This is a genomic window from Streptomyces sp. M-16 (genome assembly GCF_052114405.1).
Classification (GTDB): Bacteria; Actinomycetota; Actinomycetes; order Streptomycetales; family Streptomycetaceae; genus Streptomyces.
This window is the reverse complement of record NZ_JBFRER010000046.1, coordinates 1-52,529: the sequence shown is the minus strand read 5'-3', so window position 1 is coordinate 52,529 and position 52,529 is coordinate 1. Positions and strand designations below refer to the sequence as shown.

Below are 52,529 nucleotides of genomic sequence, written 5' to 3'. Positions count from 1 at the left end.
GGCTGGAGCCCGGGCCCGTGGGCTTCGTGTCGGCCCGGGCCGGGGCCGCAGGCCCCGTGCCCCCGGCCGACGCGGCGGGGTCCGGGGCGGAGCCCCGGGGAACGGTGGAAGGGCGGGTAGGGGACAGCCCCGCAGGGCCCGCCCGCCCCGGGCCCCGACCGACCCCCCGCCGGAGCGGCGTCTTCCCGGACCGCCTCCCGGCAGGGCATCGCCGAGGGCCGGAGTGGCCCGGCAGCGGCCTGCCGCCCACTCCGGCCCGACGCGGACCACCCCGGAGGGCCCCCGGCGGGGCGTCGCCATGACCCCGCCCCACCACCGGCAAGCCACGCCCCCCCCGCGCAGAACCGGAGCCGCCCGCCCGACCACGTACCCGCCCCACGCCCGCCAGGGACCACGGCCCGCCCCGCCGGCGGCACAGCCGACCGAACCCGTCCCGCCGGCGGCACGTCTGACCGAACCCGTCCCGCCGGCGGCACGTCCGACCGAACCCGCCCCGCCAGGGGCACGTCCGACCGAACCCGCCCCGCCAGGGGCACGGCACGGCGCCCGCACCGACCCAATCCACACCACACCGCCCCCGCCCCGCCCCGCCCCGCAGGGCAACGGCACCCGCCCGCCCAGGGCACCCGCAGGACCACCCAGGAGGGGAACCGTCATGCTCGACCACCTCATCCGCGGAGCGACCGTCGTCGACGGGACCGGCACACCCCCGCGCCCCGCGGACGTCGGCATCCGCGACGGCCGCATCGTCACCGTCGCCGCCCCCGGCACCGTCACCGAGGCGGCCCGTACGAGCGAGGACGCGACCGGGCTGGTCCTGACCCCCGGCTTCATCGACCCCCACACCCACTACGACGCCCAGCTCTTCTGGGACCCGTACGCCACCCCCTCCATGAACCACGGCGTCACCACCGTCGCCGGCGGCAACTGCGGCTTCACCCTGGCCCCCCTCAACCCCGCCCGCCCCGAGGACGCCGACTACACGCGCCGCATGATGAGCAAGGTCGAGGGCATGGCCCTCGCCGCCCTGGAGGAGGGCGTCGACTGGAGCTGGTCCACCTTCGGCGAGTACCTCGACGCCCTCGACGGCCGCATCGCCGTCAACGCCGGGTTCATGGTCGGCCACTGCGCCCTGCGCCGGCACGTCATGGGCGAGGCCGCGGTCGGGGGCCGGCCCACCCCCGAGCAGCTCCGGCAGATGGTCGACCTGCTCCACGAGGCCATGGACGCCGGGGCCTGGGGCCTGTCCACCACCCAGTCCTCCACGCACACCGACGGCGCCGGCGCCCCGGTCGCCTCCCGCCACGCGGAGCCCGCCGAGCTGCTCGCCCTCTCCGCGGCCGTCGCCGACCACGAGGGCACCCAGCTGGAGGCCATCGTCGCCGGCTGCCTCGACCGGTTCTCCGACGCCGAGATCGACCTCTTCGTCCGGATGAGCGTCACCGCCGGCCGGCCCCTGAACTGGAACGTCCTCACCATCGACGCCGCCGTCCCCGAACGCGTCCCGCGCCAGCTGGTCGCCAGCGAGCGCGCCCGCGCGGCCGGCGGCCGGATCGTCGCGCTCACGATGCCGATCCTCACCCCGATGAACATGTCCCTCGGCACCTTCTGTGCCCTCAACCTCATCCCCGGCTGGGGCGAGGTCCTCGCCCTCCCCGTCCCCGAGCGGATCGAGAAGCTCCGCGACCCGGACGTCCGCGCCGTGATGCTGCGCCGCGCCGACAGCAAGGAGGCCGGGGTCTTCCGGCGCCTGGCCGACTTCGGCCGCTACGTCATCGGGGACACGTACAGCAAGGAGAACGAAGGCCTGTCCGGCCGGGTCGTGAACGACATCGCGGCCGAGCGCGGCCAGGACCCCTTCCAGTGCCTGGTCGAGATCTGCGCCAACGACGACCTGCGTACGGTGCTGTGGCCCATGCCCACCGACAACGACCCGGCGAGCTGGGCCCTGCGCGCCGAGACCTGGCAGCACGAGGACGTGATGCTGGGCGGCTCCGACGCGGGTGCGCACCTGGACCGGATGTGCGGGGCCCCCTACACGACCCGGTTCCTCGGCGACTGTCTGCGCGGCCGCAAGCTGGTCCCCCTGGAGCAGGCCGTGAAGATGCTGACCGACGACCCGGCGCAGCTGTTCGGGCTGCGCGAGCGCGGCCGGATCGCCGAGGGCTTCCACGCGGACCTGGTGCTCTTCGACCCGGAGCGGATCGAGGCGGGCCCGGCGACGCTCGTGCACGACCTGCCGGGGGACAGCCCGCGCCTGGACGCCCGAGCCGTCGGGATCGTCTCGGTGCGGGTCAACGGCGTGGAGACCATCCGCGACGACGAGGTGACGGGCGCGATCCCGGGGATCGTGCTCCGTTCGGGCCGGGACACGAGGACGGTGAGCACCCGATGAGCGGTGAAGCGGCGCAGCGGCTCTACATCGGCGGCGCGTGGGTGGAGCCGGACGGCGGCCACTACGAGGTGGTGAACCCGGCGGACGAGTCCGTCGTCGGTCTCGCCCCCGAGGCCTCCCGCGCCCAGGTCGAGGAAGCGGCCCGCGCCGCCGCCGGGGCCTTCGAGGGCTGGTCCCGTACGGCGCCGGAGGAGCGGGCGGCGATCCTGGACCGGGCCGCGGACGTCATGCAGCGGGAGTTCGAACCGTGGTCGGCGCTCGCGCGGGCCGAGACGGGCGCTCCGACGGGGATCGCGCGCGGGATGCAGGTGGGGGTCGGGGTGTCCCGCTTCCGGCGGTACGCGCGCGGCGCGCTGGAGCCGGTGGAGCGCGGGCTGCCGCCGCAGGTGACCGAGGCCGGCCCGATGGGGAGGGCGAGCGTGCTGGGCGCGCTGGAGGTGCGCCAGCCGGTCGGGGTGGTCACGTGCATCACCTCGTACAACAACCCGTGGGCGAACCCGGCGGGCAAGGTGGCCCCGGCCCTGGCCATGGGGAACACGGTGGTGGTCAAGCCGGCCCCGCAGGATCCGCTGTCGGTGTTCAAGATGGCCGAGGCGCTGCACGAGGCGGGGGTGCCGGCCGGGGTGGTGAACGTGGTCTCGGGTGCCTCGGTGGAGGTGGGCGAGGCGGCGGTGGACTCCGCGTACGTGGACATGGTGTCCTTCACGGGCTCCACGGGCGTCGGGCAGCGCATCGCCGAGGCGTGCGGTCGGAGCATGAAGCGGCAGTTGATGGAGCTGGGCGGGAAGGGCGCGGCGGTCGTCCTGGAGGACGCCGACCTCGACGCGGCGGTGCTGGGCATCGGTACGACGTTCTCCTTCTACTCCGGCCAGATCTGCACGGCGCCGACGCGGGTGATCGTCCACCGGTCGGTGTACGCGGAGCTGGTGGAGAAGCTGACGGGCTACCTGGCCTTCATGAAGGTGGGTGATCCGGGGGAGCGGGGCACGGTGGTCGGCCCGGTGATCTCGGGGGCGCACCGGGACCGCGTGGAGTCGTACGTGGAACTGGGGCGGAAGGAGGGGGCGCGGATCGCGTACGGCGGGGGGCGTCCGGTGGTCGGGGACGGCCGCGGTTTCTACGTGGCGCCGACCCTCCTCGTCGACTGCACCAATGACATGCGCGTGGTCCGGGAGGAGATCTTCGGGCCGGTGGTGGTGGTCGTTCCGTTCGACGGGGACGAGGAGGAGGCGGTCCGGCTGGCCAACGACAGCGACTTCGGGCTGCTGAGCTACGTCTGGTCGGGGGACGCGGCCCGCGCTTTCCGCGTGGCGCGGCGGCTGAGGGCGGGCGGGGTCGGGGTGAACACGATCGGCCGGAACATGGAGGCGCCGTTCGGCGGGTTCAAGCGGAGCGGTGTGGGGCGGGACGTGGGATCGTACGCGCTGCACGCGTACAGCGAAATCCAGTCGATCGTATGGGCTTGACCAAAAATTGATCTGGAAAGTTTGAAAAGCCGCGAAACGGACACTGCTGCGGTTTCCGCATGGTGAAAGGTGAGCTCCGGGTCCGCCGAAACGATGACCGGCGGACCCGTGAACCTTTCATTGCGTGATCGTTAACTCTCTCGACCTCAAGATTCCAAGGCATTTTCGGGTCTCCGGATCCGGACTTAAATCTTCCGAATGTGGAAACCGCACCGTCTAACGTCCTGACCCATGACACAGCTGGACGTTCGGCAGAAGGTCGGAGAGACGGTAAGCGGCGTCGCCCGGGGCGTGGGCGAGGGCCAGGGCGAGGGCCAGGGCGAGGGCCAGGGCGAGGGTCAGAGCGAGGTCCGCGGCAAGGGCCTCGGCAAGGGGTCCGTCGGTCTGGTGGGCAGCGCCGTCCTCGGCATCTCCACCGTCGCCCCCGTCTACTGCCTGACCTCCACCCTCGGCTCCACCGCCGGCGAGGTCGGCGTCCAGATGCCGGCCGTCTTCCTGGCCGGGTTCCTCCCGATGCTGCTGGTCGCCTTCGCCTACCGCGAGCTCAACAAGGCCATGCCGGACTGCGGCACCTCCTTCACCTGGACCGTCAAGGCCTTCGGCCCACGGATCGGCTGGATGTGCGGCTGGGGCCTGGTGATCGCCACGATCATCGTGCTCTCCAACCTCGCGGGTGTCGCCACCTCCTACTTCTGGCTGCTGGCCGGCGAGATCACGAACAATCCGTCGATCGCCGGGCTGGACGACAACAAGCTCGTCCACATCACCACCTGCCTGACGCTGATCGCCGTCGCCACCGCCATCAGCTACCGCGGCATGACCGCCACCAAGGGCATCCAGTACACCCTGGTCGGCCTCCAGCTCGCCGTTCTCGCGATCTTCGTCGCGATGGCCTTCCAGAAGGCCTCCGCCGGCACCTTCGACACGGGACTCAGCTTCTCGTGGGAGTGGATGAACCCCTTCGCGGTCGGCTCCATGGCCGCCTTCACCGCCGGGCTCTCCCTCTCGATCTTCATGTACTGGGGCTGGGACACCTGCCTCACCGCGAACGAGGAGACGATCGGGTCCTCCAAGACCCCCGGCCGCGCCTCGCTCATCGCGATGGTCGTCCTCGTCGGCTCCTACCTGGCCACCGGCGTCGCCGCCCAGATGGCCGTCGGCTCCGGCACCTCCGGCCTCGGCCTCGGCAACCCGGAGACCTCCGCCAACGTCTTCGCCGCCCTCGCCGGCCCCGTCATGGGCCCGGTGCTCGGCATCCTGCTCTTCGTCGCCGTCCTCGCCTCGGCCGCCGCCTCCCTCCAGACCACCTTCATCCCGGTGGCCCGCACGGTCCTGGCCATGTCCACGTACGAGGCCCTGCCCGCCTCCTACGCCAAGGTCCACCCGAAGTTCAAGACCCCGGGCCGCGCCACCGTCACGGCGGGCGTCGCCACCGGTGCCTTCTACACGGTCATGACCCTGGTCAKCGAGAACGTCCTCACCGACACGATCTTCGCGCTCGGCCTGATGATCTGCTTCTACTACTCGCTGACGGCCTTCGCCTGCGCCTGGTACTTCCGCGGCGAGCTGCGCGACTCCGTGCGCGACCTGCTCTTCAAGGGGATCCTCCCGGTGATCGGCGGCCTCCTCCTCGCCGCGGTCTTCTTCAAGACCCTCGCCGACGCCTGGAACCCCTCCTACGGCTCCGGCTCGACCATCCCCGGCCTCGGCGTCGGCAGCGTCTTCGTCATCGGCGTCGGCCTCCTCGCCCTCGGCCTGGTCATCATGTTCGTCACCGAGCGCCGTAGCCCCGCCTTCTTCCGCGGCGAGGTCCTCACCAAGTCCACCCCCGCCCTGGTGGTCGAGGACTGACCCCGTCCCGGCGGTGGTGCGCCGGGAGTGCGCGGGGGCGCGGGCCGGCCGGGACGCGCCGGGCCACCGGCGCCGGGGCGACCCGATGCGCGGAACGCCCGGAACGAGCGGTGACCTGGGGTGCGGTGAGGTCGTTGGGCAGTGCATGAAGGCCATGAAGCGCACCCTCACCGCCCTGCTCCTGTCCGGCGGCGCCGCAATCGCACTCGCCCCCGCCGCCGCCCACGCCGCGGACGGCAACGCCACCGCGGTGAAGCCCCTCGCCAAGCGGGTCGGTCAGATCGTCGACCACCCCGGGCAGGCCGTGCAGGACACCAAGACCGCGGTCGGCGTGACCGCCCAGGCGGCCGGAACGGCCTCCAAGGCCACCGACGCCTCCCTCACGGGCGCCGGCAGTGCCCTCTCCACCGGACTGCCCAAGGCCCCCAAGGTCGGCGGCTGACCCCAGCCGGCGCGCCGGCCGCTCGGCCGTCGCCGGCTCAGCGGGTACGCGTGACCAGGACCAGCGGTATCTCGCGGTCCGTGGCCTCGCGGTAGGCCGCGTACGAGGGCATCGCGGCCACCACCACCGGCCACAGCCGCGCCACCTCCCCGGGGTCCGCGCGGCGGGCGAGCGCCGGGAAGGTGTCCGCGCCGACCCGGAGGGTGACCGCCGGGTCGGCGGCGAGGTTCAGGTACCAGGCCGGATGCCGGTCGGCGCCCCCGTTCGACGCCGTCAGGACGTACGCGTCCGAGTCCGGATCCCGTACGTAGGCCAGCGCCGTCCGGCGCAGCACGCCCGAGCGGCGGCCCCGCGTGGTCAGCAGCAGGTCCGAGACCCCGGGCCGCGGGCGCCCGCCGCTCTCCTCGAAACGCCGGATGTGCTCGGCGACCCAGGGCACGGGGCTGTCGGTGGCGGAGGCGGTGGCGGAGGCGGAGATGGCGCCGGCGTTCGCTCGGGTGGCCGGGGTGACCGGGGTGGCCCGAGATGTGGTCGTCATGCGCCCGTCACCCCCGCGTGCACCCCGTGCAGCGTCGGGGCCGACGCCTCGTCGAGCAGGGCGAGGGCGAAGTCCGCGTGCGTGATCCGGCTCGCCGCCTCCGCCGGGCCGAAGGCGTAGGCCCCCGTCTCCGGGCCGTCGCCGAAGTCGCCCGCCGGGCTCAGCACCGCCCAGTCCAGCCCCTCCGGGGCGGCCGCCCGCAGCGCCTCGGTCCCGGCGCCGTGGCCGACGTAGAACTCCCGCCACTCCTGCGGGTACCCGTCGGTGTCCATCAGCAGCGGCCCCGCCGCCGTGGGCAGTACGGAGGCCAGCCCGACCGCCACCAGCCGCCGCACCCCCGCCCGCGGCAGCCCCGCCGCCAGGGCCCGCGCGAGGGCCGGGAAGAACTCCCCGGGCGCCGCCCGGTCGTCGTACACCGCGACCACCGCCGCGTCGTGCCCCGCCGCCAGCCGGGCCACCTCCGCCGCCGAGGTCACCTCCCCCTCGGTCCGCCCCACCGCCGTCACTTCGACCCCGCGCGCCCGCGCCGCGGCGACGACCGCCCGGCCGACCCGGCCGGTGCCGCCGAACACGATGACCCTGGACTGCTTCTCGCTCTTCGTCATGGGGGCGAGCGTAGGGAAGGGGCTGGTTACCGATCGGATACCGGCCTACCGTGGTGATCATGACGCAGCCGCCCCTCGGCCCCGAGATGTTCGACCCCGTCTGCCCCTCGCCGCTGGTCCCGTTCCGGATCGGCGACAAGTGGGCCACCCTGGTCCTGCGCTGCCTGGAGGGAGGCCCGCGCCGCTTCTCGGAGCTCAAGGTCCCGCTGCGCGGCATCACCTCCAAGTCCCTGACCCAGTCCCTGCGCGGGCTGGAGCGCGACGGCTTCGTCGCCCGCGAGGAGCCCGGCCGCTACGCCCTCACCCCCCTCGGCCGGGGCCTGCTCGGGCCGCTCGATGCCGCCTGCGAGTGGACGCGGGACCACTGGGACGAACTGCTCGACGCCCAGGAGGCCGGACTGGCGGGGGCTCAGCCCCAGGTGCGGGAGCAGAGCACGAGCCGGTAGCCGTCCGGGTCGGCGATCGTGACCCCGTACTCGTCCCAGTACGGGTTGTGCGAAGGGACCCGGGTCCCGCCGTGGTCGACGAGCCGGCTGACGAGGTCCTCGTCGGGGGCCTCACCGAGGTAGACGACGAACAGGTCGTCGACGGTGGGGGTGGGCGCGAGCGGGTTCTCGGGGTCCCGGGTCAGCTCGAAGTGCCATCCACCGCCGGCGGGCCCGACCATGATGAGGTCGTGCTCCCCGGGAACGTGACCGGCCGTCCGCCACAGGACGTCCAGCCCGAGACCCTGGACGTAGAACCGCTCGGCGGCCTCCAGATCGAGGGAGGGCCGGGCGACGCGGACGTGGGTGAGTGAATCGATCATGCGTGGAGGGTACGGCGCCGGACGCGACGGCGGGCCCGCCCGCCCCGTGATGTGTCAGATGCCGGACCGTACGGCGGTGTGGGGCAGGTCACAGTGTCCGGAGCGATGATTCCCGGGAAACCCGGCAGTCTCTCCTTCTGTAGGCCCGGCCGAGGCAGTTGAGGCAATTGGGTTACCCGAGGTGCCTGAGGTGCCGAGGTAGCTGAGGTAGCCGAGGTGCCCGAGAAAAGGAACGAGTCCCATGCGCATCGTCATCAGCGAGTTCATCAGCCTCGACGGCGTCGTCCAGGCCCCGGGCGGGCCGGAGGAGGACACCGACGGGGGCTTCGCCCACGGCGGCTGGTCGCAGCCCTTCTTCGACCCGGAGGTCGTCGGCGGCGCCTTCGCCGACGCCACCGCCAAGGCCGAAGCCCTCCTCTTCGGGCGCCGCACCTGGCAGACGATGGCGGCCGCCTGGCCCGGCCGGACGGGGGACCCCTTCGCGGACCAGATGAACTCCATCCCCAAGCACGTCGTCTCCGCGACCCTCACGGACGCCGACCTGACCTGGAACAACACCACCCTCATCCCCGGCGCCGAGGCCCTCGCCCGCCTCCGAGAACTGCACGCGGCCGACGGCGGCGACCTGCTGGTGATGGGCAGCCCGACTCTGGCGCGCACCCTCATCGCCGAGGGCCTGGTCGACGAACTCCGCCTGATCGTCATGCCGGTCCTCCTCGGCGGCGGCAAGTCGATCTTCCCGGCGGACGGCGGCCGCCGAACCCTGGAACTCGTCTCGACGGCAACGAGCCCGGCGGGCGTGAACGTGTGCACGTACAGGCCGGCGGGGGGCTGAGGGGGCGGGGTGGCGGGGCCGGGCGGGGTCGGGGACTGGCGGGACGCCCCCAGCCCACCCCTGATCCGGATCAAGGGTGCACCGCCCACCCGCGACCCCGCCCAGCCCTCAGGTCCCGCTCCACCTGAAAAGCAGGTGCGGGCAGGTGGGGTGCGGCCTAGCGTGGCGTCGATGAGCAGCGACTATCCATTCGCCGACGGCTACAACCTCGTCTGGGATCTGATCGGCTTCCGTGATGCGGACGAGGAGATAGTCGAGTCCGTTTCCCTCTCGCGGGACCAGTTCCTGGCGATCAGGCACCTCTTCGTGCTGGGCGACGATCCCTGGATGGTGGCGGGCGAGTACCGCGTGGCGCCCGGGATATGGGGGCACGTGCGCAGCGCCGCTCCGGGCGTTCAATTCCAGCGTGACGCTGACTACTTCCTCGGCGCCCGTCAGGCCCTGCCTGACGGGCGCTTCTGGCGTCCGGCCCCGGGCGCGGCGGCGCCGGGGCCCGTGCCACCCCCGTGAACTACCGTCACGACGATGACGGACATCGTGGGCGTGATCGAACGGCTGTGGCGGTACCCGATCAAGTCGACCGGCGGCGAGCGGCTGCGCGGCGCGGAGGTCGACGGGCGCGGGCTGGTCGGTGACCGGCTCTACGCGGTGCGCGACGGTGAGGGCAGGTTCGGGTCGGGCAAGAACACGCGGCGCTTCCGACGCATGGACGGTCTGCTGCACCTGAGCTCCCGCTACCCGGAGGGGAGCGGGCGGCCGGAGCTGATCGACCCTCAGGGCCGGCCCGTGGCCGACCCCACGGCGTACCTGCGCACCTACCTCGGCCGTGACGACGTCGAGCTGGCCCGCGAGGGCGGGATCTCGCACTTCGACCAGCTGCCGCTGAGCGTCCTCACCACCGCCACCCTCGACTGGATCCGCGCGGAGATACCCGGCGTCCCGGTGGACGAACGCCGCTTCCGGCCGAACGTGCTGCTGCGCACCCCGCCCGGCACCCCGCCCTTCGTGGAGGACGAGTGGGCCGGACGCACGGCGCATGCGGGGGACGGCCTGTGCGTGGAGTTCGTGCGCTCCAGCGAGCGGTGCGTGATGACGAACCAGGCCCAGCGGGACCTCCCGCACTCCCCACTGGTCCTGAAGACCATCGCCCGGGCCCACGACAACCGGCTCGACATGCTCGCGGGCATCCTGACCCCGGGCACCGTACGGGTCGGCGATCCGCTGGTCCTGGAGTGACCCCGCCCGTCACGCCGGCGAATGCCGTACAGGTACGGGCCTAGGTTCCGTCCGCCCGGACCCAGACGCTCACCACGTGGGTCGTCGGGTGCGTCACGCGGCCGCACAGCATGTCCAGCCGGACGTCCTCCGGGCGCAGGTCGCCGCCGCGCAGCAGCTCGCGGACGTACGCCGTGAACTCCGCCTGGTCCTGGGTCGCGAAGCGGCGTTCCCAGCGGCCGTCCTGCCGGGCCACCGCCCACGCCTCGGACTCCCTGCGCCGCTGCGCCTTCCGCTTGCGCCGGCCCGGCACCCCGGCCGCCCTTTCGGCTACTTCTTGGTCGGGAGGGCCGGGAGGGAGGGGAGCTTGCCCGGCTCGCTGCGCTGGAAGGTGTCCGTGCCGGCCGGGCCCTCCCAGGTGACCTTCAGGGTGGTGGCGTCGACCGAGTCGACCTTGCCCTTCGAGCGGGTGGCGCCCGTCGGGCACTTCAGGTCGAGGGCCGAGCCGTTGCTGGTGCCCTCGCAGGTCAGGCCGGTGGCGGCCTCGACGACGAACGCCGTCTGGCCCTTGACGGTGAGCACCACGCCCTTGGCCGGGTTCTGCATGGAGATCCAGCCTCCCTCCAGGGTGCCGGCCTTCGCCGCGCCGCCCGCGCCGCCCGCGCCGCCCGCCGAGGGGGTGGTGGCGGCGGCCGGGGCGGATGCGGCGGCGGAGGGCTGCTTGTCCGCGGCCTTGCCGCTGCCGCTGTCGCTGCCGCAGGCGGTCAGGGTCAGGGCGGCGGTGGCACCGACGGCGGCGATGGCGGTGAAGCGCAGGTAGCTGTGCACGGGAAGTCCCCCAGGAAAAGCGAGTTGATCGACGGAACGCGCCAAAGTACCAGTCGGGCCGACGGGTAGAGGCACCCTCGGACACGCGGTGGAACCCGCCCGCGGTTCCGCGTCACCGCCTCAGAGGTACTGCGCGAACTCGTCCAGCGTGCGCAGCACCTCCGGCTCCGGGGCCGAGGGGAGCTGCAGGACGACCTCCTCCAGGCCGAGTTCGGCGTAGTGGCCGAGCTTGCCCGGGGTGGGCCGGACGGCGTACGGGACGACCTGGAGGGTCTTCGGATCGCGTCCGGCGGCCTCCCAGGCCCGCCGCAGGACCGGCACGGATTCGGTGAGGCCGCGGCCGCCGATGGGGAGCCAGCCGTCGGCGTGGTCGGCGATGGCGGCGAAGAGCTTGGGGCCGGCCGAGCCGCCGATCAGGGTGCGGGGTCCGTGCAGGGGGCGGCCGGCGCCGAGTTCGCGYGGGGGCGTCGCCGGCTTGGGGTGGGCGGAGCTGGCCTGGACGGAGCCGTACGGGCCCTCGTACGCGGTGGGCAGCGGGGACCACAGGGCGCGCATCAGGGCCATGTGGTGGCGTACCCGGTCGCGCCGGGTGTGCCACTCGACGCCGTGGTCGGCGGCCTCCTCGACGTTCCAGCCGTAGCCGATGCCGAGGGTGACGCGGCCGCCGCTGAGGTGGTCGAGGGTCGCGGCCTGCTTCGCGAGGCCGATCGGGTCGTGCTGGGCCACGAGGGTGATGCCGGTGCCGAGGTGGAGGCGTTCGGTGACGGCGGCGGCCTGCCCGAGGGCGACGAAGGGGTCGAGGGTGCGGCCGTACTCCTCGGGGAGCTCGCCGCCCATGGGGGCGCCGGTGGCGCGGCTGACGGGGATGTGGGTGTGCTCGGGAAGGTAGAGGCCGGAGAACCCGCGCTCCTCCAGGGCGCGGGCGAGCCGGACGGGGGTGATGGTGCGGTCGGTGAGGAAGACGGTCGTGGCGATCCGCATGGGCGAGGGCACCTCCGGGTCGTGGGGAGGGCCAAGGTACGGCGTTCCGCGTCAGGAGGGCAGGGTGCGCCGCGCCCCCGCGGGGAGCGGCGGACCGGGCTCGCGGCCGTGCGGCGCCCGACCCGGACCACGCCGTTGACCGGGGCCGGGACCGGTCCGGGTTCAGGCCGTCGGGACCGGGTAGCGGGCGAGCCACGCCGGGGCGGAGACCGAGGGGCCGTGCAGGGCGGGGCCCTGGGTCATCTCCAGGGCGAAGTCGTCGGCGAGTTCCAGCAGTGTGGCCCGGCCCTCCAGTGCGGCCAGCCAGGCCGCCGGGAGGGCCGTCTCGCCGTGCAGGGCGCCGAGGAGGGCCCCGCACAGGGCGCCGACGGCGGCGGAGTCGCCGCCGTGGTTCACGGCGAGGCGCAGCCCGTGCGGGACGTCCTCCGCGACCAGCGCGCAGTAGACGGCGACGGCGAGGGCGTCCTCGGCGCCGGGGCCCCCGTGTCCGCCGTCGGGGATGAGGGCCTCGACGGCGGCGGGGCCGGGCGTGCCCCGGGTGACGGCGGCGACCGACCGCCGGAGGGCGTCGGTGACGGGCTGGTGGCCGGGGAGGGCGGCGAGCAGGGCGAGGGCGCGCCGGAGGGCGGTGTCCAGGGACTCGCCCCGGGTCAGGCCGTGGACGATCACGGCGAAGGCCCCTGCCGAGAGGTACGCGGTGGGGTGGCCGTGGCTCTGGACGGCGCATTCGACGGCCAGTTGCAGCACCAGGGCGGATTCCCAGCCGACCAGCAGCCCGAAGGGGGCCGAGCGGACGGTGGCGGCGGCGTCCCGTGCGGTGGGGTTCTTCGGCGTGTCCAGGGTGGCGAGGGTGTCGTCGGCGAAGCCGGTCAGGCAGGCCCGCTCGGGGGCGCGCCGGGCGTAGAGCCATTCCTCGTTGGCGAGCCAGCCGTTGTCCTCGCGGCGCTCGTCGGGGCCCCAGTCGTGCTGGGTCGCGGCCCAGCGGCGGTAGGCGCGGTGGACGTCGGTCGGCGGGTGCCAGGCGCCGGTGTCCCGGCGGACGTGGGCGCGGATCAGGCCGTCCACGGTGAACAGGGTCAGCTGGGTGGCGGCGGTGACGGCGCTGCGGCGGCCGTGGGTGGGGGCCGGGGCGGTGAGGCCCGCCGGGCCGTGGGCCTCGTGGACGGCGTGGAGGGAGAGTCCGGCGAGCGGTGCGCCGAGGGCGTCGCCGAGGGCGGAGCCGAGGAGGGTGCCGCGTACCCGGCTGCGGAAGTTCTGTTGCTCGGCACGGCCCCACAGCGCCGTGCCGAGACCGCCGGCCGTGGCCCCGGCGGCGGGGCCGGAGGGGTTCCTGGCCGCGGGTCCGGCCGCGGAGGCCGGTGGGGTCAGGGAGGCTGCTGGGGTCACGGGAGCGGGAGCCGGTGCAGCCACGGCAGCCGCGGGAGCCGGTGCTGCCACGGCAGCCGCGGGAGCCGGTGCTGCCACGGCAGCCGCGGGAGCCGGTGCAGCCACGGCAGCCACGGCAGCCGGTGCTGCCACGGCAGCCAGTGCAGCCGCGGAAGCCGCGGAAGCCGGTGGAGCCGCGGGAGCCGGTGGAGTCCGGTCGTCGGGTGCGTGCGTGGGCTCGGGCGTGGCCGTCGTGCCCGCTGTGATCGTCGTGTCCATGTCGTTTCCCCCCAGGCTCCCGGGCACTGTAGTGGACGGGTCCGGCCGAATCCGGAAGGCCTTCGGCACCTCGCCGCCAAGTGGGCGGAGAACGGCCGAATCGCGAACGGTTCCAGCCGCCACTCTGGCGAATGGCACGTTTTGCCACTTGCCTTCCAGTCGGCCGGTTCCGGCCATGCCTCGTTCACGCTGCGTTCTCCGCCCGCCCAGAGCCTCGTAGCCATGAAGAAGGCACTCCCGAAGGCACTCCTCGCCGCGACCGTCGTCGCCTCCGCACTCACCGCCTCACTGGTCGCGGCCCCCGCCGCCACCGCCGCCGGCTGGGAGCTCCCCTGGAACAACGGCCACCAGGGCCGCTCCGGCATCCCCTTCACCGAAGCCACGGTCACCGCCGGAGCCGACGGCTCGTACACCCTCGCGTGGAGCGCCAAGGGCACCCGGCGCGTCGAGATCGAGGCCAACGGCAAGGTCGTCGCCAAGGGCGGTGCCCAGGGCCGCGCCGTGGTCAAGGGCCTGCCCGCCGCCGACCGCCAGTGGTTCGAGTTCCAGCCGGAGCGCGGCGAGGGCCTGCGCCTGGCCGACCGGCTGATCAAGCTGGAGGGCACGGTCAACTTCCGCGACGCGGGCGGCTACCGCACCGCGAGCGGCCAGTGGGTCAAGATGGGCGAGATCTACCGCTCCGACGCCCTGAACAAGCTCACCGCGAACGACCTGGCCAAGCTCCAGCGGCTGCGCGTCAAGACGGTCTTCGACCTGCGCATGCAGGACGAGCGCACCAAGGACGCCGACAAGGTCCCGGCGGGCGCCACCTACGTCGTCGCCGACGTCTTCGCCGGCTCCGGCTCCTTCCAGACCCTGCCGAAGACCCCCGACGAGGCCGTCAAGGCCATGGTCGCCGCCGAGAAGGCCATGGTCAGCGGCGACGGCGGCAAGAAGGCCCACGCGCAGGTCTTCGAAGGGATCGAGAAGGACCGCAGCCGCTCCGTCCTCTTCCACTGCACCGCCGGCAAGGACCGCACGGGCTGGGCGAACGCCACCCTGCTGACCGCCCTCGGCGTCCCGCAGGAGACGGTCATGGCCGACTACCTGGCCAGCAACGACTACCGCAAGGCCGCCAACGACGCCGTCCTCTCGCACCTGCCCGCCCCGCAGGCCGCCGTCTACAAGCCGATGCTCGACGTGCGCCCCGAGTACCTCAACTCCGGCTACGACGAGGTCAAGGCCGCGTACGGCTCCTTCGACCGCTACCTCAAGGACGGCCTCGGCATCGACGCCCGCGAGCTGAAGCAGCTCAAGAAGGACCTCCTCGTCGGCTGATCCCCGCCGCCACGGAACACGGGCCCGGCCGGACGCCACACCGGCCGGGCTCCCGCGTTCCCGCTCAGTCCAGTACCGGCAGCAGCTCCGGCAGGTGGCCGTCCGAAGCGCGCGCCGCCTCCTGCCGGTCCCGCGGGACCTCCCCGTACAGCGTGGTACGGGCCTTCGCGGGCCGGCCCGCCGCCTCCGCGACCGCGATCAGGTCCCGGACGGACTTGTACGAGCCGTAACCCGACCCCGCCATCCGGGAGATCGTCTCCTCCATCAGCGTCCCGCCCAGGTCGTTCGCCCCGGAGCGGAGCATCTCGGCCGCGCCCTCCGCCCCCAGCTTCACCCAGCTGGTCTGGATGTTGGTGATGTGCGGGTGCAGCAGCAGCCGGGCCATCGCCGTGACCGCCCGGTTGTCCCGGGCCGTCGGGCCGGGCCGGGCGATGCCCGCCAGGTACACCGGGGCGTTGGTGTGGATGAAGGGGAGCGTCACGAACTCCGTGAAGCCGCCGGTCCGCTCCTGGATCCGGGCCAGGGTGCGCAGGTGCCCCAGCCAGTGCCGGGGCTGGTCCACGTGCCCGTACATCATGGTCGACGAGGAACGGATGCCGAGCTCGTGCGCGGTGGTGACGACCTCGATCCAGTCAGCCGTCGGCAGCTTTCCCTTGGTCAGGACCCAGCGGACCTCGTCGTCCAGGATCTCGGCCGCCGTGCCCGGGATCGAGTCCAGCCCGGCCTCTTTGGCGGCCGTGAGCCAGTCCCGTACGGACATCCCCGTCCGGGTGGCGCCGTTGACGACCTCCATCGGGGAGAAGGCGTGCACGTGCATGCCGGGGACCCGCTCCTTCACCGCGCGCGCGATGTCGAAGTAGGCGGTCCCGGGCAGGTCGGGGTGGATGCCGCCCTGCATGCACACCTCGACGGCGCCCACGTCCCAGGCCTGGGCGGCCCGGTCGGCGACCTGGTCCAGGGAGAGGGTGTAGGCGTCGGCGTCCGTACGGCGCTGCGCGAAGGCGCAGAAGCGGCAGCCGGTGTAGCAGACGTTGGTGAAGTTGATGTTCCGCGTGACGATGTAGGTGACCTCGTCGCCCACCACCGCGGCGCGCAGCTCGTCCGCGATCCGGCACAGCGCGTCCAGCGCCGGGCCGTCCGCGTGCAGCAGGGCGAGGGCCTGCGCGTCGGTGAGCCGCGTCGGGTCGTCGGCGGCCTGCGCCAGGGCCGCCCGTACGTCGGTGTCGATGCGCTCGGGGACCATGCCGGGGGCCGCGGCCTCGCGCAGGGCCTCCCAGTCGCCGTAGACGTGGTCGAAGTCCTCGCGGCGGTCCCCGGTACGGCCCTCGGTGTCGATGGCGGTGTGCAGGTCGGTGCGCCCGTACGCGGCGAACCCCTCGTCGGGCTCCTGCCACGGCCGGCCCTCCACCGTCGCCGCCGCGTCGGCCAGACCCGTCTGCGGGTCGGCCAGCGCGCGCACGTGCGGCAGCAGCCGGGGGTCCAGCCACGGCTCGCCGCGTCCGAGGAACTCCGGGTAGATCGTGAGCCGTTCGCGGAGCTCGAAGCCGGCGGCGGCGGTGCGCTCCGCGAGCTCCTCGATGTGCGGCCAGGGCCGCTCCGGGTTGACGTGGTCCGGGGTCAGCGGGGAGACCCCGCCCCAGTCGTCGATCCCGGCGCCGATCAGCAGGGCGTACTCGGCGTCCACCAGGTTCGGCGGGGCCTGGATGCGGGCGCTCGGGCCCAGGATGTGCCGGGCCACGGCGATGGCGGCGGCCAGCTCCTCCAGCTCGGCGTCCGGCATGCCGCGCATGGCCGTGTCCGGCTTGGCGCGGAAGTTCTGGACGATGACTTCCTGGATGCCGTGGTAGCTGCGCTGGATCCGGCGCAGCTCGAAGAAGGCCTCGGCGCGCTCCTCGTAGGACTCGCCGATGCCGATGAGCACCCCGGTGGTGAAGGGCACGTTGGAGCGGCCCGCGTCCTCCAGGACCCGCAGCCGCACGGCGGGCTCCTTGTCGGGGGAGCCGTGGTGCGGGCCGCCGGGCTCGGACCACAGGCGGGTGGCGGTCGTCTCCAGCATCATGCCCATGGACGGGGCGACGGGCTTGAGGCGCTGGAGATCCGCCCACGACAGCACGCCCGGGTTGAGGTGGGGCAGCAGGCCCGTCTCCTCCAGTACCCGGATCGCCATGGCCCGTACGTAGGCGAGGGTGTCGTCGTAGCCGTGCGCGTCCAGCCACTCGCGGGCCTCGGGCCAGCGCTCCTCGGGGCGGTCGCCGAGGGTGAACAGGGCTTCCTTGCAGCCCATCGCCGCGCCCTGGCGGGCGATGTCGAGGACCTCGTCGGGGGAGAGGTACATGCCGTGCCCGGCCTTGCGGAGCTTGCCGGGCACCGTCACGAAGGTGCAGTAGTGGCACTTGTCGCGGCACAGGCGGGTGAGGGGGATGAAGACCTTGCGCGAGTACGTGATGACGCCGGGGCGCCCGGCGGCGGCGAGCCCGGAGTCCCGGACGCGGGCGGCGGAGGCGGCGAGGTCCTTGAGGGCCTCGCCGCGCGCCCGTAGGAGTACGGCGGCCTCGGTCGCGTCCAGCGCGACGCCGTCGCGGGCCCGCCGGAGCGCGCGGCGCATGGCGTTGTCGGTGGGAGCGTCGCTCGGAGTGGTCATACGGGGAGCATACGAGTCGGCCGGTGCCCGGTGGAGGGCGTCATCGCATCAGCTCACCGGCGTTGACCAGCAGGGACTGGCCGGTTATCGCCCGGGCCCGGTCGCTGGCGAGGAAGACGGCGGCGTCGGCGACGTCTCCGTCGGTGGCGAGTTCGGGCAGCGCCATCCGCTCGGTGAGGCGGGCGTGGACCTCGGCTTCCGGGACGTTCTCGGTGTGGGCGGTGAAGGTGACGAAGGCCTGGACGGGCGGGCCCCACATCCAGCCGGGCAGCACGGTGTTGACGCGGATCCGGTCCGGTCCGAGCTCGCGGGCCAGGGAGTACATGGCGGAGGTCAGCGCCCCCTTGGAGGCGGCGTAGGCGGCCTGGCGCACCTCGTTGGGGGCGGCCACCGCGGACTGGGTGCCGATGATGACGACGGAGCCGCCGCCCGCGGCCTTGAGGGCGGGCAGGCAGGCGCGGGTCATCCGCAGGGTGCCGAGCAGGTTGACGTCGAGGATCTGCTGCCAGGTCCCGAAATCGGCGTCCTGGAGGCCCCCGAAGTACGCGTCCCAGGCGGCGACGTGCACGACGGCGTCGACCCCGCCGAACCGCTCGACGGCCAGCTCCGCCAGGGCCCGGCACTGGGCCTCGTCGGTGATGTCGGTCGGCCGGTGGGCGGTATGGGTGCCGTCGGGGTCGATCTCGGCGGCGGACTTGGCCAGATTGGCCTCGGTCCGCGCCCCGAGCACGGCGTTGCCGCCGTCGCGGACCACGGCCGCGGCCACCTGGTGCCCGAGTCCGGCTCCGACCCCGGAGACGATGACGGTCTTCCCTCGCAGCAGYATGGCGCGCCCCCTGGCGGCTGGATCCGGCAATGGATCTGACGGGGCGTCAGGGTAGGGGTGCGGGGCGGGGTTGTGAAGGGGCGCCGGGCCCGGGGCGTGCTGTGCCCGGCCCGGCGGCGCCGCCCCGGAGTTCAGCCGCTGACGTCCGCGATGATGTGCGTGATCACCCAGACCGCCCAGAGCAGCGGCACGATCGCCACGTACGCCAGCGGGCGGGCGTGCACCGGCGGACCCTCGTCGAGCTGCTGACGGCCGGGGGCCGGCTCCGAGGGTTCGAGCTTGGCGAACTTGGTCGAGGCGATCAGGTTCCAGAAGAGGGTGAAGGGCGTGAACAGCACCAGGGACAGGGGGCTCCACCAGCCCTGGAACAGCGTCTTGGTGGTCATGATCCGCACCAGCGCCCGCCCGCACCGGCGGCAGAAGGGGCCGTCGAGGCGGTGGAACCGCATGACGACGAGCACGCCGACGTGGGCCCGGACGGCGAAGTTCACGGCCTCGGGAGCCCCGCAGTTGCGGCAGCCGGTGGGGCCGGGCACCAGGTACGGGGGGTGCTGGGGGTGGGCGTACTGGGGGTGCGGCTGCTGGGGCTGCTGGGGGTACGGCTGCGCGTACGGGGGCTGCTGCGCCGGGACCGGTCCGCCGGGCTGGGGCTGGCCGTACGGGTTGGGCGCGCCGGGCTGGGGCCGGTCGTACGGGTTGGGCGCGCCGGCGCCCTGGGCGTACGGGTTGGGCGGAACGGGCGCGCCCGAGTACGGGTTGGGCGGGGGAGTGCTCATGGGAGGGCCTTCGGGTTCTGCGGACGGCAGGGGAGCGGCGAACAGCCGGGATGACGGCCCGCGTCCCCCGCCGGAGGGTGCCTTCACCACAGGGGGGCGGAACCGAACGCCAGTGCTCTCGCGTGGCTCGAACGTACCAGCCGGGGCGGACAGCCCCGGTTCCCCCGCGCTCCGGGAAGCCGTGGACACCCCGGACATGGGGGTGAGTTCCATGCCGGAGTGGGCTAATGGGGCGTATCGGTCCGGGCCTTGGGTGGTTCCGGTGTTCCACCGGAGGTGCGGACGAGGCACGCTGGACGTCCTGGGCCACAGGCGGGTGAAGCCGAGACGAATGGTGCGTCATATGTACGGGGGTGACGGCGAGTCGTATCCGAATACCTGATAGACAGAAGAATCACGGCTCGACCAGCCGACGCCTTCGCCGGCCGCCTTGGGGGGATCGCCGCACTGTGAAGCCGCTTCACCGTCATGTAGTCAACACCTCGCGCAAGGTCCTGTGCACGGCCGCTCTCGCGGCCAGCCTGACCACCGCCGCCGTCGTGACCAACACCCCGGTCGCCGGCGCCGGCGAGGCCGAACCGACCCCGGACAGTCCGCAGGCCGCCGACCGCGGTGACGCCCGCCTCGACCTGCCGGCCCCGCTCGCCGACCCCGTGGTGCCGCCCGCCGCCGGTGCCGGCGGCGCGGCCGAAGGGGCCTCCGGCATCCCCGCCACCGCCCTCGACGCCTACAAGCGCGCCGAGGTGGCCGTGAAGGCGGCCCTGCCCAAGTGCAACCTGTCCTGGGCGCTGATCGCCGGCATAGGCCGGATCGAGTCCGTCCACGCCTCCGGGTACGGGCTCAAGGCCGACGGCACCACCGAGCGGCCGATCCGCGGCCCCCGCCTCGACGGCAACGGCTTCGCGAAGATCACCGACACCGACAAGGGCGAGTGGGACGGCGACACCGAGTACGACCGCGCCTTCGGCCCGCTCCAGTTCATCCCCTCCACGTGGAAGGACTGGAAGGCCGACGGCAACGGCGACGGCCAGCGCGACGCGAACAACATCTACGACGCGGCCCTCGGCGCCGGCCTGTACCTCTGCTCCGGCGGCAAGGACCTGTCGGTCCCGGCCGACCTGGACAGGGCGGTCCTGAGCTACAACAGTTCGCGCGAGTACGTGAACAGCGTCCTGGGCTACATGCGCCAGTACCAGGACGGCACCACCGGCGTCCCGAACCCGCCGGTCGGAACCTTCCCGACGCCGCCCGCGCCGACCCTGCCCACCCCGCCGCACGTCCCGACGCCGAACCCGCCGGCCTCGAAGCCGAACCCCGCGCCGAAGCCGACTCCGACGCCCACCCCGACTCCGAAGCCGACGCCCACGCCGACGCCGAGCGAGCCGACCAAGCCGACCCCGGCGCCCGCGACCCTGGCCAAGCTGGAGCGGGTGGGCGACGCGAAGCTGGAGGCCGAGGCCGGGAGCCTGTTCGCCGAGGGCGTCCGCTTCAAGGCGCTGCTCAGCGACGGCAAGCCGGCCGCGGACCAGGCCGTCGTCGTCGCCGTGGAGAAGGACACCACCGGCGGCACGGGCTTCGTCTTCGGCGACGAGCCGAGCGTGGTCGTCCGTACGGACTCCGAGGGCATCGCCACCGCGCCCAAGCTGAAGGCGGGCGCCAAGGCGGGCACGTTCACCCTGCGGGCCACGGCCTACGACGCGAAGAGCCGGCTCACGCTGACGCTGGACGGAAAGGTCACGGAGAAGGCCACGCCGCTCGTCCTCACGCGCACCGACGGCACCGCCCCGGTCGAGGCCGCGGCCGGCACCGCGGTGAAGGGCCTGGAGTTCCTGGCCGCCGCGGGCGAGAAGCCGGTGGCCGGTGCGCAGGTCACCGCCGCACTGGTCGAGGGCAAGCCGGGCGCCTGGACCCCGGTGGACGCGAAGAAGGCCAAGGGGCCGTACTTCGCGGGCAAGGACGGCGCGAAGCTGTTCTCCCTGGAGCCGGCCAAGACCGGCGCCGACGGCAAGCTCAAGCTGCCGGAGCTGCTCACCACGGACGTGCCCGCGGGCACCTACCACCTCCGTCTGAGCACCGCGGACGGTGCGGAACTGATCCTGGACATCAAGATCACCGCCCCGTCGGCCACCACCCCGCCGGCCGCCAAGCAGTAGCCCCACCGGCCGGACCGCCCCCGGGTGGTCCGGCCGGGCACCAACGGACCGTGGCCCGGTCACCGTCCTCCTGGACGGTGACCGGGCCACGGCCGTTCCCCCTCCGCGCGAGTGCCGGAGAGCAAAGGCAGGAGCCCTGTCTCCCCCGCCTGGGCGGGGGAGACAGGGCTCCTTGGGTACTGCTTAATCCAGCCGCGATCCGGCCGGCCAGGCGACTAGGCCGGGGTGACGTTCTCCGCCTGCGGGCCCTTCGGACCCTGCGTGACGTCGAAGTTCACCTGCTGGTTCTCCTCCAGGGAGCGGAAGCCAGAGGCGTTGATCGCGGAGTAGTGGACGAAGACATCCGGGCCGCCGCCGTCCTGGGCGATGAAGCCGAAGCCCTTTTCAGCGTTGAACCACTTCACGGTTCCGGTAGCCATGAGCCCTCCTATGGGCCAAAGGGTCGCCCTGCTCCAGAACCTGCTAAGAAGTCTGAAAACTACAAAAGCCTGCGGGTTACATGCTCCGCAGGCTTCGTACTGCAAGGGAAACCAAACTGCAACTTGCGTCGAGCCTAGCACGCACCCTCGGGGCGAGACCAGAGGGAAAGATCACGTCACCCGGACGTTTGAGACCCGCCTGATCGCTGACGGAGAGCCGGGGGCTAGTCTCGCGATGTGGACGTCTATCGCAGCCGGCCCCGTGTCGGCCACATCCAGTTCCTGAACTGCCTCCCCCTCTACTGGGGGCTGGCCAGAACCGGCACGCTGCTGGACATGGACCTGACCAAGGACACTCCCGAGAAGCTCAGTGAGCGCCTCGTGCGGGGTGAGCTGGACATCGCCCCGATCACCCTCGTGGAGTTCCTCCGCAACGCCGACCAGCTCGTCGCCTTCCCCGACCTCGCGGTCGGGTGCGACGGTCCCGTCATGTCCTGCGTGATCGTCTCGCAGGTCCCGCTGGAGCAGCTGGACGGCGCCCGGGTCGCCCTCGGTTCGACCTCGCGCACCTCCGTACGCCTCGCCCAGCTGCTGCTCGCCGAGCAGTACGGGGTCCGCCCCGACTACTACTCCTGCCCCCCTGACCTGGGTCTGATGATGCAGGAGGCCGAGGCGGCGGTGCTGATCGGCGACGCCGCGCTGCGCGCCTCGCTGCACGACGCCCCCCGGCTCGGCCTGACCGTGCACGACCTCGGGCAGATGTGGAAGGACTGGACGGGACTGCCGTTCGTCTTCGCCGTCTGGGCGGCCCGCAAGGACTACCTCGCCCGTGAGCCGGAGGTGGTCCGTGAGGTCCACGAGGCCTTCCTCGCCTCCCGCGACCTCTCCCTCGAAGAGGTGACCAAGGTGGCCGACCAGGCGGCCCGCTGGGAGGCCTTCGACGCCGAGCTGCTGGAGCGCTACTTCACCACCCTCGACTTCCGCTTCGGTCCCGAGCAGCTGGCCGGCGTACGGGAATTCGCGCGCCGAACGGGAGCCGACACCGGGTACCCGACGGATGTCGCCGTAGAGCTGCTGAAGGCGGCCGTCCCGGAGCGGTGACGGTCTTATCCCGGTGATCTCCGGCACCGCCAAACCGGTGATTGTTCCGTTTGCCGGGAATTCGTTCCCCTTTCGTATTCTCGTCCCACTGAAGCGGAATACGAGCGAGGGACGGGGGACCCCATGGCATTCGGCGGGAAGCGGCCGGCCGAACCGATTGAACCGGTGTACTGGGAAGAGATCACCCGGTTCACCGTCGGCCGGACGCTGCGCAACGCCGTGCGCGCCTCCCGGCGCGGCGAGGGACCGTACGCGATCCGTGTTCCGCGGCCGCGGGGGGAGGACATGGTTCCGGCCGTGTTCATCGCACCCGCCGTGCCCGGCGCCCCGCCGCGCCGGGGATTCCGGTTGTCCGCGGACGAGGGCGGTCTGCGCCCGCTGTGCTCGGTGGCCCCGGCCGGTCCGGAGCCCGGGCAGGGCCCCTACCGGGTCACCGGCCCCGACGGGCTGGAGCTGGGCGCCGTCCACCGGACCCCGGCCGCGCAGCGACTGGTCCGCCACGGCTGGTGGCTGGAGCGCCCCGGGCGGCCGGAGGCGGTGGCCGTGCGCGGCTGGGCCCGCGGCGGCCCCCGGCGAACGCTGGAGCGGGGCGCCGGCAAGCTGCTGGGCGGCGTCGTCGACGGCCTGTTGAGCCTGGGGGCCGAGGGCGAGGCGGCCGGCGGCCTGGCGCCGGTGGTCTGGCGGGCCGGGGACCGGGCCGTGCTCACCTTCCATCCCTCCCAGGGCCCCCGCTGGTACACGGTCGACCGGGACGGCCCGCTCGACGCCCGGCTGGCGTTCGCACTGGCGGTGCTGCGCGAGAGCGAGGTGTGGGGAGGCGACCGCCGCTGACGGACCCGGCCGGCCGGGTCGGCCGGGTCGGCCGGGTGGGTCGGGTCGGCCGGGTGGGTCGGGTCGGCCGGGTCGGCCGGCGGTCGTTCGGAGCCTGGCGAAGACCCCGGTGGGGAGATCGAGTTGGGGAGTAGCCTGCTCGGGTGCGGCGCTCGGCGCCGGCGGCTGGACCGGACGCGGCCTTGAACGCGGCCCTGCACCCGATGCGGTTCCCCGGGGATGCAAGGACACCACACACACCGGGGGACGCGGGACGGGGACACGATGCAGCCGCTCGAAGCCGGAGAGCCCCGGGTCATAGGCGCGTACCGGTTGCTGGGCCGGCTCGGTGCCGGCGGGATGGGCCGGGTCTACCTGGGACGCAGCGCCGGAGGCCGGACGGTCGCCGTCAAGATCGTGCACCCGCACTTCGCGGCCGACGAGGAGTTCCGCGCCCGGTTCCGCCGCGAGGTGGAGGCCGCGCGGCGGGTGGGCGGTGAGTGGACCGCGCCGGTGCTGGACGCCGATCCGGAGGCGGCCGTGCCGTGGGTGGCGACCGGGTACGTGGCGGGGCCCTCGCTGGACCGGGCGGTGGCCGGGCACGGTCCGCTGCCGGAGGCGTCGGTACGGGCCGTGGGCGCGGGGCTGGCCCGGGCCCTGGTGGCGGTGCACGGGCTGGGCCTCGTCCACCGGGACGTGAAGCCGTCGAACGTGATGCTGACCCTCGACGGACCACGGCTGATCGACTTCGGGATCGCGCGCGCCACGGACGGCACCGCCTCGCTGACCTCCACCGGCGTGTCCATCGGCTCGCCGGGCTACATGGCCCCGGAGCAGATCCTGGGCAAGGGCGTCACCGGCGCCTCGGACGTGTTCTCGCTGGGCGCGGTGCTGGCCTTCGCGGCGACCGGGCGGCCGCCGTTCACCGGGGACAACTCCGCGACCCTCCTCTACAAGGTGGTCCACGAGCCGCCGGAGCTGGACGGGGTCCCCGCCGGGGGGCTGCGCGACCTGATCGCGTCCTGCCTGGCGAAGCCGGCGGCGCAGCGGCCGGCGCCCGAGGCGCTCGTGGCGGCCCTGGGCGTGGCCCCGGGCGGCCCGGGGTGGCTGCCGGCACCGCTGGTGGAGGAGGCGAGCCGGGCGGCGGTGGCCCTGCTGGACCTGGACGCCGACGCCCAAGCCGCCGGGGGCGGCCCCTTCCCCGAGGCCCCGTCCGGGCCGGTGCCGTTCACCGGGGCCTCCGTCGGGGGGCCCGTGGGCGTGGGCTTCGGCACGCCCGATCCGTCCTACGGGGGACCGGGTCCGCAGGGCTCGCCGTACTCCGCTCCGGCGGGTCCGTACGGCTCCTTCGGCGCGCACGGCGGCATGTACGGGGTCCCCACCGCTACGGCGGCCGGCGCGGGCGGCGCCGCCCRGCACCCCGGCGCGACGGTCCCGGGGCAGCGGACGGCCGGTTCCGGCGGGGGCCGGGCGAGCCTCAGCGTGGCGGGCCGCCGCTTCAGCTGCACCCTGGTGCTCGGCGCGGCCGCCGCCGCCCTGGCGGCGCTGTCCGGCGGGCTGTACGGGACGGGGCTGCTGCCCGGGCAGGGGGACACCCGGGACGCGGCGGCCGGCAAGCCCCCGGCCTCCTCGGCCCCGGACGCCTCCGCCTCCGCCCCCTCGTCCTCCCCCTCCGCACCGAAGGGGACCCGAAAGGACGTGCCCGAGGAGTTCATCGGCACGTGGAAGGGCACCGTCACCACCAGCATCAAGGCCACCACCGAGTTCGAGATCACCATCAAGGCCGGCAAGGTCGGCCAGGTCGTCGCCCGGGACAAGTCGGTCCTGCCGGTCCTCGGCACCGACTGCAGCGGCGACTGGAAGCTCTCCTCCGCCACCGACGGCTCCCTGGTCCTGGACAGCGCGGGCGGCCCCAACCCCGCCCCCGGCATCTGCTCCGGCGGCTCCGCCGACGAACGCTTCACCCTCAACCCCGGCGGCTCGCTGCACTACAGGTCGGGCGACAGGGGGGCCGGGAACCCGGAGGGCGACCTCACCCGTAGCCCCTGACATCCGCCTACCGCCCCTGGCGTAGGCTGGATCGGTCCGAACCCCTTGACACACCGCCGAAAGGTGACGCACCGGTGACCGACCAGGCCGCTCTCCAGTCTGTCCTCGACCGTGCCGCCGCAGGGGGCCGGATCACCAAGGAAGAGGCCCTCGACCTCTACCGGCACGCCCCGCTGCACGCGCTCGGCCAGGCCGCCGACGCCGCGCGCCGGCTGCGCTACGCCGGTACGGAGCACATCGCGACGTACATCATCGAGCGCAACATCAACTACACGAACGTGTGCGTCACGGCGTGCAAGTTCTGTGCCTTCTACGCGGCCCCCAAGGACACGAAGAAGGGCTGGTCCCGCGACCTCGACGACATCCTGCGCCGCTGCGCGGAGACCGTCGAACTGGGCGGCACCCAGATCATGTTCCAGGGCGGGCACCACCCGGACTACGGCGTGGAGTACTACGAGGAGCACTTCTCCGCCATCAAGAAGGCGTTCCCGCAGCTGGTGATCCACTCCCTCGGCGCGTCCGAGGTGGACCACATGGCCCGCATCTCCGGCGTCAGCGCCGAGGAGGCCATCCGCCGCATCCACGCCGCCGGACTCGACTCCTTCGCGGGCGCCGGCGCCGAGTTGCTGCCGGAGCGGCCGCGCAAGGCGATCGCCCCGCTCAAGGAGTCCGGCGAGCGCTGGCTGGAGATCATGGAGCTCGCCCACGGGCTGGGCGTGGAGTCCACCTCCACCATGCTGATGGGCACCGGCGAGACCAACGCCGAGCGCATCGAGCACATCGCGATGATCCGGGACACGCAGGACCGCACGGGCGGGTTCCGCGCCTTCATCCCGTACACGTACCAGCCCGAGAACAACCACCTCAAGGGCCGGACCCAGGCGACCGTCTTCGAGTACCTGCGCATGATCGCGATCGCGCGGCTCTTCCTCGACAACATCGCCCACATCCAGGGCTCCTGGCTGACCGTCGGCAAGGAGGCGGGCCAGCTCTCGCTGCACTACGGCGCCGACGACCTCGGTTCGATCATGCTGGAGGAGAACGTCGTCTCCTCGGCCGGTGCCAAGCACCGCTCGAACCGCCAGGAGATCATCGACCTGATCCGCAAGGCGGGCCGCGTCCCCGCGCAGCGCGCGACGACGTACGAGCACCTGCTGGTGCACGACGACCCGGCCAACGACCCCGTCGACGACCGCGTCGTCTCGCACATCTCATCGACCGCGATCGAGGGCGGCACCGCGCACCCCGAGCTGAAGCTCATCTCCACGAACTGACGCCCGCCGATGCTGACGCTGCACACCGCCGAACTGCTCGTCGCCGGACCGGGATCCGCACCCGTCGAGGGCGGCGCGGTCCTGGTCGAGGGCGACCGGATCGTCCGCGTCGGCCCGTACGAGGAGCTCGGCGCGGCCGTCCCGCACGCCCGGGTCCGGCGCTGGCCCGGGGTGCTCACCCCGGGGCTGCTGGCCCGCGGGGCGGACGTCCTGCTGGAGGGGACGTACTACCCCGACGACCCCTCCGAGACCACCGAGCTCGGCGCCGGCCCGATCACCGGCGCCGAGGCGCTCGCCGCCCTGGAGATGACCGAGGCCCGCTGGGGCCACAGCGCCCGGCGCGGCACGCAGAAGCTGCTCGCGCGCGGGGTCGTCGCGGTGGCCGGGCGCTTCACGATCCCCTCGGTGCGCACCGCGGTGGTCCGCTCGGGCCTCACCGTCGTGCCTCCCGTCCCGTACGGGGGCGCGCCGTCCCTCGACCCCTTCGCGGGGCTCCGCACGCCGCAGGAGGCCTTCCACGGGGAGCTGCGGGAGGGCGCGGCGGCCCGTTTCGCGGTGTTCGCCGTCGCCGGGCCGGCCGAGCTGCCCGAGCGGGGCGCGAGCACGTGCGTGGCCACCGTCATCGCGGGCCGGCTGCTGCACCGCCGCCGCTGATCCGTCCTCAGGGGACGCGGGGTCCGGCCAGGTAGGTGCCGTCGGCGGAGTAGGGCCAGGCGTTCGAGGTGCAGCCGAGCAGGCCCTTGATCTGCTGCATCATCGCGGGGGCGGGCGCTCCGGGGCGCGGGCAGGTCTCGTGCTCGTGGCCGAGTTCGTGGCCCACCTCGTGGTTGACGATCAGTGCCCGGTACTCCTGCGGGGATCCGCTGAACTGGGGCGAACCCTCCTGCCAGCGCTTGAGGTTCACCACGACGGTGTGGCCGACCCGGCAGTTCGTCTCCCCGACGAGCTCCGGGGTGACCACCTCGCACAGCCGGTCGGTGGTCCCGGGGGTGGCGATCTTGACGACGAAGTCCACGGGTTCCCCGCGGCCGGCCAGCCGGAAGCCGTACGCGGGGTCGCGTATCCAGCCGCGCCGGTCCCCGAGGATCGCCTCGACGGTGCGGGCCGCGCCGTCCGGGTCGACCCCGCTGCCGTTCTCCACCTCCACCCGCCAGCGCAGTGCCTGCCCCTGGCCCTGGGCCTTCCCGGCGGCCGAGGAGGCCGTGAACCCCACCGAGGGGGAGGTGCCGGGCCCCTGGGCGTTGCCGTCCGTGTTCCCCTCGGTGTTCCCCCGGTCGGAGCGGGCCGGGGGGCGTGCGTCGGCGGGGCGGTCCTGCGCCGGCCCGAGCCGGTAGGCGGCGACCGACAGGGCGGCTAACGCCGCCGCCCACAGGACCGTGCGGCGCAGCCGCCTGCGCCGCTCGATCCGTCCCGCGCTGAGTGACTGGCCTGTCGGCATCCTGAAACCCTTTGTTCGGTATGTCCGTCCAGTGTGCCCCGCAGGCCTGTGGCCGCGCCGGATCCGGGGCCGGGCCGGATCGGGGCCGCACCGGATCCGGGGCCGGSCGGACCCGGCGCGGGCACGGGTCCGGGGCGGGTGGGGGCAGGGGTCCGGCCGGGGCAGCCGTCCGGGCGGGGCGGGGGCCTGAGAGGATGGGCCCGTACCCGCCGAACCGCAGATCCACCGAGCACCGAGGGGCCAACGCCAGTGACAAGGGCTTCCCTGGACAAGCAGCCGCACGAAGTCGCCTCCATGTTCGACGGTGTGGCCGCCAACTACGACCTCACCAACGACGTCCTGTCCCTCGGCCAGGCCCGGCTGTGGCGCAAGGAGGTCGCCAAGGCGGTCGCCGCCCGCCCCGGCCAGCAGGTGCTCGACCTGGCCGCCGGAACCGCGACCTCCTCGCTGCCCTTCGCCGCGACCGGCGCCTACGTCGTGCCCTGCGACTTCTCCCTCGGCATGCTGCGCGAGGGCAAGAAGCGCAACCCGTGGCTTCCGCTGACGGCGGGCGACGCGACGAAGCTGCCGTTCAAGGACGACGTCTTCGACACCGTGACCATCTCCTTCGGGCTGCGCAACGTCCAGGACACCGACGCCGCGCTGGGCGAGCTGTACCGGGTGACCAAGCCCGGCGGACAGGTCGTGATCTGCGAGTTCTCGCAGCCGACCTGGGCGCCGTTCCGGACGGTCTACACCGAGTACCTGATGCGCGCGCTGCCGCCCGTGGCCCGCGCGGTCTCCTCCAACCCCGACGCGTACGTGTACCTCGCCGAGTCCATCCGAGAGTGGCCCGACCAGCCCGCGCTGGCCGCCCTGCTGCAGAAGGCCGGCTGGGGCCGGGTCGCGTGGCGCAACCTGAGCGGCGGCATCGTGGCGCTGCACCGCGGGGTCAAGGAGTAGCGCACGGTGGAGACCCGGCCCTTCGACTACGCGGCGCTGCTGGAGCGGGTCGCGGCCGACGTCGCCCCGCTGGTGGGCAGCGGCACCCCCGCCGAGTACATCCCGGCACTGGCGTCCGTGAACCCCGGGCAGTTCGGGATGGCGCTCGCCGACCTGGACGGCAACGTCTACGGGGCGGGGGACTGGCGCGTCCCCTTCTCCGCCCAGTCCGTCACCAAGGTCTTCGCGCTCGCCCTGGCGCTCGCGGAGGGCGGCGACAGCCTGTGGGAGCGGGTGGGCCGGGAGCCCTCCGGCAACCCGTTCAACTCCCTGGTCCAGCTGGAGTACGAGAACGGCATCCCCCGCAACCCGTTCATCAACGCGGGGGCGCTCGTCGTCACCGACCGGCTCCAGACCCTGACCGGCGACGCGAGCAGCGAACTCCTGGAATTCCTCCGCCAGGAGAGCGGCAACCCGGACATCGGCTTCGACGCGGAGGTGGCCGCCTCGGAGCACGAGCACGGCGACCGCAACGCGGCCGTCGCGCACTTCATGGCCTCCTACGGCAACATCGACAACCCCGTACCGGCGCTGCTGGACCACTACTTCTGGCAGTGCTCCATCGAGATGAGCTGCGCCGACCTCGCCCTGGCGGGCGGCTTCCTGGCCCGGCACGGGCTGCGCGCGAACGGCTCCCGGCTCCTGACGCGCAGCGAGGCGAAGCAGATCAACGCGGTGATGCTGACCTGCGGGACGTACGACGCGGCGGGCGAGTTCGCCTACCGGGTCGGGCTGCCGGGCAAGAGCGGGGTCGGCGGCGGCATCGTCGCGGTCGTCCCGGGCCGCTGCAGCCTGGCCGTCTGGAGCCCGGGGCTCGACGCCCAGGGCAACTCGGTCGCGGGCGTCGCGGCCCTCGACCGCTTCACGACCCTGACGGGCCTGTCCATTTTTTAACGCGCAGCTCGCACGGCTCGGCCGCAGGCGGCCTCCCCGGCTTCGCCGCGCTGCGCCGGACTCCGTCCGGCAGCCCGCTGGGCGGGGCCGCTGCCCGTGGCCGGTGTGCGGCCGTCGTGTGCGGGTGCGTTGCCGCTGCGCGGGCTTTCCCCTACCCATCCCCCAGACTCCGTCCGGGGGGATGGGGGAAGGGCGGGTAGGGGAGCAGGCCCGCGCAGCGGCCACCCAGCCGCAGACGGAAGCGCACCTGCATCCACACCCGGGGGGAACCGGCCCCCGGACCCCCTACCCCGCCGCGAGGGAGAGTTCGTAGCGCCGCCCCACCCGCCGACCCCCCGGCAGGGGAAAGGTCTCGGCCAGCGTCATGCCCAGCCGCTCCGCCACCGCCGCCGAGCGGACGTTCGCATCGTCGATCATCGCCACCACCTTCGGCACCCCCGCCTCCCGCACCCGCTCCAGCGTCGCCAGCGCCGCGGCGTACGCGTAGCCCCGTCCCCACGCCTCGCGCCCGAGCCGCCAGCCGATCTCGATCTCGCCGACCGGGCCCCACTCCTTGTGCGCGGGCCACGGCTGCGCCCCGGTGAAGCCGAGGACCTCGCCCTCGGCGTCCAGGAGCGTCCACAGGCAGTACCCGAGCTGCGCGTCGTGCATCCGCTGCCGGGCGGTGATCTCCTCGTAGTGGGACAGCTCGGCCGGGCCGCCGAGGAACTCCATCACGTCGGGGTCGTCGAAGACGTGGTGCCAGGCGTGCGCGTCCTCGTCCGTCGGCACGCGCAGCGTGACATCGGGGAGTGGCCGGGTCGGTGAGGTGGTCATCGGGGCAGCCCTTCGGGATCGCGATCTCTCTCGCTGCATAGACTGCGTCATGTCCCGTGCCGTTGGGCACCCCTTATCGAGCCTTCGGGAGACCCCGCAGTGACCGAGCCCCTCTCCGAACACTCCGCGGATGTGATCGTCGTCGGGGCCGGGCCCGCCGGCTCCACGACCGCCTACCACCTCGCCCAGGCCGGACTGGACGTCCTGCTGCTGGAGAAGACGGCGTTCCCGCGCGAGAAGGTCTGCGGTGACGGTCTGACCCCGCGGGCGACCAAGCAGCTGGTGTCGATGGGCATCGACATCTCCGAAGAGGCCGGCTGGCTCCGCAACAAGGGTCTGCGCATCATCGGCGGCGGGCAGCGGCTCCAGCTGGACTGGCCGGAACTGGCCTCGTACCCGGACTACGGACTCGTCCGAAAGCGTGATGACTTCGACGAGACCCTGGCCCGCCAGGCGCAGAAGGCCGGGGCCCGGCTGTACGAGCGCTGCAACGTCGGCGAGCCCGTCCGCGACCCCCGTACCGGGCACATCACGGGCGTTCAGGCCAAGCTGGGCGAGGAGAAGACCCCGGTCACCTTCCACGCCCCGCTCGTGGTCGCGGCCGACGGCAACTCCTCGCGGCTGTCCCTGGCGATGGGCCTGCACCGGCGCGAGGACCGCCCGATGGGCGTCGCGGTGCGCACGTACTTCACCTCGCCGCGGCACGACGACGACTACCTGGAGTCCTGGCTGGAGCTGTGGGACCGGCGCGGCCCCCAGGACCGGCTGCTGCCCGGCTACGGCTGGATCTTCGGCATGGGCGACGGCACCTCCAACGTCGGCCTCGGCATCCTCAACTCCTCCTCCGCGTTCAAGGAGCTGGACTGGCGCGAGGTCCTCAAGGCCTGGTGCGCGTCGATGCCGGAGGACTGGGGCTACACCCCGGAGAACATGACGCAGCCGATCCGCGGCGCGGCCCTGCCGATGGCGTTCAACCGCCAGCCGCACTACACCAAGGGCCTGCTGCTGGTCGGTGACGCGGGCGGGCTCGTCAACCCGTTCAACGGCGAGGGCATCGCCTACGCGATGGAGTCCGGGCAGATCGCCGCCGAGGTGATCGTGCAGGCGCACGCGCGGGCCACTCCGGCGCAGCGGGAACTGGCGCTGCACGGTTACCCGAAGGTGCTGAAGGAGACGTACGGCGGCTACTACACGCTGGGCCGCGCCTTCGTGAAGCTGATCGGCAACCCGACGGTCATGAAGATCGCCGCGCAGCGCGGTCTGACGCACCCGGTGCTGATGCGCTTCACCCTGAAGATGCTGGCGAACCTGACCGACCCGACGGGCGGCGACGCGATGGACCGCATCATCAACGGCCTCTCGAAGGTGGCCCCGAAGGCCTGATCCGGGGCCTGCGGCGGGTCGAGCCGCCTCCCGGGGGTCCGGGGGGCGGTTCAGTCGTTCCCGGGGCCCTGGGGGGCGTCCTGGGCGTCGTGCACCGCGCGTACGCAGCGGGTCAGCAGGACGAGTCCGGACACCAGCAGGGCGCCCGAGAGGGTCCAGCCGAGGGCCAGGGTGAGGGGATGTCCCGGTTTCTGCCAGGGGCGGGCGGTGGTCAACAGCCAGCCGCCGACGGCGAGGAGGGCGAGCCCGGCGGCGGCCGGGACGGCGGTGGGGTCGTCGCCGGTGCCGTGGTCCTCGTAGGTCCGTCTGCTCACCGGGTCACCACCTCCAGGTCTCGGTCCGGCGTCCGCCCATCTTCTCAGGGCCCCGGGGGCTTGGGTACCGCGTCACCGAGCGGGGTGCGCGGGCGGCCGTGCGGGGGCGTGCCGGGGCGTGCCGGAGGGCCGGCACTCCGCCCCCGAGCGGGGGAGTGCCGGCCCTCGTGGCGACCGGAGGGGTCAGAGGACGCGGACGGCGCCCGTCGGCATGTCGTAGCTGAGGTTGCGCTCGACGATGCCGGTGCTGGGGTTCTGCGCGCCGACGAACTTGCCGCCGCCCACGTAGATGGCGACGTGGTAGGCGCTGCCCTTGGGGCCCCAGTAGAGGATGTCGCCGGGCTGCAGGTTGCTCAGCGAGACCGAGGAGCCGGCCAGCGACTGGTCCTGGGAGGTGCGGTCCAGGGTGATGCCGGCCTGGCGGTAGGCGGCCTGGACGAGGCCCGAGCAGTCGTACGCGGAGGAGCCGGTGGCGCCCATGACGTACGCCTTGCCGATCTGGGCGCGGGCGAAGTTCACGATGGCGGCGGCGGAACCGGTGGCCTTGGAGGTGGAACCGGTGCCCGAGCCGTTGGAGGTGAAGCCGCTGTCGTCCGACGCGGAGGCGGTGGTGAGCGAGCTGCGGCCGGCGCTGCGGGTGGCGCGCTCGGCCTCGGCCTTGCGGTCGGCCTCCTGCTTGGCCTTCTGCTCGGCGGCCTTGGTGGCGTCTTCCTTGGCCTGCTTCGCCTCGGCGGCGGCACCCGTACGGGCGTTCTCCTCCTGGGCGTTCAGCTCGCCGGTCACGGCGGCCTCTACGGCGGCGACGCGGGTGTTCTCGGCGGCCGTGTTGACGGCGCTGGAGACCTCGGCACCGAGGTTCAGGTCGAGCACCGGCATTTCGAGCGTCGTCTCGGCCACGGGCTCGGGGGACGAAGGGGTCGCGCTCGCGGTGCCGGCCATGGCGAGGGTGCTGAGGACGCCACCGGCAACTCCGGCGCGAACCGCGAGCTTCGAGGCGCTACGGCGCGGCTTCCGGTGGCTGGGTATGTGAGCGGTGTGGGACATGGGACAACCGCTATCAGGGGTGCCGGGTTTCCTTCAAGAAACGTGGTCTGCGCCACAGTTGCGGAATCCGGGCGCGAACCGGGCGCGTCGCGACCCTTATTGACGCCGTAACGGGCGAAACGGACACCCCTTCACAAGGCTGTGATCATGGGGTTTCAGTAATAAGTCCGAATTGATCCACTGCCTACCATCGACCCGTACAGATGGCCAAGCCCCCTTTTCATGGTCTCGATCCGGTGTGGTGCAGGTCACAGTTACCTCCCGTCGTGAGGGCGCTGTGGCCGGTCCGTGATCCGACCGTGAGCTTGCCGTGCGGTTCGTGAACGGATGCACAGCATCGACCACCCCTCCCTGTCGCCGTCGACTCTCGGCCACCGCGTCCACTCCCGTACCCCGGACCCCCCGACCGGGGGATGCGGGTTCCTTTATCACCTGGGCGGAAGTGGGGCCAATTTGCCTGTGGAGGACATCGTTTGATAGGGCGACACGTCTTCCACCTGGGATGACGGGCCCGGATGTCACCTTTGGTGATCATGTGGATGCCTTGCGTACGAAGATCACCCCTCGGCGGGCTTCATGATCGTTCGTCGGGTGGTGGAGATCACAAACTCGGTGTTGTTACCCGTGTCGCAGATCACAGACCGGCGGGCATAAGATGCGCACCAGCCCGGCTTGTGAACTGCCTCACATGCGGTCCCCCGGCTTCCCGGGGTGATCTTCCCGAGGTGGAGCTCACCCGTCGCCGGCGCAGCGGTCCAACGGTCAAGGACGACTGGAAGGAGCGAGGAGCGTGAATGCGTACGCACCCATCCTCGTGCTCGGCGCCATCGGCGCAGGGTTTGCGATCTTCTCCGTGGTCATGGCCACGCTGATCGGCCCAAAACGGTACAACCGGGCGAAGCTTGAAGCCTACGAGTGCGGCATCGAACCCACCCCGATGCCCGCCGGGGGCGGTCGCTTCCCCATCAAGTACTACCTGACGGCGATGCTCTTCATCGTCTTCGACATCGAGATCGTCTTCCTCTACCCCTGGGCCGTCACCTTCGACTCCCTGGGGATCTTCGGGCTCGTCGAGATGCTCCTCTTCGTGCTCACCGTCTTCGTCGCCTACGCCTACGTCTGGCGCCGCGGCGGCCTGGAATGGGACTGAGGGGCTGAATTTTCCATGGGACTGGAAGAGAAGCTGCCGAGCGGCTTCCTGCTGACCACCGTCGAACAGGCCGCGGGCTGGGTGCGCAAGTCATCCGTCTTCCCGGCCACCTTCGGCCTGGCGTGCTGCGCCATCGAGATGATGACCACCGGAGCCGGCCGCTACGACCTGGCCCGCTTCGGCATGGAGGTCTTCCGCGGCTCCCCGCGCCAGGCCGACCTGATGATCGTCGCCGGACGGGTCAGTCAGAAGATGGCGCCGGTGCTGCGTCAGGTGTACGACCAGATGCCCGCCCCCAAGTGGGTCATCTCCATGGGTGTTTGCGCCTCTTCGGGCGGAATGTTCAACAACTACGCGATCGTCCAGGGCGTCGACCACATCGTCCCGGTGGACATCTACCTCCCCGGCTGCCCGCCCCGCCCCGAGATGCTGATGGACGCGATCCTCAAGCTCCACCAGAAGATCCAGGGCTCCAAGCTCGGCGTGAACCGGGAAGAGGCGGCGCGCGAGGCGGAGGAGGCGGCCCTCAAGGCCCTCCCCACCATCGAGATGAAGGGGCTCCTCCGGTGAGCGACGACCCGGCCGTCGAGAACGGCAACAACGTCCCCGCTCCCCGCACCTCGGCCGGGCCCGAGGTGATCGGCGTGCGCAAGGGCATGTTCGGGGCGGAAAACGGCGGCGACACCAGCGGCTACAGCGGCCTCGTCCGCACCGTGGCCCTGCCCGGGGCGTCCGCGCGCCCCTACGGCTCCTGGTTCGACGAGGTGGCCGACGAGCTCGAAGGCGCCCTGGAGGAGCAGGACCTGCTCCCCGCCCACGCCATCGAGAAGACGGTGGTGGACCGCGGCGAGCTCACCTTCCACATCGCCCGCGAGCACCTCGTACGGGTGGCCTCCACCCTGCGCGACGACCCGGCGCTGCGCTTCGAGCTCTGCACCGGGGTCAGCGGGGTCCACTTCCCCGGCGACACGGGCCGCGAGCTGCACGCCGTCTACCACCTGCGTTCGCTCACCCACGGCAGGATCGTCCGCCTGGAGGTGTCGGTCCCCGACGCCGACCCGCACCTCCCGTCCCTGGTGGCGGTGTACCCCACCAACGACTGGCACGAGCGGGAGGCCTACGACTTCTTCGGCATCGTCTTCGACGGCCACCCGGCCCTCACGCGGATCATGATGCCGGACGACTGGCAGGGCTTCCCCCAGCGCAAGGACTACCCGCTCGGCGGCATCGCCATCGAGTACAAGGGCGCCCAGATCCCGGCTCCCGACCAGCGGAGGTCGTACAGCTGATGAACACCCCGAACGCATCGCACCACGCGTCCTCCCGCGAGACCACCGAGGGCACCGTCTACACCGTCACCGGCGGCGACTGGGACGAGATCGTCCAGTCGGCGGCCCGCGCGGACGACGAGCGCATCGTCGTCAACATGGGTCCCCAGCACCCCTCCACCCACGGGGTGCTCCGGCTGATCCTGGAGATCGACGGCGAGACGGTCACCGAGGCCCGCTGCGGCATCGGCTACCTGCACACCGGCATCGAGAAGAACCTCGAATTCCGCAACTGGACGCAGGGCACCACCTTCGTCACGCGCATGGACTACCTGACGCCGTTCTTCAACGAGACGGCGTACTGCCTCGGCGTCGAGAAGCTGCTCGGCATCACCGACCAGATCCCGGACCGCGCCACCGTCATCCGCGTCCTGCTGATGGAGCTCAACCGGCTCTCCTCCCACCTGGTGTGCATCGCCACCGGCGGCATGGAGCTGGGCGCGACCACGATCATGATCTACGGGTTCCGGGACCGCGAGCTGATCCTCGACGTCTTCGAGCTGATCACCGGCCTGCGCATGAACCACGCGTTCGTCCGCCCCGGCGGCCTCGCCCAGGACCTGCCCCCCGGCGCGGTCGACCAGCTGCGCGAGTTCGTGAAGACCATGAAGAAGAACCTGCCGGAGTACGACAAGCTCGCCACCGGCAACCCCATCTTCAAGGCCCGCATGCAGGACGTCGGCTACCTCGACCTCACCGGCTGCATGGCCCTGGGCGCCACCGGCCCGATCCTGCGCTCGGCCGGGCTGCCGCACGACCTGCGCAAGACGGACCCGTACTGCGGCTACGACACCTACGAGTTCGACGTCCCCACCACCGAGAGCTGCGACTCCTACGGACGCTTCCTGGTCCGCCTGGAGGAGATGCGCCAGTCCCTGCGGATCGTCGAGCAGTGCCTGGACCGGCTGGAGCCCGGCCCGGTCATGGTCGCCGACAAGAAGATCGCCTGGCCCGCTCAGCTCGCCATGGGACCCGACGGCCTCGGCAACTCCCTCGACCACATCAAGAACATCATGGGCACCTCCATGGAGGCCCTCATCCACCACTTCAAGCTCGTCACCGAGGGCTTCCGGGTGCCGGCCGGACAGGCGTACGCCGCCGTCGAGTCCCCCAAGGGCGAGCTCGGCGTGCACGTCGTCTCCGACGGCGGAACCCGCCCCTACCGGGTCCACTTCCGCGACCCGTCCTTCACCAACCTGCAGGCCATGGCCGCGATGTGCGAAGGCGGCCAGGTCGCCGACGTCATCGTCGCCGTCGCCTCCATCGACCCCGTGATGGGAGGCGTCGACCGATGACAGACGTCAGTCTGGGGATGCCCCAGCTTCCGGCCCCCGACTTCCCGGCCGACGTACGAGCCCGGCTGGAGGCCGACGCCGCCGAGGTCATCGCCCGCTACCCCGACAGCCGCTCCGCGCTGCTGCCGCTGCTGCACCTGACGCAGTCCGAGGAGGGCCACGTCTCGCGCACCGGCATCCGCTTCTGCGCCGAGGTGCTGGGCCTGACCACCGCCGAGGTCACCGCGGTCGCCACCTTCTACACGATGTACCGCCGCAAGCCCTCCGGCGACTACCAGGTCGGCGTCTGCACCAACACCCTGTGCGCCGTCATGGGCGGCGACGCCATCTTCGACGAGCTCAAGCAGCACCTGGGGGTCGGCAACAACGAGACCACCCCCGACGGCAAGGTGACGCTGGAGCACATCGAGTGCAACGCGGCCTGCGACTACGCCCCCGTGGTGATGGTCAACTGGGAGTTCTTCGACAACCAGACCCCCGAATCCGCCAAGGCCCTGGTCGACGACCTGCTGGCCGGCCGCCCCGTCGAACCGACCCGGGGCGCGCCGCTGTGCACGTACAAGGAGACCGCCCGGATCCTGGCGGGCTTCCCGGACGAGCGCGAGGGCGCGGTGGCCGCGAGCGGCGGCGCCGGCCCCGCCTCCCTGATCGGACTGCGCATCGCCCGCGGCGAAGCTCCGCACGCCCCGGTCGTGCACCCCCGCGGCGAGGCGCGCGGCGAAGCCACCACAGAGGGAGGGGAGTGATGAGCGTGTCCACCCCGAAGGAAAGGCACGGGGGCACCTCCCAGCCGGAGGCCGGGGGAGGGACCAGCCCGGAGAAGCTCCTCGCGCCCGTCCTGTCGGCGTTCTGGGACGAGCCCGAGTCGTGGACGCTGGAGACCTACCGGCGTCACGAGGGGTACGAGGGCCTGCGCAAGGCGCTCGCGATGACCCCGGACGAGGTGATCGCCTACGTCAAGGACTCCGGACTGCGCGGCCGCGGCGGCGCGGGCTTCCCCACCGGAATGAAGTGGCAGTTCATCCCGCAGGGCGACGGCAAGCCGCACTACCTCGTCGTGAACGCGGACGAGTCCGAGCCGGGAACCTGCAAGGACATCCCCCTCCTCTTCGCCAACCCGCACTCCCTCATCGAGGGCATGATCATCGCCTGCTACGCGATCCGGTCGGAGCACGCCTTCATCTACCTGCGCGGCGAGACCGTCCCCGTGCTGCGGCGCCTGCACGAGGCCGTGCGCGAGGCGTACGCGGCCGGGTACCTCGGCAAGGACATCGGCGGCAGCGGACGCGACCTCGACATCACGGTGCACGCGGGAGCGGGCGCGTACATCTGCGGCGAGGAGACGGCACTGCTCGACTCCCTCGAAGGCCGGCGCGGTCAGCCCCGGCTGCGCCCCCCCTTCCCCGCGGTCGAGGGGCTCTACGCGTGCCCCACTGTCGTCAACAACGTCGAATCCATCGCCTCGGTTCCCGCGATCCTGAACAAGGGCAAGGACTGGTTCAAGGCGATGGGGACGGAGAAGTCCCCCGGCTTCACGCTCTACTCGCTGTCCGGGCACGTCGTCGGCCCCGGCCAGTACGAGGCGCCCCTCGGCATCACCCTCCGCCAGCTCCTCGACATGAGCGGCGGCATGCGCCCCGGCCACCGGCTGAAGTTCTGGACCCCCGGCGGCTCCTCCACCCCCATGTTCACCGACGAGCACCTCGACGTCCCGCTGGACTACGAGGGCGTCGGCGCGGCCGGCTCCATGCTCGGCACCAAGGCCCTCCAGTGCTTCGACGAGACCACCTGCGTGGTGCGCGCCGTCACCCGCTGGACCGAGTTCTACGCCCACGAGTCCTGCGGCAAGTGCACGCCCTGCCGCGAGGGCACGTACTGGCTCGTCCAGCTGCTGCGCGACATCGAGGCCGGCAAGGGCGTCATGTCCGACCTCGACAAGCTGAACGACATCGCCGACAACATCAACGGCAAGTCCTTCTGCGCCCTCGGCGACGGCGCCGCCAGCCCCATCTTCTCCTCGCTGAAGTACTTCCGCGCGGAGTACGAGCAGCACATCACGGGCAAGGGCTGCCCCTTCGACCCCAAGAAGTCGACCCTCTGGGCTGACTCGGAGGTGAACGCATGACCGTCGCCACGAACGCTCCGGCCGGTGGCGGAGAGGCCGCCGGCCGGCCACAGGACGAGAACACGGTGTCCCTGACCATCGACGGGCTCGAACTGTCGGTCCCCAAGGGCACCCTCGTCATCCGGGCCGCCGAACAGCTCGGCATCGAGATCCCCCGGTTCTGCGACCACCCCCTCCTGCCCCCGGCCGGCGCCTGCCGCCAGTGCATCGTCGAGGTCGAGGGCCAGCGCAAGCCGATGGCCTCCTGCACGATCACCTGTACCGACGGCATGGTCGTCAAGACCCAGCTCACCTCCCCGGTCGCCGACAAGGCCCAGCGCGGGGTGATGGAGCTGCTGCTCATCAACCACCCGCTGGACTGCCCCGTCTGCGACAAGGGCGGCGAATGCCCCCTGCAGAACCAGGCGATGTCCCACGGCAACGCCGAATCGCGCTTCGAGGGCCACAAGCGCACCTACGAGAAGCCCGTCCCGATCTCCACGCAGGTGCTCCTGGACCGCGAGCGGTGCGTGCTGTGCGCGCGCTGCACCCGCTTCTCCAACGAGATCGCCGGCGACCCCATGATCGAGCTGCTGGAACGCGGCGCGCTCCAGCAGGTCGGCACCGGCGAGGGCGACCCCTTCCAGTCGTACTTCTCCGGCAACACCATCCAGATCTGCCCCGTCGGCGCCCTCACCTCGGCCGCCTACCGCTTCCGCTCCCGCCCCTTCGACCTCGTCTCCTCCCCGAGCGTGTGCGAGCACTGCGCGGGCGGCTGCGCGACCCGGACCGACCACCGGCGCGGCAAGGTGCTGCGCCGCCTCGCCGCCGAGGACCCCGAGGTCAACGAGGAGTGGATCTGCGACAAGGGCCGCTTCGGGTTCCGCTACGCGCAGCGCCCGGACCGGCTGACCACCCCGCTGGTGCGCGGCGCCGACGGCGTCCTCGCCCCGGCGAGCTGGCCGGAGGCCCTGGAGGCCGCCGCGAAGGGACTGGCCGCCGCGCGCGGCCGGGCCGGGGTGCTGACCGGAGGCCGGCTCACCGTCGAGGACGCCTACGCGTACGCCAAGTTCGCCCGGGTCGTGCTCGGCACCAACGACATCGACTTCCGGGCCCGGGTGCACAGCGCGGAGGAGGCCGACTTCCTGGCCGCCACCGTGGCGGGCACCGGCAAGGACCTCGACGGCACGGGCGTCACGTACGCCTCCCTGGAGGCGGCGCCCACCGTGCTGCTCGCCGGGATCGAGGCCGAGGAGGAGGCCCCCGGGGTCTTCCTGCGGCTGCGCAAGGCCCACCGCAGGCACAAGCAGCGGACCTTCGCGCTGGCGCCCTTCGCCACCCGCGGCCTCACCAAGGCGGGCGGCACCCTGCTGCCCGCCGCCCCCGGCACCGAGCCGGAGTGGCTGGACGCCCTCGCGACCCGGACCGGACTGGAGGCCGGCGGCGACGAAGCCGCCGAGGCGCTGCGCCGGCCCGGCGCGGTCCTCGTGGTCGGGGAGCGCCTGGCGGGCGTGCCCGGCGCGCTGACCGCGGCCGTACGGGCCGCGACGGCGACCGGGGCCCGGCTGGTGTGGATCCCGCGCCGCGCGGGGGAGCGGGCCGCCGTCGAGGCGGGCGCGCTGCCGTCCTTGCTGCCGGGCGGCCGTCCGGCCACCGACCCGCGGGCCCGCGACGAGGTCGCCACCGCCTGGGGGCTGGACGAACTCCCGCACCGCTACGGCCGTGACACCGGGCAGATCGTGGAGGCGGCCGCCACCCGCGAGCTGTCCGCCCTGCTGGTCGCGGGCGTCGAGCTCGCCGACCTGCCGGACCCGCGGCGGGCCAGGACCGCCCTGGAGGAGGCCTTCGTGGTCTCCCTGGAACTGCGGCCCGGCGAGGTCACCGACCACGCGGACGTGGTCCTGCCGGTCGCCGCCGTCGCCGAGAAGACCGGCACGTTCATCAACTGGGAAGGCCGGATCCGGCCGTTCGAGGCCGCCCTCAAGCCCGACCAGATGACCCGCCGGCTGGCCCCCGCCGATGCCCGGGTGCTGCACATGCTGGCCGACGCGGCCGACCGGCCGATCGCGCTGCCCGACGTACACGCCGTACGGCGCGAGCTGGAGCGGCTCGGCCCCTGGGAGGGGGAGCTCGCGGCGGAGCAGTCCACCGCCACCGAGCCGCTGCCCCGCCCCGGCGCGGGCGAGGCGGTCCTCGCGGGTCACCGGCTGCTGCTGGACCGGGGCCTCCTCCAGGAGGGCGACGACGCCCTGGCCGGCACCCGGCACGAGGCGAACGCCCGGCTGTCGGCCACCACGGCCGCCGAGACCGGCGTCAAGGACGGGGACGTCCTCGCCGTGACCGGCCCGGCCGGCTCGGTGCAACTCCCGCTGAAGGTAACCGAGATGCCCGACCGGGTGGTCTGGCTCCCGCTGAACTCCACCGGCCGCGGCGTCCTCGCCGACACCGGCGCCCGTCCGGGCACCCTCGTCCGGATCGGCCCGGCGGCCCCGGCCGACAGCAGCGACCCCGATGCGGAGGTGGGCGCGTGAACGCGGTACAGCTCGCTGCCGAGGACCTCTCCCTGTTCGGCAGGGACGTCTGGTGGCTGGTCCTCGTCAAGGCGGTGTTCTGCTTCGCCTTCCTGATGGTGACCGTGCTCTTCTCCATCGTGTGGGAGCGCAAGGTCGTCGCCTGGATGCAGCTGCGCATCGGCCCCAACCGGCACGGGCCCTGGGGCATGCTCCAGTCGCTCGCCGACGGGGTCAAGCTGATGCTGAAGGAAGACCTGATCGTCAAGCGGGCCGACAAGGTGGTCTACGTCCTGGCCCCGATCATCGCGGCGATCCCGGCCTTCATGGCCATCGCGGTGATCCCCTTCGGCCCGGCCGACGACCAGGTCTCCATCTTCGGGCAGCGCACCACGATGCAGCTGACCGACCTGCCCATCGCGATGCTCTACGTCCTCGCCGTCGCCTCCGTCGGCATCTACGGCATCGTGCTCGCGGGCTGGTCCTCCGGCTCCACGTACCCGCTCCTCGGCGGCCTGCGCTCCTGCGCGCAGATGATCTCGTACGAGATCGCGATGGGCGCGGCCTTCGCCTCGGTGTTCCTCTACTCCGGGTCGATGTCGACCTCGGCGATCGTGGAGGCGCAGGCGGACCGCTGGTACATCGTGCTGCTGCCGGTGTCCTTCATCATCTACGTCATCACGATGGTCGGCGAGACCAACCGCGCCCCCTTCGACATGCCGGAGTCCGAGGGCGACCTGGTCGGCGGTTTCAACACCGAGTACTCCTCCATCAAGTTCGCGCTGTTCATGCTGGCCGAGTACGTCAACATGGTCACCGTCTCGGCGGTCTCGGTCACCCTCTTCCTGGGCGGCTGGCGGGCCCCGTACCCGATCAGCCACTTCTGGGAGGGCGCGAACCACGGCTGGTGGCCGATGCTCTGGTTCGTCATCAAGGTGCAGCTGCTGCTGTTCTTCTTCATCTGGCTGCGCGGCACGCTGCCGCGCGTGCGCTACGACCAGCTGATGAAGCTCGGCTGGAAGGTGCTGATCCCGGTCTCCGTGGTGTGGCTGATGCTGGTCGCCACCGTCCGGGCGCTGCGCAACGAGCGCTACGACTTCAGCGAGATCGTCCTCTACGTGGGCGGGGCGGTCGTCGCGATCCTGCTGCTCTCCTTCGTCGCGGACCTCTTCCGCGACAAGCGGGAGAAGGCGGCGGCCGAGGAGGCCGGCGAGGCCGCGGCGGCCGGGGCCTTCGACCCGATGGCGGGCGGGTTCCCCGTACCGCCCAAGCCCGGCCAGCACCTGGCGCCCGTACCGCGCCGGCGGCCCCGCGCGGAGCGGGAGCTGATCGTCAGCGGCGGGGCGAACCCCGACAGTGACCGAGAGGAGGGTTGAGACGTGTCTGAGGAAAAGTGGCAGAACCCGGTGGCCGGGTTCGGCGTGACCTTCAAGGCCATGTTCAAGAAGCGCCTCACCGAGCAGTACCCGGAGCAGGAGAAGACCACCGCTCCGCGCTTCCACGGACGGCACCAGCTCAACCGCCACCCCGACGGTCTGGAGAAGTGCATCGGGTGCGAGCTGTGCGCCTGGGCCTGTCCCGCCGACGCGATCTACGTGGAGGGCGCGGACAACACCGAGGAGGAGCGCTACTCCCCGGGCGAGCGGTACGGGCGGGTCTACCAGATCAACTACGCCCGCTGCATCCTGTGCGGGCTGTGCATCGAGGCCTGCCCCACCCGGGCGCTGACGATGACGAACGAGTTCGAGCTCGCCGACTCCAGCCGCGAGGCGCTGATCTACACCAAGGAGCAGCTCCTCGCGGGTCTGACCGAGGGCATGGTGGAGACCCCGCACTCGATCTTCCCGGGGACGGACGAGCAGGACTACTACCGGGGACTGGTGACGGGCGCCGCTCCGGGCACGGTCCGGCAGGTGGCGGTCTCCAAGGGCGAGACGGCCGCGGACTCGGCCGACTCGGCCGACTCGGCCGGTTCCTCCGGTTCCGCCGGTTCCGCCGGTTCGGCCGGTTCCGTCAAGGGGGTGCAGGCATGAGCGCCCTCGCCGCCTCCGGCGCCACCCTCACGTCCACGGGCGAGGCCGTGCAGTTCTGGGTGCTGGGCACCGTCGCCGTCATCGGCGCGCTGTGCACGGTCCTGATGCGCAAGGCCGTCCACAGCGCCCTCTGCCTCGCCGGGACGATGATCATCCTGGCGGTGTTCTACCTCGCCAACGGGGCGTACTTCCTGGGCGTCGTCCAGGTCATCGTCTACACCGGCGCCATCATGATGCTCTTCCTCTTCGTGGTCATGCTCGTCGGCGTCACGGCGGCGGACTCGCTGAAGGAAACCCTCAAGGGGCAGCGCTGGCTCGCCGTCCTGTGCGGGCTCGGCTTCGGCATCCTGCTGATCGCCGGCATCGCCAACGCCGGGCTCACCCACTTCAACGGGCTCGGCCGGGTGAACTCCGCCGGACACGTCCAGGGCCTGGCCGAGCTGATCTTCACCCGCTACATCTTCGCCTTCGAGATCACCGGCGCCCTGCTGATCACGGCGGCCGTCGGCGCGATGGTGCTCACCCACCGCGAGCGCACCGAGCGGGCCGCCACCCAGCGCGAACTCGCCGAGAAGCGCGTGCGCGAGGGCGTGCAGCTCCCGCCGCTGCCGGCGCCCGGCGTCTACGCCCGGCACAACGCGGTCGACGTGGCCGGCCTGCTCCCGGACGGCACCCCGTCCGAGCTGACCGTCAGCAAGACGCTGCGGTCCCGCGGTCAGGTCCGCGACGTGTCGGGCCAGGCCCTGGACGACCTCAAGGCGCTGGAGCAGCGCTCCGCGGAGCGCCTCGGCCGTGAGGAGGCCTCGAAGTGAACCCGGTCAACTACCTGTACCTGGCGGCCCTGCTGTTCACCATCGGCGCGGCCGGCGTGCTCGTCCGGAGGAACGCGATCGTGCTGTTCATGTGCATCGAGCTGATGCTCAACGCATGCAACCTCGCGTTCGTGGCCTTCTCCCGGATGCACGGCAACCTCGACGGCCAGATCATCGCGTTCTTCACGATGGTCGTCGCCGCCGCGGAGGTCGTGGTGGGCCTCGCGATCATCGTGTCGCTGTTCCGTACCCGCCACTCGGCCTCGGTCGACGACGCCAGCCTGATGAAGCTGTAAGGGGCGCTCACAGTGGAGAATCTGATTGCGCTGCTGATCGCGGCGCCCCTGCTCGGAGCGGTGGTGCTGCTCTGCGGCGGCCGGCGCCTCGACAAGGCCGGGCACTGGCTCGGCACCCTGTTCGCCGCCGTCTCCTTCGGCATCGGCCTGGTCCTGTTCGCCGACATGCTGGGCCGCAGCGCCGACGAGCGGACCCTGCACCAGTTCCTGTACACCTGGGTCCCGGTGGAGGGCTTCCGGGCGGACATGGCGTTCCAGCTGGACCAGCTGTCGATGACCTTCGTCCTGCTGATCTCCGGCGTGGGCACGCTCATCCACATCTACTCCATCGGCTACATGGAGCACGACGAGCGCCGCCGCCGCTTCTTCGGCTACCTCAACCTGTTCGTCGCGGCGATGCTGCTGCTCGTCCTCGCCGACAACTACCTCCTGCTGTACTTCGGCTGGGAGGGCGTGGGCCTGGCCTCGTACCTGCTGATCGGGTTCTGGCAGCACAAGCCCAGCGCGGCCACGGCCGCGAAGAAGGCCTTCCTGGTCAACCGCGTCGGTGACATGGGTCTGTCGATCGCGATCATGCTGATGTTCACCACGTTCGGTACCTTCGCCTTCCAGCCGCTCTTCGCGGCGGTCGGCGGGGCCACCGAGGGCAAGCTGACGGCGATCGGCCTGATGCTGCTGCTGGCCGCCTGCGGCAAGTCGGCGCAGGTGCCGCTGCAGTCCTGGCTCGGCGACGCGATGGAGGGCCCGACCCCGGTCTCGGCCCTGATCCACGCGGCGACCATGGTCACCGCCGGCGTCTACCTGATCGTCCGCTCGGCCGCCATCTTCAACGGGGCGCCGGACGCCCAGCTGGTGGTCACGGTCGTCGGCGCGGTCACGCTGCTCTTCGGTGCGATCGTCGGTTGCGCGAAGGACGACATCAAGAAGGCCCTCGCCGGGTCCACGATGTCGCAGATCGGCTACATGATCCTCGCGGCGGGCCTCGGCCCGATCGGCTACGTCTTCGCGATCATGCACCTGGTCACGCACGGCTTCTTCAAGGCGGGCCTCTTCCTCGGCGCCGGTTCCGTGATGCACGGGATGAACGACGAGGTGGACATGCGCAAGTACGGCGGCCTGCGGACGTACATGCCGATCACCTTCGTGACCTTCGGCCTCGGCTACCTCGCCATCATCGGCTTCCCGGGACTGTCGGGCTTCTTCTCCAAGGACAAGATCATCGAGGCGGCCTTCGCGAAGGGCGGCACCGAGGGCTGGATCCTCGGCGGAGTGGCCCTGCTGGGCGCGGCGATCACCGCCTTCTACATGACCCGGGTCATGCTCCTCACCTTCTTCGGCGAGAAGCGCTGGCAGCCGGACGCGGAAGGCCACGCCCCGCACCCGCACGAGTCCCCGAAGTCCATGACCCTCCCGATGATCGTGCTCGCCTTCGGCTCGGTCTTCGCGGGCGGGTTCTTCTCGATCGGCGACCGGTTCGTGGACTGGCTGGAGCCGGTCACCGGGGAGGCGCACGGCAACCCGCCGATCAGCGCCCTGACGGTCACCCTGTCCACCATGGTGGTCCTGGTGATCGGTGTCGCCATCGCCTGGGGGATGTACGGCAGGAAGCCCGTCCCGGTCGTCGCCCCGCGCGGCTCGTTCCTCACCCGGGCGGCCCGCCGCGACCTGTACCAGGACGACTTCAACCACGTCGTGCTGGTGCGCGGCGGAGAGCACCTGACCCGCTCGCTCGTCTACGTGGACCACAGCCTGGTCGACGGAGTCGTCAACGGGACGGCCGCCTCGGTCGGCGGGCTCTCGGGCCGGCTGCGCAAGCTGCAGAACGGCTACGCCCGCAGCTACGCGGTCTCGATGTTCGGGGGCACGGCGATCCTGATCGCCGCGACCCTGCTGATGAGGGCGGTGTGAGATGAGTTTCCCGCTTCTGACGGTGACGGCGGCCGTGCCCGCGGTCGGCGCGGTCCTCACGGCGGCCGTCCCGGCCGCCCGCAGGACCGCCGCCAAGTGGCTCGCGCTGCTGTTCTCCCTGGCCACGCTGGCCCTGGCCGTGCTGGTCGCGGTCCGCTTCGAGCCCGGTGGCGACCGCTACCAGCTCACCGAGTCCCACGCCTGGATCAAGGACTTCGGCGTCCGCTACGAACTGGGCGTCGACGGCATCGGGGTGGCGCTGATCGCGCTCACCGCCCTGCTGATCCCCTTCGTCATCGGCGCCGGCTGGAACGACGCCGACCCGCTGGAGACGTCGAACTCGCGCTGGCGGCCGACGCAGGGCTTCTTCGCCCTGATCCTGATGGTCGAGGCGATGGTGATCATCTCCTTCGAGGCCACCGACGTCTTCCTCTTCTACATCTTCTTCGAAGCCATGCTCATCCCGATGTACTTCCTCATCGGCGGCTTCGGGGACCGGGCCCACGCGGGCACCGACGAGAACGCGGCCGCGCAGCGCTCCTACGCGGCGGTCAAGTTCCTCCTCTACAACCTGGTCGGCGGTCTGATCATGCTGGCCGCCGTCATCGGGCTGTACGTGGTCGCCGGGAACTTCTCCCTCCAGGAGATCACCGCCGCCCGCGCCGCCGGCACCCTCGACATGGCCACCAACACCGAGCGGCTCCTCTTCCTCGGCTTCTTCTTCGCCTTCGCGGTGAAGGCCCCGCTGTGGCCGCTGCACACCTGGCTCCCGAACGCGATGGGCGAGGCCACCGCCCCGGTCGCCGTGCTGATCACCGCGGTCGTCGACAAGGTCGGCACCTTCGCGATGCTCCGCTTCTGCCTCGGGCTCTTCCCCGACGCCAGCAAGTGGGCCACCCCGGTGATCCTCGTCCTGGCCCTGATCAGCATCGTCTACGGCGCGCTCCTCGCGGTCGGACAGCGGGACATCAAGCGGCTGGTCGCGTACGCGTCGATCTCGCACTTCGGCTTCATCATCCTGGGCATCTTCGCGATGACCTCCCAGGGCCAGTCGGGCGCGACGCTCTACATGGTCAACCACGGGATCTCGACGGCCGCGCTGATGCTGGTCGCCGGATTCCTGATCTCCCGGCGCGGCTCGCGGCTCATCGCCGACTACGGCGGCGTCCAGAAGGTGGCCCCGGTCCTCGCCGGCACCTTCCTGATCGGCGGCCTCGCCACCCTCTCCCTGCCGGGCCTGGCGCCCTTCGTCAGCGAGTTCCTGGTACTGGTCGGCACGTTCGCCCGCTACCCGGTCGTCGGGATCATCGCCACCGTCGGGATCGTGCTGGCGGCGCTCTACACCCTGGTCCTGTACCAGCGCACCATGACCGGTCCCGTCAAGGAGGAGGTCTCCGGCATGCGGGACCTGCGCCTGCGCGAGGTCCTCGTGGTCGCCCCGCTGATCGCGCTGCTGATCGGACTGGGCGTCTACCCGAAGGTGCTCACCGACATCGTCAACCCGGCGGTGGAGCACACCATGTCGGACGTGAAGCAGACCGATCCGAAGCCCGAGGTGGCCGTCGAGGCCAAGAATGGGGAGGCGGCCAAGTGAGCACCGCGACTGCTGCCCAGGCCCTGCTGACCCTGGCGGCCAACGGACCGGCCGACAAGATCCCGGCCCCGCACATCGAGTACGCCCAGCTGGCGCCCACGCTGATCGTGGTGGGCGCGGCCGTCCTCGGAGTCCTCGTCGAGGCCTTCGTCCCGCGCAAGTCCCGTTACTACGTCCAGGTGTTCCTGGCCGTCGCCGCGCTGGCCTCGGCCTTCGCGGCGGTCGTCGGCCTCGCCGCCGGCGGCTACGGCAGCACCAAGGCGCACATCGCGGCCATGGGCGCCATCGCCGTGGACGGCCCGGCCCTGTTCCTCCAGGGCACGATCCTGCTGGCCTCGATCGTGGCCGTGTTCACCTTCGCCGAGCGCCGCCTGGACCCGGCGGCGCACGGCAACCGGGTGGACTCCTTCGCCGCCCAGGCCGCTTCGGTACCGGGCAGCGAGAGCGAGAAGGCAGCCGTCAAGGCCGGGTTCACCACCACCGAGGTGTTCCCGCTGGCCCTGTTCGCGATCGCCGGCATGCTGATCTTCCCGGCGGCCGACGACCTGCTGACGCTGTTCATCGCGCTGGAGGTCTTCTCCCTCCCGCTGTACCTGCTCTGCGCCGTCGCCCGCCGCCAGCGGCTGATGTCGCAGGAGGCCGCGGTCAAGTACTTCCTGCTCGGCGCGTTCTCCTCCGCCTTCCTCCTCTTCGGCATCGCGCTGATCTACGGCTACGCGGGCTCGGTCTCCTACGCGGTGATCGCCGACGTGGTCGACGGCACCGTCGCCAAGCTCGACCCGGCCCTGGCCTCCACCATGGGCAACGACGCGCTGCTGCTGATCGGCGGTGCGCTGATCCTGATGGGCCTGCTGTTCAAGGTCGGCGCGGTCCCCTTCCACATGTGGACCCCGGACGTCTACCAGGGCGCCCCGACCCCGGTCACCGGCTTCATGGCCGCGGCGACCAAGGTGGCCGCCTTCGGCGCGCTGCTGCGCCTGCTCTACGTGGTCCTCCCCGGCCTGCGCTGGGACTGGCGGCCGGTGATGTGGGGCGTCGCGATCGTCACGATGCTGGCGGGCGCGGTGATCGCCGTGACCCAGACCGACGTGAAGCGGCTCCTGGCGTACTCCTCGATCGCGCACGCGGGCTTCATCCTGGCCGGTGTGATCGCGACCTCGGCGGAGGGCGTCCAGTCCGTCCTCTTCTACCTGCTGGCCTACTCCTTCGTGACGATCGGCGCCTTCGCGGTGGTCACGCTGGTGCGCGACGCGGGCGGCGAGGCCACGCACCTGTCGAAGTGGGCGGGACTGGGCCGGCGTTCGCCGCTCACCGCCGCGGTGTTCGCGGTGTTCCTGCTGGCCTTCGCCGGCATCCCGCTGACCTCGGGCTTCGCGGGCAAGTTCGCCGTGTTCAAGGCGGCGGCGGAGGGCGGCGCGGGGATGCTGGTCGTGGTCGGTGTCATCTCGTCCGCGATCGCCGCGTTCTTCTACATCAGGGTGATCGTGCTGATGTTCTTCAGCGAGCCGAAGGCCGACGGCCCGACCGTGGCCGTCCCCTCGCCGCTGACGATGACGACCATCGCGGTCGGCGTGGCCGTCACCCTGGTCCTGGGTCTGGCCCCGCAGTACTTCCTGGACCTGGCGGGTCAGGCGAGCACGTTCGTCCGCTGATCCTGCTGTACGCGACAGGGCCCGGCTCCCTCGGGGGAGCCGGGCCCTGTCGCGTGCGGCCGTCTACTCGGGCCGTGTCCGCTTGGCCGTGATGGCGGTGAGGTCGAGGTCGATGGGGAAGGGGGCCGAGACCTTGAGCCGGTCGTGGAAGATGCCGGTGGCGACGTACGCCTTGGTCGCCGGGTCGAGCTCGTACACGTAGACGACGGCGCGGCCGTCCTTGTTCTCCACTCGCCAGTAGTGGAGGATTCCCGCCCGCGCGTACTTCAGGGGTTTGGTCTCGCGGTCGCGGTCGACGGATTCGGGAGAGACGACCTCGATCGCGAGCAGGACCGCCTCGGCGGCGAACCGGGTCTGCTCCAGATCGGTGAGGACGTCCTCGCGGAACACGATGACGTCGGGCTCGGGGCGGTTGCGCCGATCGATGTCGATGGTGAACTCGCGCAGGACTTCCAGACCGGGGGGGACCGTCTCCTCCAGTTGTCGCTGGAAGAAGCTGACCGCGCGCATGTGGAAGAGGGTCTGCGGACTCACGAAGATCAGGCTCCCGTCGATCAGCTCCGTGTGCGGAGGCAGATTCGGAAGCGTGTCCAGGTCGTCGGCAGTCCAGCCGCCCGGCGGGGGGATCGGCCAGCTGTGTTCCGGGTTCATCAGTGCTCCCATGAGCCGGAGTCTCGCGAGTGCGACCAGCGTATCGCCGGGCAAACGCGGAACCCCGTCCTTTCGGGTGAGTCATATGTGGGAGGCAGTTGACGGCGCCGGGCGGTGCCCTAGTGGCCGTGCGCGTGCGTCGACGGGTTGGCGGCGCCCGGTACCTGCGGGGGCTTGTTCGGGCAGGGCAGGGCCGGGTTCCAGTTGTGGAAGCGGCCCGCCGGGTTCTTCTCGTACGCCCACATGTGCAGGTCGTAGTGCTTGGGCATGCCCGCCCAGTGGCCGGGCATCGGCCCGTCGAAGGGCAGCCCGAACATGCTCGGCCGGTCGTCGGTGGTCTTCAGGTCCTGGTCGCGGTCGGTGGACATCCACTCCACGGTCTGGAGCTTGCGCCGCCCGTTGCGGTCCTTCGTGTAGCTGTAGAGGAGCGCGGTCGGCTTGGCGGGGTCCTTCGAACCCCAGTAGGCCTCCTTGACGTAGTGGTAGCCCATGGAGCCGACCCCGAACGGGTTGCTCATGCACGCCTCTCCGTGCGGGACGTACCCGTCCTTGATGGCCTCCCGCTCGTCCACGTACTTGGCCGTCACCGCCATCGCCGTCGCCATGTCCCGCATGGCCTGCCGGTTGCGCGGGTCGGGCGCGGGACCGTCCACCGCATGGGCCGCCGGCACGGCGGCCAGGCCGAGCGACACGGCGGCCGCGCAGGCGAGAACGGGCTTCAGGCTGCGAACGGGCATCGGAACTCCTGGTGAGGTGGGGCCGTTTCATCCACCTTCGCGGTGCTTCGGGCGGCCTGCACCCGGCGGGCCTCCGAACGGGGGCGCCGCCTCCTCTAAGGGGTGGTGGCGGGAGCCTGGGCGACCGGGCGGGGCCGGGTGGTGCCGGGGCGGCAGGTGAGCGCCGTGTTGAAGGGCTCGAAGCGTCCGGCGGGGTTGTCCTTCCACAGCCACAGGTGCAGCGAGTAGTGGACCTTCTGCCCCGGGAAGCGAGGGGGCAGCGGGCCGCGGAAGGGTTCCCCGAACAGGGACGGACGGTCGTCGTCGGTCTCCACCAGGCCGTCCTTGTCCACGACCATCCATTCGAGGCCGGCCAGGCGCCAGCGGCCCTTGCCGTCACCCTCGTAGAGCAGGGCGGTGGGCTTGGCCGGGTCGACGGAACCGTCGTAGGCGTGGTTGAAGTGCGGGTAGCCGAGGGAGCCGGTGCCGCCCGACGGGTTCATGACGCAGTACTTGTCGGGGACGTACCCGTCGGCGACGCCGACGCTGTGCCGGTGGTACTTGGCGGTCGCCCGGTAGGTCAGGGCCAGTTGGGCGTTGGGGGTGAGCCGGGACGACGGCCCGGCGGGCGGGGCG

50 protein-coding genes are annotated in these 52,529 nt (G+C 72.2%); 32 read left to right on the top strand and 18 right to left on the bottom strand.

The window, feature by feature from the left end; all coding sequences use genetic code 11:
- Window positions 1–655 precede the first annotated feature (655 nt).
- The 4 genes from AB4039_RS21475 (at window position 656) to AB4039_RS21460 (ending at window position 6,154) form a co-directional block, all read left to right on the top strand.
- Window positions 656–2,395 (top strand): D-aminoacylase, encoded by a 1,740-nt coding sequence (locus tag AB4039_RS21475; RefSeq protein WP_266840974.1) that lies wholly within the window; start codon window positions 656–658, stop codon window positions 2,393–2,395.
- On the top strand, window positions 2,392–3,861 hold the full coding sequence (locus AB4039_RS21470; RefSeq protein WP_442271504.1) for an aldehyde dehydrogenase family protein: 1,470 nt from the start codon (window positions 2,392–2,394) through the stop codon (window positions 3,859–3,861). Before AB4039_RS21475 ends, AB4039_RS21470 begins: the two co-directional genes overlap by 4 nt.
- 231 nt (window positions 3,862–4,092) lie before the next feature.
- Window positions 4,093–5,712, top strand: coding sequence for an APC family permease (locus AB4039_RS21465; protein WP_442271503.1), 1,620 nt, complete (start codon window positions 4,093–4,095; stop codon window positions 5,710–5,712).
- 145 nt (window positions 5,713–5,857) lie between these two features.
- The gene (locus AB4039_RS21460) at window positions 5,858–6,154 is read left to right on the top strand and encodes a hypothetical protein (RefSeq protein WP_266840977.1); all 297 of its coding nucleotides are present in this window, start codon (window positions 5,858–5,860) and stop codon (window positions 6,152–6,154) included.
- A 37-nt stretch (window positions 6,155–6,191) separates the two neighbouring features.
- On the opposite strand, the gene AB4039_RS21455 is transcribed toward AB4039_RS21460, so the two are convergent.
- The gene (locus AB4039_RS21455; protein ID WP_442271502.1) at window positions 6,192–6,692 is read right to left on the bottom strand and encodes a nitroreductase family deazaflavin-dependent oxidoreductase; all 501 of its coding nucleotides are present in this window, start codon (window positions 6,690–6,692) and stop codon (window positions 6,192–6,194) included.
- Window positions 6,689–7,297: an NAD(P)H-binding protein gene (locus tag AB4039_RS21450; protein WP_266840979.1), complete on the bottom strand. Its 609-nt coding sequence runs from the start codon at window positions 7,295–7,297 to the stop codon at window positions 6,689–6,691. The genes AB4039_RS21455 and AB4039_RS21450 overlap by 4 nt, the downstream gene beginning before the upstream one ends.
- A gap of 59 nt (window positions 7,298–7,356) precedes the next feature.
- Here AB4039_RS21450 and AB4039_RS21445 point away from each other — a divergent pair, with 59 nt between their 5' ends.
- Complete coding sequence (locus AB4039_RS21445) at window positions 7,357–7,743, top strand: winged helix-turn-helix transcriptional regulator (RefSeq protein WP_442271501.1); 387 nt, start codon at window positions 7,357–7,359, stop codon at window positions 7,741–7,743.
- On the opposite strand, the gene AB4039_RS21440 is transcribed toward AB4039_RS21445, so the two are convergent.
- The gene (locus AB4039_RS21440; protein ID WP_266840981.1) at window positions 7,707–8,105 is read right to left on the bottom strand and encodes a VOC family protein; all 399 of its coding nucleotides are present in this window, start codon (window positions 8,103–8,105) and stop codon (window positions 7,707–7,709) included. The genes AB4039_RS21445 and AB4039_RS21440 overlap by 37 nt on opposite strands.
- A 241-nt stretch (window positions 8,106–8,346) precedes the next feature.
- On the opposite strand from AB4039_RS21440, the gene AB4039_RS21435 reads away from it, so the two are divergent.
- The 3 genes from AB4039_RS21435 (at window position 8,347) to AB4039_RS21425 (ending at window position 10,176) form a co-directional block, all read left to right on the top strand.
- Window positions 8,347–8,940, top strand: a complete 594-nt coding sequence (locus tag AB4039_RS21435; RefSeq protein ID WP_266840982.1) for a dihydrofolate reductase family protein — start codon at window positions 8,347–8,349, stop codon at window positions 8,938–8,940.
- Window positions 8,941–9,111: 171 nt separating this feature from the next.
- Complete coding sequence (locus AB4039_RS21430; protein ID WP_266840983.1) at window positions 9,112–9,450, top strand: hypothetical protein; 339 nt, start codon at window positions 9,112–9,114, stop codon at window positions 9,448–9,450.
- Window positions 9,451–9,465: 15 nt separating this feature from the next.
- Complete coding sequence (locus AB4039_RS21425; RefSeq protein ID WP_442271500.1) at window positions 9,466–10,176, top strand: MOSC domain-containing protein; 711 nt, start codon at window positions 9,466–9,468, stop codon at window positions 10,174–10,176.
- A gap of 40 nt (window positions 10,177–10,216) precedes the next feature.
- Here AB4039_RS21425 and AB4039_RS21420 read toward each other — a convergent pair whose 3' ends face one another.
- The 4 genes from AB4039_RS21420 to AB4039_RS21405 all read right to left on the bottom strand — a co-directional run bounded on the left by AB4039_RS21420 (window position 10,217) and on the right by AB4039_RS21405 (window position 13,242).
- Complete coding sequence (locus AB4039_RS21420) at window positions 10,217–10,468, bottom strand: hypothetical protein (protein ID WP_442271499.1); 252 nt, start codon at window positions 10,466–10,468, stop codon at window positions 10,217–10,219.
- 17 nt (window positions 10,469–10,485) lie between these two features.
- Window positions 10,486–10,983 carry a hypothetical protein gene (locus AB4039_RS21415; protein ID WP_266840987.1) on the bottom strand — a complete coding sequence of 166 codons (498 nt, stop codon included), beginning with the start codon at window positions 10,981–10,983 and terminating at the stop codon, window positions 10,486–10,488.
- 120 nt (window positions 10,984–11,103) lie between these two features.
- A complete protein-coding gene (locus tag AB4039_RS21410) occupies window positions 11,104–11,964 on the bottom strand; it encodes a TIGR03619 family F420-dependent LLM class oxidoreductase (RefSeq protein ID WP_442271498.1) in 861 nt (286 codons plus the stop codon).
- Between the two features lie 162 nt (window positions 11,965–12,126).
- Entirely contained in the window at window positions 12,127–13,242 is a 1,116-nt protein-coding gene (locus AB4039_RS21405; protein WP_442271506.1) for an ADP-ribosylglycohydrolase family protein, read from the bottom strand.
- Window positions 13,243–13,830: 588 nt separating this feature from the next.
- Here AB4039_RS21405 and AB4039_RS21400 point away from each other — a divergent pair.
- A complete protein-coding gene (locus AB4039_RS21400) occupies window positions 13,831–14,925 on the top strand; it encodes a tyrosine-protein phosphatase (protein WP_442271497.1) in 1,095 nt (364 codons plus the stop codon).
- A gap of 64 nt (window positions 14,926–14,989) precedes the next feature.
- On the opposite strand, the gene AB4039_RS21395 is transcribed toward AB4039_RS21400, so the two are convergent.
- From AB4039_RS21395 to AB4039_RS21385, 3 genes are all read right to left on the bottom strand, one after another.
- Entirely contained in the window at window positions 14,990–17,566 is a 2,577-nt protein-coding gene (locus tag AB4039_RS21395) for a bifunctional FO biosynthesis protein CofGH (RefSeq protein WP_442271496.1), read from the bottom strand.
- 40 nt (window positions 17,567–17,606) lie between these two features.
- On the bottom strand, window positions 17,607–18,392 hold the full coding sequence (locus AB4039_RS21390; RefSeq protein WP_266840995.1) for an SDR family oxidoreductase: 786 nt from the start codon (window positions 18,390–18,392) through the stop codon (window positions 17,607–17,609).
- A 131-nt stretch (window positions 18,393–18,523) separates the two neighbouring features.
- Window positions 18,524–19,168 carry a hypothetical protein gene (locus tag AB4039_RS21385; protein WP_266840997.1) on the bottom strand — a complete coding sequence of 215 codons (645 nt, stop codon included), beginning with the start codon at window positions 19,166–19,168 and terminating at the stop codon, window positions 18,524–18,526.
- A 449-nt stretch (window positions 19,169–19,617) separates the two neighbouring features.
- Between AB4039_RS21385 and AB4039_RS21380 the strand changes: the two genes are divergently transcribed.
- Entirely contained in the window at window positions 19,618–21,321 is a 1,704-nt protein-coding gene (locus AB4039_RS21380) for a lytic transglycosylase domain-containing protein (protein ID WP_442271495.1), read from the top strand.
- A gap of 215 nt (window positions 21,322–21,536) precedes the next feature.
- On the opposite strand, the gene AB4039_RS21375 is transcribed toward AB4039_RS21380, so the two are convergent.
- Entirely contained in the window at window positions 21,537–21,740 is a 204-nt protein-coding gene (locus tag AB4039_RS21375; RefSeq protein WP_007265804.1) for a cold-shock protein, read from the bottom strand.
- A gap of 237 nt (window positions 21,741–21,977) precedes the next feature.
- Between AB4039_RS21375 and AB4039_RS21370 the strand changes: the two genes are divergently transcribed.
- The 5 genes from AB4039_RS21370 (at window position 21,978) to AB4039_RS21350 (ending at window position 27,628) form a co-directional block, all read left to right on the top strand.
- A complete protein-coding gene (locus AB4039_RS21370; protein ID WP_266841001.1) occupies window positions 21,978–22,841 on the top strand; it encodes a menaquinone biosynthesis protein in 864 nt (287 codons plus the stop codon).
- Window positions 22,842–23,006: 165 nt separating this feature from the next.
- Window positions 23,007–23,672 carry a hypothetical protein gene (locus tag AB4039_RS21365; protein WP_266841003.1) on the top strand — a complete coding sequence of 222 codons (666 nt, stop codon included), beginning with the start codon at window positions 23,007–23,009 and terminating at the stop codon, window positions 23,670–23,672.
- A 264-nt stretch (window positions 23,673–23,936) separates the two neighbouring features.
- Window positions 23,937–25,700, top strand: coding sequence for a serine/threonine-protein kinase (locus AB4039_RS21360; protein WP_442271494.1), 1,764 nt, complete (start codon window positions 23,937–23,939; stop codon window positions 25,698–25,700).
- Window positions 25,701–25,774: 74 nt separating this feature from the next.
- Entirely contained in the window at window positions 25,775–26,974 is a 1,200-nt protein-coding gene (gene mqnC / locus AB4039_RS21355; protein WP_266841005.1) for a cyclic dehypoxanthinyl futalosine synthase, read from the top strand.
- 9 nt (window positions 26,975–26,983) lie between these two features.
- Window positions 26,984–27,628 carry an imidazolonepropionase-like domain-containing protein gene (locus AB4039_RS21350; RefSeq protein ID WP_266841006.1) on the top strand — a complete coding sequence of 215 codons (645 nt, stop codon included), beginning with the start codon at window positions 26,984–26,986 and terminating at the stop codon, window positions 27,626–27,628.
- 7 nt (window positions 27,629–27,635) lie between these two features.
- Here the strand turns inward: AB4039_RS21350 and AB4039_RS21345 are convergent, their stop codons facing one another.
- Window positions 27,636–28,412 (bottom strand): DUF3152 domain-containing protein, encoded by a 777-nt coding sequence (locus AB4039_RS21345; RefSeq protein ID WP_442271493.1) that lies wholly within the window; start codon window positions 28,410–28,412, stop codon window positions 27,636–27,638.
- A 249-nt stretch (window positions 28,413–28,661) separates the two neighbouring features.
- Here AB4039_RS21345 and AB4039_RS21340 point away from each other — a divergent pair, with 249 nt between their 5' ends.
- Both AB4039_RS21340 and AB4039_RS21335 read left to right on the top strand, forming a co-directional pair.
- On the top strand, window positions 28,662–29,354 hold the full coding sequence (locus AB4039_RS21340) for a demethylmenaquinone methyltransferase (protein ID WP_266841008.1): 693 nt from the start codon (window positions 28,662–28,664) through the stop codon (window positions 29,352–29,354).
- 6 nt (window positions 29,355–29,360) lie between these two features.
- Entirely contained in the window at window positions 29,361–30,287 is a 927-nt protein-coding gene (locus AB4039_RS21335; protein WP_266841009.1) for a glutaminase, read from the top strand.
- 285 nt (window positions 30,288–30,572) lie between these two features.
- Here the strand turns inward: AB4039_RS21335 and AB4039_RS21330 are convergent, their stop codons facing one another.
- Window positions 30,573–31,103: a GNAT family N-acetyltransferase gene (locus tag AB4039_RS21330; RefSeq protein WP_266841010.1), complete on the bottom strand. Its 531-nt coding sequence runs from the start codon at window positions 31,101–31,103 to the stop codon at window positions 30,573–30,575.
- Between the two features lie 99 nt (window positions 31,104–31,202).
- Here AB4039_RS21330 and AB4039_RS21325 point away from each other — a divergent pair, with 99 nt between their 5' ends.
- Window positions 31,203–32,486, top strand: coding sequence for a geranylgeranyl reductase family protein (locus AB4039_RS21325; RefSeq protein WP_266841011.1), 1,284 nt, complete (start codon window positions 31,203–31,205; stop codon window positions 32,484–32,486).
- A 50-nt stretch (window positions 32,487–32,536) separates the two neighbouring features.
- On the opposite strand, the gene AB4039_RS21320 is transcribed toward AB4039_RS21325, so the two are convergent.
- Window positions 32,537–32,800, bottom strand: coding sequence for an LPXTG cell wall anchor domain-containing protein (locus AB4039_RS21320; protein ID WP_442271492.1), 264 nt, complete (start codon window positions 32,798–32,800; stop codon window positions 32,537–32,539).
- A 183-nt stretch (window positions 32,801–32,983) separates the two neighbouring features.
- Complete coding sequence (locus AB4039_RS21315) at window positions 32,984–33,844, bottom strand: C40 family peptidase (RefSeq protein ID WP_266841015.1); 861 nt, start codon at window positions 33,842–33,844, stop codon at window positions 32,984–32,986.
- A 790-nt stretch (window positions 33,845–34,634) separates the two neighbouring features.
- Here AB4039_RS21315 and AB4039_RS21310 point away from each other — a divergent pair.
- From AB4039_RS21310 to nuoN, 14 genes are read left to right on the top strand one after another with little or no spacing between them, the layout of a single operon-like run.
- Window positions 34,635–34,994, top strand: a complete 360-nt coding sequence (locus tag AB4039_RS21310; protein ID WP_045946775.1) for an NADH-quinone oxidoreductase subunit A — start codon at window positions 34,635–34,637, stop codon at window positions 34,992–34,994.
- Between the two features lie 15 nt (window positions 34,995–35,009).
- Window positions 35,010–35,564, top strand: a complete 555-nt coding sequence (locus AB4039_RS21305; RefSeq protein ID WP_007265818.1) for a NuoB/complex I 20 kDa subunit family protein — start codon at window positions 35,010–35,012, stop codon at window positions 35,562–35,564.
- Entirely contained in the window at window positions 35,561–36,283 is a 723-nt protein-coding gene (locus tag AB4039_RS21300; RefSeq protein WP_266841017.1) for an NADH-quinone oxidoreductase subunit C, read from the top strand. The genes AB4039_RS21305 and AB4039_RS21300 overlap by 4 nt, the downstream gene beginning before the upstream one ends.
- On the top strand, window positions 36,283–37,617 hold the full coding sequence (locus AB4039_RS21295; protein WP_266841019.1) for an NADH-quinone oxidoreductase subunit D: 1,335 nt from the start codon (window positions 36,283–36,285) through the stop codon (window positions 37,615–37,617). The genes AB4039_RS21300 and AB4039_RS21295 overlap by 1 nt, the downstream gene beginning before the upstream one ends.
- Window positions 37,614–38,363, top strand: a complete 750-nt coding sequence (gene nuoE, locus AB4039_RS21290) for an NADH-quinone oxidoreductase subunit NuoE (protein ID WP_266841021.1) — start codon at window positions 37,614–37,616, stop codon at window positions 38,361–38,363. Before AB4039_RS21295 ends, nuoE begins: the two co-directional genes overlap by 4 nt.
- Window positions 38,363–39,742, top strand: coding sequence for an NADH-quinone oxidoreductase subunit NuoF (nuoF, locus tag AB4039_RS21285; RefSeq protein ID WP_442271491.1), 1,380 nt, complete (start codon window positions 38,363–38,365; stop codon window positions 39,740–39,742). Before nuoE ends, nuoF begins: the two co-directional genes overlap by 1 nt.
- Window positions 39,739–42,252 carry an NADH-quinone oxidoreductase subunit G gene (locus tag AB4039_RS21280; RefSeq protein WP_266841025.1) on the top strand — a complete coding sequence of 838 codons (2,514 nt, stop codon included), beginning with the start codon at window positions 39,739–39,741 and terminating at the stop codon, window positions 42,250–42,252. The genes nuoF and AB4039_RS21280 overlap by 4 nt, the downstream gene beginning before the upstream one ends.
- Window positions 42,249–43,607: an NADH-quinone oxidoreductase subunit NuoH gene (gene nuoH, locus AB4039_RS21275; RefSeq protein ID WP_266841026.1), complete on the top strand. Its 1,359-nt coding sequence runs from the start codon at window positions 42,249–42,251 to the stop codon at window positions 43,605–43,607. The genes AB4039_RS21280 and nuoH overlap by 4 nt, the downstream gene beginning before the upstream one ends.
- A 60-nt stretch (window positions 43,608–43,667) precedes the next feature.
- Window positions 43,668–44,264 (top strand): NADH-quinone oxidoreductase subunit NuoI, encoded by a 597-nt coding sequence (gene nuoI, locus AB4039_RS21270; protein ID WP_442271505.1) that lies wholly within the window; start codon window positions 43,668–43,670, stop codon window positions 44,262–44,264.
- On the top strand, window positions 44,261–45,076 hold the full coding sequence (locus AB4039_RS21265; RefSeq protein WP_266841027.1) for an NADH-quinone oxidoreductase subunit J: 816 nt from the start codon (window positions 44,261–44,263) through the stop codon (window positions 45,074–45,076). The genes nuoI and AB4039_RS21265 overlap by 4 nt, the downstream gene beginning before the upstream one ends.
- Entirely contained in the window at window positions 45,073–45,372 is a 300-nt protein-coding gene (nuoK, locus tag AB4039_RS21260) for an NADH-quinone oxidoreductase subunit NuoK (RefSeq protein ID WP_266841029.1), read from the top strand. Before AB4039_RS21265 ends, nuoK begins: the two co-directional genes overlap by 4 nt.
- A gap of 12 nt (window positions 45,373–45,384) precedes the next feature.
- Window positions 45,385–47,280: an NADH-quinone oxidoreductase subunit L gene (gene nuoL / locus AB4039_RS21255; RefSeq protein ID WP_266841031.1), complete on the top strand. Its 1,896-nt coding sequence runs from the start codon at window positions 45,385–45,387 to the stop codon at window positions 47,278–47,280.
- A 1-nt stretch (window position 47,281) separates the two neighbouring features.
- Window positions 47,282–48,874, top strand: coding sequence for an NADH-quinone oxidoreductase subunit M (locus AB4039_RS21250; protein WP_266841033.1), 1,593 nt, complete (start codon window positions 47,282–47,284; stop codon window positions 48,872–48,874).
- Window positions 48,871–50,526, top strand: coding sequence for an NADH-quinone oxidoreductase subunit NuoN (nuoN, locus tag AB4039_RS21245; RefSeq protein ID WP_266841035.1), 1,656 nt, complete (start codon window positions 48,871–48,873; stop codon window positions 50,524–50,526). Before AB4039_RS21250 ends, nuoN begins: the two co-directional genes overlap by 4 nt.
- Window positions 50,527–50,589: 63 nt before the next feature.
- On the opposite strand, the gene AB4039_RS21240 is transcribed toward nuoN, so the two are convergent.
- The 3 genes from AB4039_RS21240 to AB4039_RS21230 form a co-directional block, all read right to left on the bottom strand.
- Window positions 50,590–51,189, bottom strand: coding sequence for a Uma2 family endonuclease (locus AB4039_RS21240; protein WP_266841037.1), 600 nt, complete (start codon window positions 51,187–51,189; stop codon window positions 50,590–50,592).
- A 107-nt stretch (window positions 51,190–51,296) separates the two neighbouring features.
- The gene (locus AB4039_RS21235; RefSeq protein ID WP_266841039.1) at window positions 51,297–51,914 is read right to left on the bottom strand and encodes a hypothetical protein; all 618 of its coding nucleotides are present in this window, start codon (window positions 51,912–51,914) and stop codon (window positions 51,297–51,299) included.
- A 95-nt stretch (window positions 51,915–52,009) separates the two neighbouring features.
- A partial coding sequence (locus AB4039_RS21230) for a hypothetical protein (protein ID WP_442271490.1) occupies window positions 52,010–52,529 on the bottom strand: 520 nt, incomplete at its 5' end.

Bases quoted from the DNA above. Each gene is read 5' to 3' on its own strand.
- AB4039_RS21440 (WP_266840981.1), bottom strand. From the start codon at position 8,105: ATGATCGATTCACTCACCCACGTCCGCGTCGCCCGGCCCTCCCTCGAT.
- AB4039_RS21430 (WP_266840983.1), top strand. From the start codon at position 9,112: ATGAGCAGCGACTATCCATTCGCCGACGGCTACAACCTCGTCTGGGAT.
- AB4039_RS21295 (WP_266841019.1), top strand. From the start codon at position 36,283: ATGAACACCCCGAACGCATCGCACCACGCGTCCTCCCGCGAGACCACC.
- AB4039_RS21455 (WP_442271502.1), bottom strand. From the start codon at position 6,692: ATGACGACCACATCTCGGGCCACCCCGGTCACCCCGGCCACCCGAGCG.
- AB4039_RS21345 (WP_442271493.1), bottom strand. From the start codon at position 28,412: ATGCCGACAGGCCAGTCACTCAGCGCGGGACGGATCGAGCGGCGCAGG.
- AB4039_RS21350 (WP_266841006.1), top strand. From the start codon at position 26,984: ATGCTGACGCTGCACACCGCCGAACTGCTCGTCGCCGGACCGGGATCC.
- AB4039_RS21445 (WP_442271501.1), top strand. From the start codon at position 7,357: ATGACGCAGCCGCCCCTCGGCCCCGAGATGTTCGACCCCGTCTGCCCC.
- AB4039_RS21400 (WP_442271497.1), top strand. From the start codon at position 13,831: ATGAAGAAGGCACTCCCGAAGGCACTCCTCGCCGCGACCGTCGTCGCC.
- AB4039_RS21375 (WP_007265804.1), bottom strand. From the start codon at position 21,740: ATGGCTACCGGAACCGTGAAGTGGTTCAACGCTGAAAAGGGCTTCGGC.
- nuoI (WP_442271505.1), top strand. From the start codon at position 43,668: ATGTTCAAGAAGCGCCTCACCGAGCAGTACCCGGAGCAGGAGAAGACC.
- nuoE (WP_266841021.1), top strand. From the start codon at position 37,614: ATGACAGACGTCAGTCTGGGGATGCCCCAGCTTCCGGCCCCCGACTTC.
- AB4039_RS21435 (WP_266840982.1), top strand. From the start codon at position 8,347: ATGCGCATCGTCATCAGCGAGTTCATCAGCCTCGACGGCGTCGTCCAG.
- AB4039_RS21265 (WP_266841027.1), top strand. From the start codon at position 44,261: ATGAGCGCCCTCGCCGCCTCCGGCGCCACCCTCACGTCCACGGGCGAG.
- AB4039_RS21305 (WP_007265818.1), top strand. From the start codon at position 35,010: ATGGGACTGGAAGAGAAGCTGCCGAGCGGCTTCCTGCTGACCACCGTC.
- AB4039_RS21385 (WP_266840997.1), bottom strand. From the start codon at position 19,168: ATGAGCACTCCCCCGCCCAACCCGTACTCGGGCGCGCCCGTTCCGCCC.
- AB4039_RS21395 (WP_442271496.1), bottom strand. From the start codon at position 17,566: ATGACCACTCCGAGCGACGCTCCCACCGACAACGCCATGCGCCGCGCG.
- AB4039_RS21475 (WP_266840974.1), top strand. From the start codon at position 656: ATGCTCGACCACCTCATCCGCGGAGCGACCGTCGTCGACGGGACCGGC.
- AB4039_RS21315 (WP_266841015.1), bottom strand. From the start codon at position 33,844: ATGTCCCACACCGCTCACATACCCAGCCACCGGAAGCCGCGCCGTAGC.
- nuoF (WP_442271491.1), top strand. From the start codon at position 38,363: ATGAGCGTGTCCACCCCGAAGGAAAGGCACGGGGGCACCTCCCAGCCG.
- AB4039_RS21240 (WP_266841037.1), bottom strand. From the start codon at position 51,189: ATGGGAGCACTGATGAACCCGGAACACAGCTGGCCGATCCCCCCGCCG.
- AB4039_RS21425 (WP_442271500.1), top strand. From the start codon at position 9,466: ATGACGGACATCGTGGGCGTGATCGAACGGCTGTGGCGGTACCCGATC.
- AB4039_RS21250 (WP_266841033.1), top strand. From the start codon at position 47,282: ATGAGTTTCCCGCTTCTGACGGTGACGGCGGCCGTGCCCGCGGTCGGC.
- AB4039_RS21330 (WP_266841010.1), bottom strand. From the start codon at position 31,103: ATGACCACCTCACCGACCCGGCCACTCCCCGATGTCACGCTGCGCGTG.
- AB4039_RS21470 (WP_442271504.1), top strand. From the start codon at position 2,392: ATGAGCGGTGAAGCGGCGCAGCGGCTCTACATCGGCGGCGCGTGGGTG.
- AB4039_RS21460 (WP_266840977.1), top strand. From the start codon at position 5,858: ATGAAGGCCATGAAGCGCACCCTCACCGCCCTGCTCCTGTCCGGCGGC.
- AB4039_RS21450 (WP_266840979.1), bottom strand. From the start codon at position 7,297: ATGACGAAGAGCGAGAAGCAGTCCAGGGTCATCGTGTTCGGCGGCACC.
- AB4039_RS21280 (WP_266841025.1), top strand. From the start codon at position 39,739: ATGACCGTCGCCACGAACGCTCCGGCCGGTGGCGGAGAGGCCGCCGGC.
- AB4039_RS21235 (WP_266841039.1), bottom strand. From the start codon at position 51,914: ATGCCCGTTCGCAGCCTGAAGCCCGTTCTCGCCTGCGCGGCCGCCGTG.